We start from the raw sequence: 57,671 nt of genomic DNA on the forward strand, positions 1-57,671 counted from the left end.
GATGCGATCATTTTGTCCCACTACTTTTTCAGCAACCATTTTGTACTCGCCTACGCTAGTGAGTCGTTGTAGTTTGAAGAAACCAAAGTAATAGCTATAAAAACCGACGGTCATTAATGTCGATAGAACGATTAATAGCATTTGTAGTTTTCGACAACGGAATAACGATGCGAACCAATCTTTACCCAGTAATGAATCAATGGAATAGGTGCCACTGCCTGTTAACATAATGGTGACGGAAATGGCGAATCCTAGTGCGGCCATCGTCCACTCATCTAAACATTCAAAGCCCATCCAACCAAAAATAAGCATTAAACATACATTAATGATGGCTGAACCCACTGCAGCTAGACGAGTTAATAGTCCTAGCATTAAGCAAAGGCCAACGAGTATTTCTGCACTAGACATAATGTAGGTGGACCACTCGGCTGCCCATGGATGATAAAGTACCCAATGGATGGTACTTTCAATAGGGGAGCCAGGTGCGGCTTGAACCAGCTTGCCTGCTAAATGAGCTGGGCTGGTAATATCATGTTTTAGTGGATCATTAAAGAAACGTCTCCAACCGCCTGCAAAAAAGACAAAGCCCATTGAAATAGAAATCGCACGAACGGCAAGACTCTGAATCATAGGATGTCCCCATAAGCTTTTCTCTCTATCTGTATTCATCATGAATATCCTCTCCTTGTATTAAAACTTTAGAAAAATTATGGTTATTGAGATAAGTATAATGCTATTTTATAGTTGAAAATTTGATTTATCTCTATATTCTTAGAAAGAAAAACCCTATGAGATTTTTTTGTTCACCACGATGAATGTTCTATGATGAAGATTGTTGTTCGATATAGTTTTTTAGCCATTCTTGTAGTGCAATGACCGCAGAGTTATTTTGTTTTTCGGGTGGATAAACAAGATAGTAACTTTCATTACTCGCAAGACGTTCTTTCCAAGCAATTTTTAAATTCCCTTGATCAATTTCTTTTTTTGCCAAAATCTCAGGCACGATAGCAATACCACAACCACTACTGGCCGCACAGATAGTCGCATAATAAGAGCTAAAACGAGGTCCAGAAAAACTATCTTTTCGATGAATATGATGCGTGCTAAAGAATTCATGCCAGGTGAAAGGACGAGAATCCAATTGGATTAAAGGCATATTCTCTAGATTCATTTTTTTGGATAGTTTAGGTGGCTGAACATCCGTGGCACAAATAGTAATGTAATCACTTTTTAATAGCTCGACGGAGGTTAAGTTTGGCCATGTGCCGTGTCCTAAAGCAATACCGACATCCATTTCGAGCGAATGGTTTTGGCTAATATCGCCATCAATTTCATGAATGTTTAAATGAATATTGGGGTATTGGTTGCCCCATCCTTTTAGTGCAGGAATAAGCCAATTTGCACCAAAGGTCGCATGACAATAAATGGTGAGTGTTTGGGCATGTGTACCATGGGACCAAAGGTTTAATACGGACTGTTCAAGTTGTAAAAGTATATTTCGACTTTGTTGTAAAAATAAACTACCGACTTGAGTGAGTTGAAGATGATTGCCTTGACGAATAAATAACTCTTCGCCTAATAGTTCTTCCAGTTGGAGTACTTGTTTGCTCACCGCACTTTGGGTGAGAAAAAGTTCTTTAGCTGCTTTGGTAAAACTTCCTTGTCGGGCAGAGGCCTCAAAACATTGAAGAGAGCTAATAGAGGGTAAGCGTTTTATCATTTTTTTCGTCATAACGTTGTACTGCTTAGGCTATGCGGATTATTTTTTCAATAGATTTAAGATGTTCTCTAGTGGTCTGCCAATTGCTGCTTGATGACCCGTTGAAGCGATAGGACGTTCTAATAAGATAGGATGTTCAACAAGTGCTTGCAACAAAGTCTCTTCGTCTGCCTCGGCCAGATGGTTTTCTTGGTAAATGCTTTCCTTTTGTCTCATCATCTCGCGATAACTGTTTATCGCTAATTGTTTTTTAAGAGATTGATAGTCAGAAATCGTTAAAGGATTTTTTAAATACTCGATCACTTCAATATCTAAACCCAATGTTTCCAATGCTTTTAACGCATCTCTTGATTTGGAACATCTAGGATTGTGGTAGAGTTTAATCATCATGTTTTTCTCTTTTAAAAGCTTAATGAATCTTCATTATAGCTAAAATGTGTTGAACAGCGAATGAGTGTTCATTCTATCCTTGATTGTCAAAAAAGAATCGTTTTTTTCTGCACGCAAATGAAGTGGGTGACGTTGTTCCACGCCTAGGTATATAAGACGAATCATTCATTATTCCTCAGCAATGCGGTGATGTCGTGAAGGTCATCTAAGTGAAAAAAATAAGTGTTAGGAAAATGTGTTTGACAATATTGTTTTAAAAAATGTGCGGAATCATCAGTAATAATGGGTTCATCATTAGGGTAAGGGTTGTAGATAATTAAGAAAGGCAAATAGGATCTGGCGGCCAGTGCTTCAAGTGTGGCAATACTGTGATGAATGCTGCCTAACATCGCATTACAGATGAGAATGAGTGGCATTGGATGTTGAATGATCCAGTCAATCGTTAATGTTTGAGATGTTAACGGAACAAAGATACCACCAGCACCTTCACAAAAAATAATATCGCGTTGGCGTTTTTGAACATATGTTTGCCATGCATGCCATAACTTATTTGTATCAATGATCGTGTTTTCTAATGCGGCCGCTAAATGTGGAGAAGCGGGAAAAGAAAAGCTTTCACCGACTGCGTCAGCATCTAGTTCATCAAGTGATTGACCACTGATCGTTCGATGTAAATGGATATCAGGTGAAATAGCCTGTGATGAGGCACCCGTTTGAACAAGTTTAAAGGAACTGGCGGTAACTCCCGCTTGTTCGAGAGCTTTAATGAGTAAGGCGGTCACATAGGATTTGCCAATATCCGTGCCGATGCCAGAAATAAAGTAGGTCTTCATTTTTTTTGTCCTATATAAAAAAAGGTATCGTATGTGAGGGGGAATGTTGAGTCATGTTTAGGATAATGTGCGATCAACTGTTTTAACTGATGATGTTGTGTTTGCTTGCGATGTGTGTTGACACCTGTTTTTCTGATATGTCGCAGTACTTCATGCAAAGAATTAAATTGGTAAGATAGGGTTTGTCGTTCTGCCCAGATGGTGTTGAAATAAGGATTAAATAGTTCTTTCAGGGCTGACACACTTAAATAATTTAAACCAATATTCGCTGCTTCTTTTAATTCTTTGAAATGATGTTCACAATATAAGGCACAAACAAAATAACCTTGCGAAGACAGGTGTTGATTAAGTTTTGCGATCAAATCGTTTAAAGACGAGATCCATTGCAAACATGAGCTGGATAAGATGATGTCAATCGTTTCAGGAAGATGAATGGTTTGGATATCGCCTTTAAGAAAATATTGTTCATGCGAAAAAGGAATGTGAATAGGGTATTCGTATAAATCGTTTAGATAGTATTTTTGAATAAAGGGTTGATGAAAAAACTGATTCATGGCCGTACTCAAAAAACCTGTTCCACAGCCAATCTCCAGTGCGGTATGAATATTTAAAGAACATTTTTTTGCCAAGGTTTGGGCTAAATACCAAGCAGTGGCTTGCTGATGATGTGCATATTGATGATAGTGTTTTTGGGACTGTTCAAAGTGAGATTCGATCATGCTTGGTGTTCCTCGATGAATGCAGACCAAGAAGAAAATGATCGCAGTAAATGATGAGCAGCGTTGATAACGTTTGTTTGCGTGCTTGGACAACGATGCCAATAATTTAATTGTTGTTTTGTGGCGAACATCGAATCTTTCTCGCTAACCCAAGCATAATCCCAGGCTTGAGGGTGGGATAGTAAGTCTTGAGTTATCGAATTATCCGTGCTGTCGGCCTGTTTAAGTAAATAAGCTAAACTATTTTTTTGAGTTTCAAAACTTAACGAGGGTAATAAATCGTGATAATCCTTTTGTTCAGCGGTATAAAAAATTCGATGATAAATTTTTTTCATTCCCTCTGGCGTTAAGTGTTCATAAGTTTTTTGAAACAAAATGGGATCGATGCCGTATTCTGGATGAATACCAAAAGGTGTGCCATTAATAGCAATGTTGAGTTTTGGAGCATGTTGGCAAGACCGTAGGTAACGATTGGCCGCCCAAACCCCCATCGACCAAGCTACTAAAATGTAATCTGTTTCTGGCTCGCGAATCTCTGTTTCGTGAGGAGAATAAATGTGTACATGATAGTGAGGATCGGCTAAATGTGAAATAGCATGGTTGTCCATTGCCCATCCATTAAAAAATAAGATTTCTGTTTTCATATTCTTTCCTTTAATGAATGAATGGTCTCGGCGATATAAATGAGATCTGCTTCACTTAATAAGGCGTTGATACATAGGCGTAGTTGGGCTTTTCCTTTGGGAACGGTTGGATGACGGATGGCTCCTACGATGATGCCTGCTTCTTTTAAAGCTTGTGCTATCGCAAGGGTTTGGTGACTATCTCCAATAACAATAGGAAAAATAGGGGAGGATTGATTCATGTTTAATAGCTTGTTTGCTTGATGAATCCTGTCTTGTAAGGTGAGGCGTAAGGGTTCAAATTCATGTCGATGTTCAAAAACATATTGAGTCCATTTGATCGTAAGAGGGGGTAACGCACTGGCAAAGATAAGCGAACGACAGGTATTGATTAAATAGTTTCGTGTGATGTCATGACATAAAACTATCGCTCCATACGATGCAATGGCTTTAGCACAAGGCATCACGATAATATCAATATCATTGACTAAATGATGGGTGTAGCTCCATCCTAGTCCTTCTTGGTATTGACCAATGCTATGAGCCTCATCTACATATAATATAATTTGATATCGCTGTTTTAATTGAACGAGTTTTTTTAGATCGCTAACACTGCCATCCATACTGAAAATGCTTTCTGTGACCACCCAAATATCACGATAGTTTGAGCGATGTTCGATAATCAATCGTTCAAGTGCATCGTAGTCTTGATGAGGAAATCGAATAAAGTCGGCACGACAAAGTTTTAAGCCATCGATTAAGCTGGCATGAATATCTTTATCTGCAATGATGAGATCGTTTCGATCAGTAATGGCAGGTAAGATGCCGATATTGGCTAGGTATCCACTATTTAGATAAAGAGCACTTCTTTGATAAATCTGAGCTAAACATTGTTCTAAATCAGCAGAGGCTTGGCTACTGCCACCAAGTAAACGTGAGGCACAGGAAGAGGGAACATCTTCTTTGACACTTGATAAAAAGTGTTTGTAAATGTGTTGACATCGAGATAGACCTAGATAATCATTGCTTAATAAATCAATTCCTTTTGTCGGGACGTTGCTCAACTGGCGATATTGGCCGTGTTCACGTAATTGTGATAAACGATCGTTGAGTCTTTGGTAAAAATTATCGCTCATGATAGTTCCTTACTACCTCGCAAGTGGCTTGGCAAAGTGTTTTGAGATCGCGATCACTGATGTTGTAATTTGGCATTAAGTAAACGAGTTTACCAAAGGGCCTTACCCATACCCCTTTTTGAATAAACATAGGAGTTATGTCGTGTAGTGTGACGGGTTCTTTTAATTCGATGACACCAATCGCTCCCAAGGCTCTAATGTCTTGAATATAAGGCTTATGCTTTAACACCGATAATTCCTGTTTAAATATGGTTTCGATATGGTTTACCTTACTTTGCCAATCAGTATTTTGTAATAAATCGATGCTGGCAGCAGCTACGGCACAAGCAAGTGCATTGCCCATAAAGGTGGGGCCGTGCATGAGAGCGTAAGGAGGTGTTTGACTAATCGTATCGGCGATCTGATGAGAACATAAGGTTGCTGCAAAACTTAAATAACCGCCTGTTAATGCTTTGCCAATACACATAATGTCGGGCACGATGTCACTGTGTTCGCAAGCAAACCATTTTCCCGTTCGCCCAAAGCCCGTGGCAATTTCATCGACAATCAGTAAGACGTTGTATTGCTGACATTGTTGGGCAATGTATTGTAAATACTGTGGCGAATAAAACCACATACCGCCTGCACCTTGGACGATTGGTTCCAAAATGAATGCAGCTAACTGTGAATGATATGTTTGAAAAAAATGATCAATAGCTGCTTTATCCTGTTGATTAAGAGGCTCATGAAAGCATGAGGTTGGGCGATCTAAAAAATACTGAATGGGTAAACGACCTTGATACAGATGATGCATGCCAGTGTCAGGATCACATACGGACATGGGATGCCAAGTATCGCCATGATAACCACCTTTAATCGTGCCGAAATGTTTTTTATCTGGATGTTTTTGTTGGTACTGAAGTGCCATTTTCATCGCGACTTCGATACTGACGGAACCTGAATCACTATAGAAAACATGAGTCAGCCCTTTTGGAACAATGGATAAAAGACGCTCGGTTAACTTAATCGCCGCAGGATGAGTGAGACCGCCAAACATAATATGAGCAAATTTTTCTAATTGATTGACGATGGCTTGGTTTAAGGCGGGATGGTTGTATCCATGAATCACGCACCACCAGCTAGACATGCCGTCAATAAGCACTGTGCCGTCCTCTAAAAAGAGTTGACTATTTCTAGCTTCACTAACACAGTAATTTTCTAATTTTGGATAGATGCCTGAATAAGGGTGCCATATATGTTGTTGATCGATTAATGTCTGATACATGAAATAACTCCTTTGGACAAACATTTTGTCAAGAAAAAAATAAGAAGTAAAGGATAAGAATGCGGTGCGTTTTTATGCAAAATGCGGTTATTTAGATGGTTTTTTGATGATTTTGTATGGTTTTTGATGAGTGTTCGGTGATGTTGAGAAATAGGTGAGATAAGCGTAAAAAATAAACAAAGGATGGGTTGGTTTGAGAATGAGGAACCGTGCGTGAAATAAAGGGAAGTGGTGGTTTAAGGGGGGAAGCTGTTGAGTCAATCGTCTCGGTCGTTGATGGTGGGGGTGAGGGTAAAAAAATAGGGTGGTTTGGGAGTGGAAAATATACGTAGTGAGGGGGTATTTTGATAGGAAGGGGCGGAGAATATATTAAAATAATGGGCTTTTAAATTTTTCGTTTTTTATGTCTCTTACTGAAAAAATTAATGCGATTTTGCCTCAAACCCAATGTACAAAATGTGGGTATGAGGGCTGTTTACCTTATGCTCAGGCAATGGCTGAACATGAGGCACAGATTAATCGTTGTGTGCCAGGTGGGACTAAAACTATAGAGGCATTATCTCATCTGCTGAATCAGCCTGTTTTGCCCTTGGATCCCACTTGTGGGGTGGAAAAGCCTTTGGAAGTGGCTTATATTGATGAGAATCATTGTATTGGCTGTACGCTATGTATCCAAGCTTGTCCAGTGGATGCGATTATAGGGGTGAATAAATATATGCATACGGTTATTCCCGACCTTTGTTCAGGTTGTGAGCTATGCGTGGCCCCTTGTCCTGTAGATTGTATTTCGATGAAACCTGCTTCTCGTGAGTGGACATTTTTAGATGCTCAAGAAGCTAAGCAACGCTATGAACAGCGTCAGCAACGCTTACAAATGCAAGAAGACGTAAAAGAAGAGGTAAGTGTGCAACAGACCTCAGACGTATTAAAACAAGATCTGATTGCGAAAGCCTTGGCAAAAGCCAGAGCCAGAAGAGCGAAATAACCCTAAAACAGGTGCACTTGAACGGTGTTTAAGCTGTTATATTTCCACCCTCTAAAGAACGTTATGTCACAAGCTTGTGCGATGGTGTTGTTTAACAAAGAGTTGGGGGGCTATTTCAATTTTGACAAAGGCGTTGTGCAGGCGGTATCTTGATACGTCACCAGTTAACAATATATCGCATTAATGGTGGCACAAAGAATGATGGCTGATATAAAACGATATGTTCAGAACAAAGGCTATTTGAACGATAGATTTTTATCACAAAGATCGCTGATACCACAGATATCGCATTTGGCTTTACGAGCCGTACAAATATAGCGACCGTGTAAGATGAGCCAATGATGAGCATGTAAGAGGTATTCTTTGGGGACGTTTTTTAGTAGCTTTTTTTCGACCTCTAATACATTTTTACCAGGAGCAATACCAGTTCGATTAGAAACCCTGAAAATATGGGTATCCACTGCCATCGTCGTTTGTCCAAAGGCGACATTTAAAACGACATTGGCGGTTTTTCTACCCACGCCAGGTAGGCTTTCTAAGTCTTCCCGAGTATGTGGCACTTCGCCCTGATATTTCTCGATAAGTATTTGACAGGTTTTGATGACATTGGCTGCTTTTGTTTTATATAAGCCAATGCTGCGAATGGCTTGCGTAAACCGTTCTAAGCCCATGTCCAAAAGATCTTGAGGTGTTTTGATAAATGGGAAAAGAGGATCGGTGGCAATATTAACGGATTTGTCGGTTGCTTGGGCCGACAAAATCACGGCGACCAATAACTGAAAAGTATTGGAATAATGAAGTTCGGTTTCAGGATGAGGGTTGGCCTGCTGAAACCTTTGGAAAATCAATGTACGTTTTTCTTTGTTCACAATGATTACCAATATTTTTCAACAGCCAAATTACCCGGCACCCCTCGGCGTTCTGCCTGAAATCCCATCTCTGAAAGCATCTTGCGGGCTTGGGTCAGCATCTCTGGATTACCACATAGCATGACGCAATCGTGTTCGGCACGTAATTCTAAACCCGTATGTTTTTTCCAAGCATCCTGTTCAATCATGGTTGTAATGCGAGCTTGTGGGAATGACTGATAGGCCTCACGCGTTACCAGTGGCAGATAGGTAAAACGTCCTGCACAGGCGTGTGTCGCATCACGAATCTCGTCTTGATAGCTGAGTTCATTGGCATGACGTACACCATGAACTAAAACAACTTGTTCAAAACGTTGCCATGTTTTCTCATCTTTCAAAATGGAAATAAAGGCAGACAATCCTGTTCCTGTGGACATTAGCCAAAGTGTTTTGCCACCATTTGGAAAGCGATCTAAGGTTAAAAATCCAAATACCTGCTTGCCGATATATATCGTATCGCCAGATTTAAGTGAAGCAAGTTTCGGGCTAAATGCACCGTCAGGTACTACGATAGAATAAAACGATAATGCTTGTTCACTAGGGTGGTTCACCATAGAATAAGCACGCCAAATATCAGGTTCTTTTCCTGCTTCACTAGGCAGTCCTAAACGAGCAAACTGTCCAGGTAAGAATGTCATTTCCTTGGGATAGGTGGTGGTGAGCGTGAATAAATGATTAGGTACCCACCACTTTATATCCAGTACTTTTTCGGTATAGTAAGTCATCCACGATCCAAAAATTGGAGTTTATCTGATTTGCCATTCCATTCGTCCGCATCAGGTAATGGCTCGTGAGCACGAGAAATGGGGGCAAATTTAGGGGTGAGTTCTGCGTTAATTTCGATAAATTGTTTTTGGTCACTCGGCAGATCATCTTCTGAATAAATGGCATTAGCGGGGCATTCTGGTACGCAAACCGCACAGTCAATACATTCATCGGGGTCGATAACTAGGAAGTTAGGACCTTCTTTAAAACAGTCCACAGGACAGACATCCACACAGTCTGTGTATTTACATTTAATACAATTTTCAGTGACGACGTGAGTCATAATAATCTATTTAATATAAGTTAAGGGAATACAAAGGCTATAATTTTACCAATTATTTAATAAAAAATGATTGATATAGCTCAGTGTATGATATGGTAATAGAAAAACTAGAGAAGTGACCTTATGATTATTACCTCACTACTGGATACGGATTTATATAAGTTTACGATGATGCAGTGCGTATTGCATCAGTTTCCCAGTGCCCAAACAGAGTATCGTTTTAAATGTCGTACGCCAAATGTAAATTTACAGCCTTATGTGGATGAGATCCGAGAAGAGATTCATGCCTTATGTCAGTTGTATTTGACGGATGATGAGTTGGATTATTTAAAAGGGTTGCGATTTATTAAAAGCGATTTTGTGGACTTTTTAAGCTTATTTCACTTATCTGAAAAATACATACGAGTGGAAAAATCTGTTCATGAGGGAGAAATAGATATCTCGGTCAAAGGCCCATGGCTTCATACTATTTTGTTTGAAATTCCTGTATTGGCTATTGTGAATGAGGTTTATTTCAGAAATCAGTATCCTAATCTTAGTTGGGATGTGGGACGTGAAAGACTGGCTCAGAAACTCGCTATGGTTCAGGGATGTAAAGAAGTGAAAAACTTCAAATTTGCTGAATATGGTACTAGAAGACGGTTTTCAAAGGCTTGGCATGAAGAAGTCGTACAGATTCTCAAAAATGATTTTACCCCTGATTTTGTCGGTACCAGTAATGTATATTTTGCGAAAAAATATAATATTTTGCCTTTGGGGACGATGGCTCATGAGTTTTTACAAGCCTGCCAAGCATTAGGCCCTAGATTACGTGATTCCCAAGTATTTGCTTTGGAAAAATGGGCTGAGGAATATCGAGGTGATTTGGGTATCGCTTTATCAGATGTTTATGGATTGAAAGCGTTCTTGCGTGATTTTGATATGTTCTTTTGTAAGCTGTTTGATGGAGCTAGACACGATTCAGGCGATCCTTTGGAGTGGGGAGAACAAATGCTCCAACACTACAAAAAAAATCGCGTCGATCCTAGAACAAAGACTTTGGTTTTTTCCGATGGTTTGGATTTTCCTAAAGCGTTAGAAATCGCCAGCCGTTTTGAGGGACGTTGTCGCGTGTCTTTTGGAATTGGTACGAATTTAACAAATGATATAGGCGTGGAACCATTGCAAATGGTCATGAAAATGGTTCGTTGTAATGATCAACCAGTGGCGAAAGTCTCTGATACACCAGAAAAAACGATGTGTGATGATCCTGCCTATTTGTCTTATTTAAGATATGTCTTTGATTTACCTGATGGAGAACGAGGAGGATAAGATGAAAGAAATTAAACGCGTGAATGTCGAAGCACGTTATTCAGATATGGCGGTGTATAACGGTGTGGCTTATTTAGCAGGTCAAGTGCCTAATGATTTGGACAAAGATATGTATGGCCAAACGCAAGAAGTGCTTGAAATGGTGGATCAGCTATTAGCTATCGCGGGTAGTGATAAAGATCGCATTCTAATGGCTCAGTTATTTATTGCTGATATAAATGACATTTCAGAAATGAATCGAGCTTGGGACGAATGGGTTTCAAAAACGAATGCTCCCCCAAGAGCGACGGTTGAAGCGAAATTAGCGAATCCTAAATATAAAGTAGAGATTGTGGTCACCGCTGCATTAAAGTAATGTTTGAAGGAAAATCATGGCTGAGTTATCAGAAAATCAAGTTTACGATAAACACTGGTTAGATAGCTTAACTCAGCATTTCAGTGCACAAGATAAAGATCTTGTTGCTCGCTGTGCGAGTTGGGTCAATGAAGTTTTAGATAAAGATGATGTGATGCCTACGGGCGAAAATCGTTTTGCTCATGGAAAGGGAACGACATCGCTTTTGTCCATGCTACAACTTGATGCGACAACGATTGTTTCGGCGATGTTGACGGCCTTACCCATAGAACAATTAGAAAGCGGTGCGTTTAAACAAGAGATTATCAATCGTTTTGGATTGGATGTCGCCCAGTTAGTAAATGGTACCTGTGGATTAATTGCCATTAGCTTAAAGTCGCGTGAACAGCATAAAATCATGGACGAGGCTGAACAGCAAGAGATGTTACGTAAGTTATTGTTAGCGATGGCAACAGATTTACGTATTGTATTAATGCGACTTTGCTCCAGATTACAAACATTGAGATGGTATGCGGCTAGCAAACATCCTTGTCCGACAGATTTGTCATTGGAAACCAGAGGCGTTTATGCACCTTTGGCCAATCGTTTAGGAATATGGCAAATCAAATGGGAGTTAGAAGACTTATCGTTTCGTTTTTTAGAACCTGATATTTACAAAGAGATTGCTAAAAAATTAGAAGTCAAACGAATCGAACGGGAAGGTCGTGTTAATCAAATGATTGCACAGATTCAGCAATCACTGCAAGAATTAAAGATTCAAGCAGAAGTCGTAGGGCGAGCCAAGCATATTTATAGTATCTACAATAAGATGCGTAACAAACATCTAAATTTTGAGCAGTTGTATGATTTACAGGCGTTGCGTGTGATTGTGGATACTGAGAGTGAATGTTATAGCGTGTTGTCATTCGTGCATACTCGCTGGACTCCAGTGATCAAAGAATATGATGACTATATCGCACGTCCCAAACCGAATGGCTATCGTTCATTACATACGGTGATTAAAGATGACGATGGTTTTGTGTATGAGGTCCAAATTCGTACGCAGGAGATGCATAATTTTGCTGAATGTGGCATGGCGGCACATTGGCGTTATAAGGAAGCAGGGGCCAAAGGCGGTCAAGTCAGTGCCTCTAGTTTTTATGATCGACAAGTTGCTTGGATGCGAGAGTTGATTGCTTGGCGACAAGAAGTAGGGGTAGCCAATAGCCCTGAAGATACCGCGAGACTGGCACAAAAAGAACAGGCTTTATTAGATTCCAAAAAAGAATTAAACGAGCTATCCGCCGCGGGACAGCATAAAAAAATCTATGTATTGACACCTCAAGCAAAAGTCATCGAACTGACATCGGGCAGTACGCCTATTGATTTTGCTTATGCGTTGCATACGGATTTAGGACACCGATGCCGTGGTGCCAAGGTCAATGGGCATATGGTGCCATTAAGCACAAAATTACAAACAGGACAAACCGTTGAGATTATTGCGGCTAAAACAGGTGGACCGTCGCGAGATTGGTTGAATCCAGAGTTAGGGTATTTGGCAGCACCTCGATCTAAAGTAAAGGTTAGAAACTGGTTTAATGCGATTGAATTACAAAACCGCATCACCACGGGTCAAGAGATGTTGGAAAAAGAATTGCAACGTTTGGGCAAAACAGCGACTAATCTTGAACAACTGGCGGCTAAGTTTGGATTGACACGAGCTGATGACTTGTTTATTGCGATTGCCAAAGAAGACATTAGCTTGCGACAAATTTCACAATCTTTTTCTGCAACGTCTGATGAGTCAGATGAGTTACCCAGTTTGGTGGGAAAAAGAGGGGTTAATGTTGCAAACGTCACTAAAACGGGTAAAAGCGGTGTATTAGTGGTGGGCGTTGATTCTTTATTAACCCAGTTGGCAGGCTGTTGTCATCCCGCTCCGCCTGATGAAATCGGAGGGTTTATTACGATGGGGCGAGGTGTATCGATTCATCGTGTGGACTGTTCTCACTTTAAAGAACTTAAAAGAGTGCATCAAGAGCGTATTGTTGAAGTGGATTGGGGCTATACGGGTGATAATTTTTATCCCGTCAGTTTAAAGTTGATCGCTCAGGATAGAAACGGATTGTTGCGTGATGTTTCAGAATTGTTTGCACGACTAAAATTAAACGTTATTGCGGTCAATACTTGGACCAAAAAAGGGGTTGCGAACTTAGTGTTTACGATAGAAGTGAATACCGCCCAACAGCTACAAAAAGCGATTAGTAGTTTGTCAGAAGTGGAGGGAGTGCATTCAGCACAGCGTATTTAAGTCATCAGTGTGGGTGGCATGAACATGGTAAAATTTCAAGATTGATTAAGTAAAAGGAGCGATTCTTTGGATTCGACATTACCAGATAAACGAGGGCATTTTGGTCCTTTTGGCGGTACTTTTGTTGCAGAGACGTTGATGTACGCCATTCAAGAACTAAAAGAAGCCTTTGATCAATACAAAAATGATCCTGATTTCATGGAGGAATTCGCCCATGAAATGAAACATTATGTAGGCCGTCCTAGTCCTATTTATCATGCAAAACGTTGGTCGGATATTTTAGGTGGAGCACAGATTTGGTTTAAACGAGAAGATCTCAATCATACAGGTGCTCATAAGGTAAATAACTGTATTGGCCAGATTTTATTGGCAAAGCGAATGGGCAAAAAACGCATTATCGCAGAGACGGGGGCAGGTCAACATGGTGTGGCAACGGCAACCGTCGCGGCTCGATATGGTTTAGAATGCGTGATTTTTATGGGTGAAGAAGATGTCAGAAGACAAGCCCTAAACGTTTATCGCATGAAATTATTGGGTGCAAAAGTCATTGCGGTCACTTCTGGTTCCAGAACGCTAAAAGACGCGATGAATGAGGCTTTACGCGATTGGGTAACGAATATTGATCATACATATTACCTGATTGGAACCGTGGCAGGCCCTCACCCCTATCCTGAATTAGTGCGTCATTTCCAAAAAATCATTGGTGAAGAATGTTTAGAGCAAATGCCCAAAGATGCAGGTAAACAGCCAGATTATGTGGTGGCTGCTGTTGGCGGGGGATCGAATGCAATGGGTATTTTTGCTCCTTATATTCCTCATCAGTCTGTTGCTTTAATTGGTGTAGAAGCAGCTGGTGCGGGGATTGAAACGGGTAAACATGCTGCTGCTATCGGTGCGGGCAAGATTGGTGTGCTACATGGCAATCGTACATATTTGCTTTATGACGAGAATGGACAAATTACTGAAGCTCATTCTATTTCAGCGGGGTTGGACTACCCTGGCGTAGGACCTGAACACGCTTGGTTAAATTATTCGGGACGAGCCAAATATGAATCAATCCGTGATGATGAGGCGTTGCAGGCATTTCACGATTGTTGTCGATATGAGGGCATTATGCCTGCCTTAGAATCGTCGCATGCTTTGGCTTATGCGAGTAAGTTGGCACCTACTTTGGATAAAGATAAGATTATTCTAGTGTGTTTGTCAGGTCGCGGTGACAAAGATATACACACAGTGGCTGAACACAGCCATATTAAATTATAAGGAAAAACATAATGAGTGATGGTGTTTCTCCCAGAATTGATCAGGCTTTTGCTGAATGTCGTGCTCAGAAAAAAGCAGCATTGATTCCTTATATCTGTGCCGGTGATCCTGACCCCAGTATGACGGTATCATTGATGCATGCTTTGGTAAAAGGTGGGGCGGATGTGATTGAATTAGGCGTTCCATTTTCTGATCCCGCTGCTGATGGGCCGACGATTCAGTTAGCCTCAGAACGTGCGATTAAAAAGGGCACATCTTTGATTAAAACTTTAGAGATGGTCAAAGCTTTTCGCCAATCGAATACCCGAACGCCCGTTGTTCTAATGGGGTATGGTAATCCGATAGAGGCAATGGGGCATGTTCAGTTTGCACAAAAGGCTCAAGAATCAGGCGTGGACGGTGTTTTAATCGTTGATTTTCCGCCTGAAGAATATGATGAGTTTGAAAAAGAGCTTAAAAATAGACAAATTTCTCCGATCTTTTTGCTTGCACCGACTTCAAATGAAGCACGCATGAAAGAAATTGCTAAAATAGCGTCAGGTTATATTTATTATGTTTCATTAAAAGGGGTGACTGGTTCAGGCACGCTGGATACAAACGAAGTGAAACAACGCGTGGAATTGATTAAGCAGCATGTTGGTCATATTCCAGTGGGTGTGGGCTTTGGTATCAAAGATGCCGAAAGTGCCAAAGCGATTGCATCAGTTGCCGATGCAGTGGTTATTGGTAGTAAACTTATTCAAGTTATTGAGTCGGCGATGAATTCGCCAGAGTCATCTGTGTCGAAAGTATGTGATGCGGCAAGCTCATTCTTATCAGAAATTAATGCCGCTTTAATAGGAAAATAGATATGAGTTGGTTAGATAAAATTCTTCCTCCGCGAATTAACCGTAGTTCCTCTGGTCGTCGTGTACCAGAAGGCGTATGGAGCAAATGTCCGTCATGTGAGGCGGTTTTATATAGTGAGGAATTGCAAGCGTCTTTGAATGTTTGTCCAAAATGTAATCATCATATGCGAGTCAGTGCGGCTGAACGTATTGATATGTTATTGGACAAAGGCGAGCGTATCAGAATTGGTGAGTCAATTAAATCCGTTGACCCCTTAAAATTTAAGGACAGCAAACGCTACCCTGATCGATTAAGTGAGGCGGTAAAAGCTTCTGGAGAAAGTGATGCTTTAGTGGTTGAAAGAGGTACGATTTTGTCCATTCCAGCTACAGTAGCGGCTTTCGAGTTTTCATTTATGGGTGGCTCAATGGGTTCAGTCGTGGGCGAGCGTTTTGTTCGTGGTGTCCAAGAAGCCATTAAACACAATACTGCCTTTATTTGCGTATCTGCATCAGGTGGTGCTCGTATGCAAGAAAGCTTATTCTCTCTTATGCAAATGGCAAAAACTAATGCTGTGTTGACTCAGTTGTCAGAGGAGGGCTTGCCTTTTATTTCTGTGTTGACTGACCCCACTATGGGTGGTGTATCAGCAAGTTTTGCCTTTATGGGCGATGTTGTGATTGCTGAACCCAAGGCATTGATTGGTTTTGCAGGCCCAAGAGTGATTGAACAAACGGTAAGAGAACAGTTACCAGAGGGCTTTCAACGTGCAGAGTTCTTATTAGAAAAAGGTGCTATCGATATGGTAGTGGATCGTAAGAACCTACGTGAAGAGATCGCACGCATGATTGCGATTTTCATGAAACAATCTGAACATGCTGTGACCCAGTAAAATACCTAATAAGAGAAAACTCCTTAGGCTTATTGTTTAAGGAGTTTTTTTATTGGAGTCGGCTGTTTTAGTGAAGATGAATCATAAGACTTAGAACCGCACAGAATAAGCGGGTCCTTGTCTGATCGGGCAAAAGAAGTAACATCACTACGTTGTAACATTGAACAGCGAATAAGAGAGTTTTCACCTGATCGAGAAAAGGAAATGGCAGGCCATATAGTTGCTCGATCGCAATGATAATAAAGTTTCGATTCTCATGGAATGAACATGCCTTGGCAGACAGAGATTGAGCGGTTGGTGTTTAGATGAGGATAAATCAAGCTCTTTTTAATATAAGTTTCATGAAGGTCAAAAACTTTTTTGAATGCTGAATACAACATCCTTTTTGGTGTAACGATGTAAGGCACTATTACTGCGGTGTTTGCTGTAACGAAAACCTAGACTAGGTTGAATTCCTTTGTATTGGATGGACGCGTGTTTTACATCTAATGACCAGCCGTATGCTTTGTCTTTTCGGTTTTCTTGGCCCGTTAATAGAGTGGGGCCTTTATAACGCGTGCTTTCATAAAATACACCGATTCGCGTGTTTAGGCCATGTGAAAAGGTGTGAATCCATGCGATGGATGAACGTAGGGAAATGTAACGATCATCTTGGTCGCGAGTGGCATATTGATGAACAAAGCCTTGTTGAAAAATAAAGGTATGTGTGTCACTGGGGGATAAAAAGATGACACCATCAGCCATTTGTTTGTAATTATTTAAAAAAGTACGACCGTGAAACTTTTCTCGTTCATAAGCGACATTGACTTGAGTGCTCAATATGGACGACCAGTCTTGTCCCCAGCCAAGAGTCAGGCCTTTGCTTTGTGAGTAAGCTTGATTACCAAACCAGCGTTTATGGAAATAAGGTTGAATGAGAAAGTCCTGATATTGCGACTGTTGAATGATATTTACAAAAGTTTTGAGATTGACATCGTTAAAGGTTTTTTCATTTTTAAATATTTTTCCATAGCTGGCTACGCTTGGTGCGACCACCCATCCTTTGGGCAATAATATTTTTTTACTGACAGATAAATAATAACGCATGCCATAGTCCGCTATTTTTTCCGCAAAAGTAAAGCCGTTCCAATGACGTTGATCGGGGGCATTGTTGATGTTTTGGTCATAAAAAGGACTGACCATCAATGAAACATCCCATTTTTGGTAGTTCTGAATAAACTGATGAAACGGTATGATGTCTTGTTTTTTGGTTTCGGGAATATTAGTGTTTAAGAGTGCTTTAAAACGTGTGTTTGCCTCATCATAATGTTTATTTTTAAAGCTAGATAAGGCATAAAAATAATCTGCTACGACAGCGTTGGGATGTTCATCGAGAATTTTCTTAAAATATTGGGCACTGCTAGAAGCCTCTTGATTCTTGAATGCAAGGAGACCTTGTGCATAATGAATTAGATGAGAATTAGCTTGTGGAAGTTGTCGGTACAAGGGAAGCAGTTTTTCAATTCCCCCTATTTGAAAGGTGTTCAAAGCAATAATAAAAGCTTTCTCTAATAATTCAGAATGCTGTAACAGCTCTTGGCTACTAAGCGATAGGGTTTGTGAATCAGAAATAGTGGGACCAATAGCGGTAGGGCCAGATGAACGTTGTTTGAGCCACTGTTCATTTTGTTGATACGCATCAAAATGATCTTTGACTTCCTGAGCAATATTGGGCGTATAAAGAATGTTAGCGACCGTTGATTGAAAGGCAAAAATCGAAAAACAGGTAAAAAGTATTTTGTTTGTCATGAGAAAAAATCAGTGAAAAGGGTAGATGAACATTCACCTACCCAAGTGGTATCACACATTAAAACTTCATTTCTAGATTGAGTAAAAAGTTACGACCGGGGGCAGCTAAAGCGGTGTAATTACCTGTCGTTATTCTGGCTTCTGATCCAAATGAGGTTTGGCGTGCAGATTCCCACGTCACATAACGATAATTGAAAATATTGTAAACACCTGCGCGAATCGTTACATTTCGTGTTGCATGATAATAACCAAAGATGTCGGTGATTCGCCAACTACGCGTACGAATGTTGGCAACACGTGAACCTTGCGTGGTTAAGCCACCTTGTTTAATCGTCCCAGATAATTCGTCTGCATTTTTAGCTTTAGAATAAGTGGTCATCAGGCTTACTCCCCATTTACCATCAGGATCATGATATTCCAGACCATAAACCAGTTTTAAAGGTTGAATGGCATCAAAGGTATAGTCTGATACGAGTTCGTATTCTTTAGAAACAGGAGAACGTTTTTTGATACGTGTCACCCCCGCATTAAACTTGATCTCTAAGCCTTCTGGAAGTTTGGGATGAATGCTATTCAGATCCACCGATGTTTTGATATCAAAGCCGTGTGTTGTAAAGTTATATAGGTTTTGATATACCTGATCTGTTTGACCAATGCTATCTCTGGAAGCTGCTCGACCAATCAGATTTTTGTATTCGGTAATAAAGTAGCTACCAGAAATTTTAAAAGCAGTGCTGATAAATTCTGCCCCTACCTCGTGGTTAAAAGAACGTTCTTCCTTGAGAGGACCTTGTTGTTGCCATGTTGAATCATATTTTTCCACATTAAAGTTAGGGCCTACTAACTCAAAAACACTGGGTGTTCTAAACCCTGAACTGGCTCGATAAGTCAGTTGGACGCGATCAATGGGACGATAGGCTAAACCGAGATCCCAAGAAAGATTCTGGTATTTGGCTCGTTCAAAATTCATCCCAATCTTTCTTCTTTCAGGGGTTGGGTTAGCTTTAAAGGATTGGTAGTCATAACGAAGTGCAAGGCTTGCATCTAGGTCAGGGCGTAATTTAATACGATCGCTTAACCCAATGAAGATATTGGTGCCGCGTATTTTGCCGGTGTTAAAGGGGCCGTGTTGGCTGTAGCTATCTCCACCATTTTTTAGGTTTTTTTCTAAGGATGAATCTCTATTAAATTGTTGGTAAGCATGGTTGTATATGACATAGTCTGAGGTAATATACCCGCTACGTAATTGCAATTCATGGCGAGTGGAACCTATTTTCAGACGTTTGAGTAGTGCAAAGTCTATGCGTTTATCTTTCTCCTCTAATGAACTATCATGGCGTTTACCTAATTGACCTTGAATATAGTGTTGATTGCTGGGCCAGCAATTCTTATCCACGGTGGGCCATTTAGAACAGTTCAATGATAAAACGGTGCTACGCATCTCTAGTTTTCTTTGATCAATTCTAACTAAAGCCTGATCTAAAAAACTGTTGCTTTGTTTCTTTTGGTACTTATATTCTAGCCCGTAACGAGAAAGATGGTGTTCGTCAATATAAAAACGAGTGGGGGTAAATGATGATAATCCTGAAAATGTTGATATTCCATCAAATATAGGGATATAGTCATTTTCCTCTTTTGGACCAAAATGATAATTAGACAAAAACATTTCACGCAAGGTGTATTCTTGTTTACTATGCTCAAATACCGTGCCTACATAATGTTCATCATTGAGATGATAGCCTGCCTTAGAAAGCCATGATTGACTCTTATAGTCTAGTGGGTTGGGAACACGACGTTTCGGGCCACTGAGTTCATCTGCTGATAAGTAAAGAGTGGTTGAGGAACCAGTACCAGGGGAGTAATATTTGACGGTATCGCCTGTTTGGTAAAGCTCTCGATGTGCTTGTACTTCGTGACCACTTCGTCCTGTATATTGGATAAATCCCTCTAATCCTTTGTGACGGCCAGCGATCGCGGCAGAATGAATATTACGTTTGTCCTTGCTGGTGTAGCCCAGTTTTAATCGTCCTCCAAATTGACGATTGCCACTTAGAAAGTCTGAGGCATCTTTCGTGACCATGCTGACAGAGCCTCCCAATGCTCCATTGCCTGATTCCGCAGATGCTGAGCCTTTTCGGATATCCACTTCTTTTAGATTTTCATATTCGGTTTCGTTGATGGAACCACTGGTTTCTTGAACGCGGTGTGTACCAGAAGTTGCACTGTCACGTTTAAAAACAGGTGCTGAACCAAAACCATCTACATCAATGGCGACACGTTCTCGTTCTACCCCTCGAATACTAAATCCACGCGAGGTGCCTCGACCACCCGCTTCGTTAACCCCGATATCTGGATCATAACGGGTTAAATCACGAATGTTTTCAACCTGATCGCTTTGCAGTTTAGCTGCCGTTTTTTTGATGGCACCTAATCCAGTTACATCGTATTTTTTCTTGCTGTTGGACCTTGTTCCTTGCACTTGAATCGTTTCTAGTTCGGTGTCGTTTTGTTCCTCGGCATAGGTCACAGTGGACACGGCGGCGAATAATGTTAAGCAAGTGATTTTTGATAAACAAAAAATATTTTTAGTGTTCATGTTGTCTGTCTCCTGAATGTATTAGGGGGTTACTTCGATTTGTTTACCGCCAAATACACCTCCTGCTGAATTGTCTTGATTTTTAAAATGCCCACCTAACTCATTGGCTTTAGCACCATAAAAATATCCCTTGGCTTCTGCTTCACCACTGATTTTTTGAGTGTTCTCTAAGTTGTCTTTGTTTTCATCGACTGCCCAATCTTTAAAGGTCACCTTGCCCTGAAACGTGTTATCTTGAATTTTGGCAGATAAGATACCGATTGGTTGATCGCTGTTAATATCTTGATTTTTGCCAAATAGTTTGCCCGATAGGGTTTTATCTCCCCAATTCGCTTGATAAGTCGCTTCATTTTTTTGTGCAGTTGCTGAGTATCCTGTGCTACTATCTTTAACAAAACCATACCAGTTTCCACGATAGCTGGCATTCCCCGTTTCAGGCATATCGGTTGTGGCTGTGCCTTGAATAAAATAACCACCTTGAATGTTGTTACTGTTTTCTGGCTTGAATGTGCCATATTTCACAAATTTTGTTTCGGCACAACATAGTTCATTATATTCTTGTGAGAAATCAATGATTTCTCCGTCAACGATTAATCGATCGAGAGTTTGTGTTGCGATATTGGCTTGATAGTCTTGTAAGGTACCGTTGTGATCAAAGCCTAAAATACCCGCAGCCGCTAAATCACTGAGATCATTTCTTTGTCGTTTCGTGGCAAAAACCGCACCCCATGAGAAATCTCTAGCGATGACACGTCCAGCAGCTTCTTCTGCAGTGTCTCCAAAGAAAGAACCGATCAAATCCGCATCGGCTTCACTTGAGCCGTTAAGGGAGTTTCCTGTGGATTCGTATTTTCCCTTTGCAACCCCTTTAAAGTAATTCCCTTTAATGACGGCATCAATAGTGTAATTTATCGTTACGTTATCTCCTGAATGTGATAGATTTCCTTTTACTGTTTTCTGGGTAAAGTCGATGGTTAAAGAAAGGGGGAGTGAGGAGGAGTATTTTCCCCATTCTGCATCAGTATCCTGAGATAAATTATTTACTTGAGTGACAAAAAACCATTTTCCATTATATCCAAACGTTCCCGAAATCGGCATATTTTCTACGGTTGGTTTTATATGACCCTTGTAGAATAATTGAACGGATTTGTTTTCTTCAGCTACATTATTGATATTAAGTGAACTATCTTTTAAATTCGTAAATATAATGGTTCCGACTAGTGAATTATTTAATTTATAAATCTTTAAATAAGGATTGTAGGTCCTATCATGGTATGTGTTGATATTGTTTTCGTCTGATTCTTTTATAGTATTATCAAGATAATTCCAAGTGTCTTCTGTGATTTTGAATGGAATTTTTCTCTCAGAAATGATTGGGGTTCCGTTTTCGTTCAGACTTACAATCTTTAATGTCAATGTTTCGTATTGATCGCTAGTATCTAAATAATTATGATCTTTGTTGATTTTTAATGTATTGGGGTTGAAGTATCTCTTTGCATAATTTTCATATAGGGCTTTAGGAATTGGCACATTAATGCTGTATCCCGTTTCATCGATAGATTGTGCTTCTGGGTCGGTTTCAATCACGGGATTGACGTATTTCACATTGTTCGCACTATCCGGTAGTCCAGATTTTGTACTACTACCTACATCTAAAGGATCAAAGGTTCCGCCGCTAGTCGAACAAGCAGTTAACAGGATTGCAGTGATGAGATAAGTGATGGTGTATTTTTGAAACATACCCTCCCTCCTTTTGCTAATGTTAATCGTATTGATAATTATTTTCTTTTGCAATACTAAGGTATTTTATTATTTACTTCAAGGTTTAAATTAGATAAGGTGTTTTTTTATGTATTGATGAGCATTTAATCTGTTGATTTGATTATTTAAAAATAAATGTGATTTTATACAACACTATTGCGAAATAAATAAGTGATATTGCCAGTAGTGAGGCGACTATGTGAAAGCGTATCGGTCGTCATAGAAATTAAGAAGTATGATGGAGGGCTTATTGCAGAGTAGGTGTGTGAGGCAAACGAATCTTGTGTCTGTGAGCATTCATAACGTTTGAGGAAGTGACGACTGATCGTGAAGTGGTGGTGTGTGAGTGTGTTGGGAAGAGGTGGACGTGGAGAGAATGCCAATTAGGATTAGGAAAACATCGATATCGTTGAGGGGTGCTAGAAACGTAGTATGTAAGATAGGGATAAGTGGTGATGATTAATGAGCATATGTGAGGTAAGAGGGGGGGATGTGTTAGGGAGAGGTGAAAAACGAGTGTAATAAAAACAGGCTTTCTGGTGAAAGCCTGTTAATTCGAGTGATTATGCCTCAGCTGTCTGTGTGGGGGCTGAGGGTTCAGGATTTTCTTGAGTATCGCTTGAGTTTGTTTGATTAACCAGCTGAATGCAAGTTTCAAACATGCTTCTAGCAATTTCAGCAAGGCCATAAATCACGACATCTGCACCATTTACAAGAAGCGTTTCTTTTTCATCAGGGTAGGTTGCATAAGCAATGACCTGTATGCTGGGGTATTTTTCTTTGAGTGCTTTGATTGTGTCTGCACTTTGGTACGCATTAGGTGTGGCAAAAAGAATGAATTTTGCTTGAGAAATGTTTGCTAATTCAAATACTTCAGTGCGTTTAGCGTCCCCAAATATCGCAGGCACTTGTATCTCTTGGAATTTGTCAGCACAAGAACGAGAAGCATCAATAAGTGCGATAGGTAAAGATTGTGCTTGAAGTTTTTCAATGACGATACTGCCAACGCGACCGCCACCAACAACGATGATGTGTTCGGTAATGGACAATGGTTCTTGTTGGTGCTCCTCAGGTTCTTCATACTGAGGTGAATCCACCGTAATAGGCGTATCGGATGCTTTTTTGTCATCGATTTTGTCCAAGAATTTTTCTAAATAACTAAACAAAATAGGGTTCAGTAAGATAGAAATAATGGCACCTGCTAGCACAAGGTTTCTAGCGTGTTCGTCTAGCAGTTCCAAGCTGACAGCTAAGCTGGCGAGGATGAAGGCAAATTCACCGATTTGGGCCAAGCTGATAGAAACCGTTAATGCAGTACGTTTGGGTTTACCTAATAACAATACAAGGAAATAAGCCGCGATGGATTTGCCGAAAACAATAATAATGACCGTCGCCAGCACGGATAAAGGAGACTGTAGAAGAATGTGTGGGTCAAAAAGCATACCGACCGAAACGAAAAACAGTACGGCAAAAGCATCTCTTAATGGCAGGGTGTCATTAGCGGCACGATGGCTAAGCTCGGATTCGTTTAGAATCATCCCTGCAAAGAAAGCACCTAAGGCAAACGATACGCCAAAGAAATGCACGGCACCGTAAGCAATGCCCAAAGCGATGGCCAACACGGATAGGGTAAATAATTCGCGAGAACCCGTTGCCGCACTTCTGGCGATTAACCAAGGAATAATGCGTTTGCCAATAACCATCATCACTGCAACAAAAGCAATGACCTTACCAATGGTAATGGCAAAATCCACAAACATTTGCTGAGTATTCGCGTCTTCTTGTTGAAGTATATTTGCGACAGCAGGCAAAAGTACCAAAGCAAGTACCATGGCCAAATCTTCGACAATCAGCCAGCCGACGGCGATTTTACCTCGCATGGTTTCTAAAAGTTGACGTTCTTCTAAGGCACGCAACAATACGACCGTACTGGCTGTTGATAAACAAAGTCCAAAGACCAAGCCACTTACATGGCCCCAGCCCATAGCTAGAGATACTAACCATCCTAAAATAATGGCTGTTAAGATTTGTAATAACGCCCCAGGGACGGCCACAAATTTGACCGAAAGTAAGTCTTTAAGAGAAAAATGTAATCCTACTCCAAACATAAGTAACATGACACCAATTTCTGATAATTCATGGGCAATATGAGTGTCGCCTGAAAAACCGGGGGTAAAGGGACCGATGAGAATCCCGCCTAGTAAGTAGCCAACAAGTGGGGATATTTTGAGTCGATTTGCAATCATGCCTAAAATATAAGCAATGGCAAAACCGATAGCGATCATGCTAATGAGAGGGGTAGAACCGTGCATAGTTTATTCCGTTGTAGAAAGGGTTATTTTTATGGAGATGGAAACAAGCGTTTTCCATATCTAATGATAATATAAAAAGAGCATGATTTTTGAGATTGTTTCAAAAAAAATTGAAGTGTTGCAAGAAAGAAAAAAGTTGTTGAACGTAAGCTACAAAGCCAATGTCTTTTAGTGATTTTAAATATAAAAAGATATGGGGTTTTAGTCAGTGCAGAAACGACAATGCTTGTTCTATATTACTTTTGATCGTAATCGTATAAGTTTTTTGTGACAAGCAGAAATGTTGTGAAGTGAATTGAGAAATTGGGTACGTTGAGACGAGGGAGGGGGTATTTAAAGCTTTTAAGCATTTCAGTGTTAGTGGGGTGGAGGGTTGATAAAAATAAAAATCCCGCATTTTTAAACATTCATTAGCTGAGTTCAAAAAAGCAGGATTAGATTATTCTGTGGCGGGAACTGTGAGATTCGAACTCACGGAGGGCTACAAACCCTCGTCGGTTTTCAAGACCGGTGCATTAAACCACTCTGCCAAGTTCCCGAACTACTCTAGATGGAGACAAGTCTCTTGGTGCACTCGGCCGGAATCGAACCGGCACGGGCGTTAAATGCCCGAGAGATTTTAAGTCTCTTGTGTCTACCTATTTCACCACGAGTGCCTAAAGTAGAAAAGAGTATTTTATAGATAAATAAGATTGTTTGCAAGGTATTTTGGCGATATTTTTTTAAAAATGTTTGGGTGTTGTAATTTTGCATTAAAAAAGAGGGACCTTTTTTGAAAAGATTCGTGCTTTTTGATGTTTTGTATTTTGGCAAAGGTATATAATGAAGTGGCTTGTTTTTTTATAACAGACTCTACGGAGATATTTATTATGATGAAAAAATTATTAGTTGTTTCTGCAATGGCACTAGCTAGTGCGACTGCTTTTGCTGATTGTTCTGTAACAGTTGAAGCAAACGATGCAATGCAATTTAACACAAAAGAAATCAACGTATCGAAAACTTGCAAAGACTTTACAGTAACATTGAAACACGTGGGTTCTTTGCCAAAAGCTGCAATGGGTCATGATTTGGTCATTACATCTGCTGCTGATATGTCTGGTGTTGATGCAGACGGTATCGCTGCTGGTTTGGATAACGACTATGTGAAACCAGGTGATGAGCGTGTTGTAGCACACACTAAATTGATTGGTGGTGGTGAAACTGATAGCGTAACATTCCCAGTTTCTAAGTTGCAAGCAGGTACAGACTATGTGTTCTTCTGCTCATTCCCAGGCCATTCTGCTATGATGAAAGGCGTGGTTAAATTAGTTGACTAATATTTTTTAATATTAGTAATTGGCCCCCAGTTGCTTTATTGGGGGCTTATTTTTTGTGCCATGAATGTTCGGAAATGCGTATTTTAAATGAAAGGGAAAAGAGTGCGATGCGGTGTAATTCTTTGGTGGCATGGAGATAGACCGCTAGCATAATAGTGAATAAAAGCGTTTCGTAATAAACTTTGCTAAATTAATTAAATGAGATCAAAGGTGAGTGTAGGCCATGAGTAGTTATTTGTTTGTTCCGGGTAGTCAGCCCGAGAGGTTTGAAAAAGCATTTGCAACAGGCGTGGATCACGTCATTATAGATTTAGAAGATGCAGTAGATGCAAGCAAAAAAGAAGAGGCACGAAATCATTTGATCCATTTTGCTCAAACGCATCCGACATTAAGTTTTGCGGTTAGGATTAGTTCTTGTTCACGAGCTACGCAAGATTATGTATTAGATGTACAGACGCTTTTGCAGGTACAGTCATTGAATCATGCGGCTAATATCTCACAGGTATTGTTAACAAAAGTTGAGACAGCCAGCGAAATAGAGGGGTTGTATGAAAAACTCGGCGTGCCTGTTTTAGCGTTTATTGAAACGGTTTCTGGATGGCGTAATTTGTCAAATTTAGGTAAAGCAAAGGGCTTGTATGCCTTTACGTTTGGGCAATTAGATTTGGCGAATGAATTGGGCATCCACCCGGGTAGTAATGCGGCCGATATTGTTATGAATCGATTAAGAACCGATATTTTGCTTGAAACGCGAATGAATGGTTTGAATGGCCCTATCGATACAATTTATCCGTCTTTTGAGGATGATGAGGGTTTGGCAAAGGTGATTAAACATTGGAAGAACTTTGGTTTTTCTGGGATGTTGTGTATTCATCCTCGTCAAGTGGAGGTGGTTCGTGAAATGTGCGTTCCTAGCGAAAGTGAATTGGCTTTTGCAAAAGAGGTGTGTGCAAAATATAGTGAAACAGGATTGGCAGCGTTTCAAGTTAGAGGAAGAATGGTGGATTTGCCTGTCATCGAGCGTTGTCGTAGGTTGCTTGAACAATATGATTTAATAACTTAGTGTAAATATTGGCGCACGTATTGAATAATATTTAATTGGATCGGTGAGACGTCATGAATGCTTAGTAGCATTGTGGCGTTTTTTTTATGAGAGTTGGTGCGTAGTTGGGTGGTTGAAGATGTTGCTGTGGGTGTAGAAAAGTGATGGAGGAAAGTAACGATTTTTTGGGAGGATGGTAATTGAGGGGCGTTAGTGGTAACTTTGTTTATGGAGGAAAGTAATGTAAGAGAGTTGAGAGTTGGTGCATAGCTGGGGGCTTGGAAAAAGCTTAAATAAAGTCTTGTGCGAGAGTGGGAGCGTGATGTATAAGGTATAAGAAAAACTTCTGTCAAAAAGGTCAAAGATGTCGCGTATGTTGAGCGTTGAGGTGTTAAATGTATAGGAAAATTAATGGATAAAAATGTGAGAAAAAGCAACAATAAAAACAGGAGGTGAGTTAATTTTTTAAAAAAGAGGGGTTTGTGTAAATTATTTTTATAAATCATCTGGATAGATTTTTGTGGTGGTATTTTGATACAGTGTTGAGTAAGATTTTTTAAAAAAGGTGTTGACAGTAAAAATAAAAGGGGTCTATAATTCTAATCTTTCGCGATTAAGCGAATCTGTTCTTTAACAACGAAACAACCGATAAGCGTAGGCATGCTAGTGGTAGGGAGTGCGAGCTTCAAATAAGCTAGTGTGCTACGCGAATGACAGAAATAAACGAGTGAGGTTTATTGCTAGAGATAGTGATGAACACATTAGTTAATTTTTTTGAGTAGACGCTAGAAGTAGTGGTGCGGTAAGCGCCACGACCAAGAAATACAGAGATTAAACTCAAGAGTTTGATCCTGGCTCAGATTGAACGCTAGCGGGATGCCTTACACATGCAAGTCGAACGGCAGCGAGAGGAAGCTTGCTTTCTTGTCGGCGAGTGGCGAACGGGTGAGTAAAGTATCGGAACGTACCCATCAGTGGGGGATAACTACGCGAAAGCGTAGCTAATACCGCATATTATCTAAGGATGAAAGCAGGGGACCGCAAGGCCTTGCGCTAATGGAGTGGCCGATATCGGATTAGCTAGTTGGTGGGGTAAAGGCCTACCAAGGCGACGATCCGTAGCTGGTTTGAGAGGACGACCAGCCACACTGGGACTGAGACACGGCCCAGACTCCTACGGGAGGCAGCAGTGGGGAATTTTGGACAATGGGGGCAACCCTGATCCAGCCATCCCGCGTGTGCGAAGAAGGCCTTCGGGTTGTAAAGCACTTTTGTCAGGGAAGAAAAGCTTAGTGATAATACCATTGAGTGATGACGGTACCTGAAGAATAAGCACCGGCTAACTACGTGCCAGCAGCCGCGGTAATACGTAGGGTGCAAGCGTTAATCGGAATTACTGGGCGTAAAGCGTGCGCAGGCGGCAGGAAAAGAAAGATGTGAAATCCCCGAGCTTAACTTGGGAATGGCATTTTTAACTGTCTTGCTAGAGTGTGTCAGAGGGAGGTGGAATTCCACGTGTAGCAGTGAAATGCGTAGAGATGTGGAGGAACACCGATGGCGAAGGCAGCCTCCTGGGATAACACTGACGCTCATGCACGAAAGCGTGGGGAGCAAACAGGATTAGATACCCTGGTAGTCCACGCCCTAAACGATGTCAACTAGCTGTTGGGTCAAGACTGACTTAGTAGCGAAGCTAACGCGAGAAGTTGACCGCCTGGGGAGTACGGTCGCAAGATTAAAACTCAAAGGAATTGACGGGGACCCGCACAAGCGGTGGATGATGTGGATTAATTCGATGCAACGCGAAAAACCTTACCTACCCTTGACATGTCTGGAATGCTTTAGAGATAGAGCAGTGCTCGCAAGAGAACTGGAACACAGGTGCTGCATGGCTGTCGTCAGCTCGTGTCGTGAGATGTTGGGTTAAGTCCCGCAACGAGCGCAACCCTTGTCATTAGTTGCCATCATTAAGTTGGGCACTCTAATGAGACTGCCGGTGACAAACCGGAGGAAGGTGGGGATGACGTCAAGTCCTCATGGCCCTTATGGGTAGGGCTTCACACGTCATACAATGGTCGGGACAGAGGGTTGCCAAGCCGCGAGGTGGAGCTAATCTCACAAACCCGATCGTAGTCCGGATTGCACTCTGCAACTCGAGTGCATGAAGTCGGAATCGCTAGTAATCGCGGATCAGCATGTCGCGGTGAATACGTTCCCGGGTCTTGTACACACCGCCCGTCACACCATGGGAGCGGGTTTTACCAGAAGTCGTTAGCCTAACCGAAAGGAGGGCGATGACCACGGTAGGATTCGTGACTGGGGTGAAGTCGTAACAAGGTAGCCGTACCGGAAGGTGCGGCTGGATCACCTCCTTTAAGATAGCATAAAGCGAGGCTTCTTATCGATTATCGTGCCTACACTTATCGGTTGTTAGAAATGAACAGAAGGAATCTAGGGTCAGTAGCTCAGCAGGTTAGAGCACCGTCTTGATAAGGCGGGGGTCGATGGTTCGAGCCCATCTTGACCCACCAAGTTAAGGTATCTTGGGGGATTAGCTCAGTTGGTAGAGCACCTGCTTTGCACGCAGGGGGTCGTCGGTTCGACTCCGTCATCCTCCACCATTCTTGATGAAGCGATATATCAGGGTTAAGTAGGGTTAAAAGTTACTTGACGATGATGAAAAAATTAGGTTATAATGCTTAGCTATTTTTTAATGGTGATGTGCGATTAAAAAGATAACTAACCATTATTTCTTATTGAAATAAACTGTTCTTTAACAATTAGGAAGAAGCACAACTAAAGTATTCAAGGGTTTCTAGTGTTTGAATGAACGCTAGAGACGCGTTAAATGAAGACGGGTTGTGATTGCAAAATGAAGTTCTCGACGTCTTAGGTAGTAGCGATACTACAGAAGATGAAGAAAACGGCACAAACGCGAAACATGTAAGAGCACAATAGTGGATAAAAAGGCGCTATTGTGTGGTAGATAAGAAATTATTTACCGAAGAAGTTTTCTATAACAAGATTAAGTTATAGGATCAAGTGACCAAGTGCACATGGTGGATGCCTTGGCGATCACAGGCGAAGAAGGACGTGATAGCCTGCGAAAAGCTGCGGGGAGCTGGCAAATAAGCATTGATCCGCAGATATCCGAATGGGGAAACCCACAGCAATAAGCTGTATCATTAGCTGAATATATAGGCTAAATGAGGCGAACCTGGTGAACTGAAACATCTAAGTAACCAGAGGAAAAGACATCAACCGAGATTCCGGCAGTAGTGGCGAGCGAACCCGGAGCAGCCTGAGCGAGATAGCCGATTGTATAGTCAAAAGAGATGGAAAGCTCTGCTATAGAGGGTGATAGCCCCGTAGACGAAATGCAATCGGTGGTACTAAGCGCTGAACAAGTAGAGCGGGACACGTGGAATCCTGTTTGAAGATGGGGGGACCATCCTCCAAGGCTAAATACTCGTGATCGACCGATAGTGAACCAGTACCGTGAGGGAAAGGCGAAAAGAACCCCGGGAGGGGAGTGAAATAGAACCTGAAACCGTGTGCATACAAACAGTCGGAGCAGTCAGGAACTGTGACGGCGTACCTTTTGTATAATGGGTCAGCGACTTACATTCAGTGGCAAGCTTAACGAATAAGGAAGGCGTAGCGAAAGCGAGTCCGAATAGGGCGTCTAGTCGCTGGGTGTAGACCCGAAACCAGATGATCTATCCATGGCCAGGTTGAAGGCAAGGTAACACTTGCTGGAGGACCGAACCCACTAATGTTGAAAAATTAGGGGATGAGCTGTGGATAGGGGTGAAAGGCTAAACAAATCTGGAAATAGCTGGTTCTCTCCGAAAACTATTTAGGTAGTGCCTCGTAGGGTATCTGTCGGGGGTAGAGCACTGTTATGGCTAGGGGGTCATGGCGACTTACCAAACCATGGCAAACTCCGAATACCGACAAGATTGACTACGGGAGACAGAGCACTGGGTGCTAACGTCCAGACTCAAGAGGGAAACAACCCAGACCGCCAGCTAAGGTCCCTAAAATTGGCTAAGTGGGAAACGAAGTGGGAAGGCATAGACAGTCAGGAGGTTGGCTTAGAAGCAGCCACCCTTTAAAGAAAGCGTAATAGCTCACTGATCGAGTCGTCCTGCGCGGAAGATGTAACGGGGCTCAAGCCAGTTACCGAAGCTGCGGGTTTGTAGGCAACTACAAGCGGTAGGAGAGCGTTCTGTAGGCCTGAGAAGGTGTGTTGAGAAGCATGCTGGAGGTATCAGAAGTGCGAATGCTGACATGAGTAGCGATAAAGCAGGTGAAAAGCCTGCTCGCCGTAAGTCCAAGGTTTCCTGCGCAACGTTCATCGGCGCAGGGTGAGTCGGCCCCTAAGGTGAGGCAGAGATGCGTAGCTGATGGGAAGTAGGTTAATATTCCTACACCGGCATAGGATGCGATGGGGGGACGGATTGCGAAATGTGATCGGGGTGATGGAAGTCCCCGTTGTTGGTACTGAGAGGGTAGTTAGGCAAATCCGGCTACGACAATCAAGGTATTGAGTCGAAGGTAAGCTTGCTTACCGAAGTCACAGGAAGTGGTCCCAAGAAAAGCCTCTAAGCTTCAGTTCTATGTTGACCGTACCGCAAACCGACACAGGTGGACGGGATGAATATTCTAAGGCGCTTGAGAGAACTCAGGAGAAGGAACTCGGCAAATTGATACCGTAACTTCGGGAGAAGGTATGCCCTGGTAGCGTGTTAAAGCGTGATAGGGCCGCAGAGAATCGGTGGCTGCGACTGTTTATTAAAAACACAGCACTGTGCCAACACGAAAGTGGACGTATACGGTGTGACGCCTGCCCGGTGCCGGAAGGTTAAGTGATGGGGTGCAAGCTCTTGATCGAAGCCCCGGTAAACGGCGGCCGTAACTATAACGGTCCTAAGGTAGCGAAATTCCTTGTCGGGTAAGTTCCGACCTGCACGAATGGCGTAACGATGGCCACACTGTCTCCTCCTGAGACTCAGCGAAGTTGAAATGTTTGTGATGATGCAATCTCCCCGCGGCTAGACGGAAAGACCCCATGAACCTTTACTGTAGCTTTACATTGGATTGTGAACCGGCCTGTGTAGGATAGGTGGGAGGCGAAGAAAGGTGGATGCTAGTTCACCTGGAGCCGTTGTTGAAATACCACCCTGGTTTGTTTGCGGTTCTAACCTGGTACCGTGATCCGGTATGGGGACAGTGTATGGTGGGCAGTTTGACTGGGGCGGTCTCCTCCCAAAGTGTAACGGAGGAGTTCGAAGGTACGCTAGGTACGGTCGGAAATCGTGCTGATAGTGCAATGGCAAAAGCGTGCTTGACTGCGAGACTGACAAGTCGAGCAGGTGCGAAAGCAGGACATAGTGATCCGGTGGTTCTGAATGGAAGGGCCATCGCTCAACGGATAAAAGGTACTCTGGGGATAACAGGCTGATACCGCCCAAGAGTTCATATCGACGGCGGTGTTTGGCACCTCGATGTCGGCTCATCTCATCCTGGGGCTGTAGCCGGTCCCAAGGGTATGGCTGTTCGCCATTTAAAGAGGTACGTGAGCTGGGTTTAAAACGTCGTGAGACAGTTTGGTCCCTATCTGCCGTGGGCGTTGGATACTTGACGGAGGCTGCTCCTAGTACGAGAGGACCGGAGTGGACGCACCTCTGGTGTACCGGTTGTCACGCCAGTGGCATCGCCGGGTAGCTATGTGCGGAAGAGATAACCGCTGAAGGCATCTAAGCGGGAAACTCGTCTGAAGATAAGGTATCCCGGAGTCTTGAACTCCCTAAAGGGTCGTTGTAGACCACAACGTTGATAGGCTGGGTGTGGAAGTGCAGTAATGCATGCAGCTAACCAGTACTAATTGCCCGTGCGGCTTGATCCTATAACTTAATGTTGTTCTTACATGGTTATATGTTCAACGTGCCGTAACAATGAATTAAGCTCATCTATCCCAATTCTCTTCATTACTGAATCCTACAAGATTCGTGCTTCTTCCTAAGTGTTAAAGACACTCACAGGCTTTTGCCTGACGACCATAGCAAGGTGGTCCCACGCCTTCCCATCCCGAACAGGACCGTGAAACACCTTAGCGCCGATGATAGTGGATGGACATCTGTGAAAGTAGGTCATCGTCAGGCTCTCTATACACAAACCCTCGTTGCTCACCGCAACGGGGGTTTTTTGTTTTTATGAGCTTCATGTCTTCAAAAAGTATTAGCGTATTTAAAATAAACGAGAGGATATCCTTATCTTATCTGGTTACGGTCTTTTGCTCTAATCCTTTAAAGTTAAATTAATTATGAGTGGTTAGACGGTGCGAATGAGAGTGAACGTTGGCAACAGTTTGTTGAGAGAGTACAACATGCACGTTTTTCTTATGGCAAAAAAAACAAAAACTGTTGGCTAAGAAAATAGACGAAGAAGGATTTATTGAGCGTAATCTCAACGACACAAGCCTTGAAAAAAACAAGTCAGTTTGTGTATAACCTAATTTCCCATAATTTTTAGTATATAAACAACAACAAAATGTAAAAAATCTTTAAAAAACAATAAAAAACCAAGCCGTCGGGCTTGATTTTTTTTTATTTTGTAGACTATAATATAATGTATTATTCACAGTCTACATTAGGTAATCATAATGGCATATTTAAATCAACTAGCAACGCTTCCTGATAAAAACATCACGTATCTAAAATACAAAGATACTTATTATGTGATTTATAACTATGCGTATAAAAGAAATGCCAACGGCAATCCTCAATCAAAGAAAATCACCATTGGCAAGTTAGTTGATAAAAAATCTAGACTATTCCAACCTAATGAAAATTATTTAAAAGTTTACGATAAACCACAGTTCATAAAAGAAGAAGTTGATTGTTCAAAGATTCCATTATCTGCTGTTAAATACACGCGTCCTGAAGGATTGTTGCAGCTCGTTCAAACAATAGCAAAAGAACTAGAATTAGATGTTATGTTAAGAAAGGTTTTTGGTAGCGATCATCACTATTTAATGTCGTTAGCCACCTACATGCTCTGTTGTGGCAATGTGATGAAGGGATATGAAAGATGGGCTAACAAACACTATTTGCCGACTTCTTTATGTATGAATGACAAAAGGATTAGTGATATTTTTTCTCAAGTGATAACTCAAGAAAAAAGACATCAGTTTCTGGATCTATGGAGTCAAAAAGCAAGTTCAGAAAACTTTCTAGCCTATGATTCAACCTCGATTTCAACGAGTTCAAGCATCATTGAAGCAAAACTTGGATTCAACAAAGAAAATGACAAAACAAAGCAGATAAACCTTGGCATCCTATATGGTTACGATTCACGCTTACCTTTCAATTACTCTTGGTATCAGGGAAACATTGTTGATAAATCGTACCTAAAATTCATGTTAAGTTTAACTAAGAATCTAAAAGATAAAAAAATTACCTTCGTCATGGATCAAGGCTATTTCTCAAGTGATAACTTAAAAACAATCGATGAATTAGGGAATAAATTTATAACTTTTTTACCCAGAAACACAAACTTATCAAGACAATCTATCGATGAGATTTCAGAGCTAAAGCTGGGCTACACTGATTTAGTTCCTGGATTTAAAACGGTAAAATGTCGAACAATTTCTTCTGAGTTAACAGGAATGAAATGCAATCTGCATGTATTCTTAGATCCTGATAAACAAATTGAGCTACAGTCTGATTTTGAAGAATACTTGCAGTATGAAGAAAAGGCACTACAAGACAAAATAAAGGAAAAAGTGGTGACAAAGAAAACTTGTAAGTATTTCAAAATTCATCAAGAGGGTAAAACGGAGTATTCATATGAAAGAGATATTGAAAAAATTTCTTATGAATATAATAGACTAGGATATTTTGTTTTAATTACCAACAATTTAGATTTAACGTCAGGAGAAGTGTTAGAGGCATATAGAGGTAAAGATCTCATCGAAAAAGCTTTTTGCGACATCAAAACAAACTTAGATTCAAGAAGATTAAGAACTCAACGTTCAGAAACAACAAACGGAAAAATCTTCGTCATGTTCATTGCGTTAATTCTATTAAGTGCATTAAGAAATAGAATTAGACATACAGAAATCGAATATAAGTATAGCCTCACCAATATAATTGAAGAGCTTGACGATATTAAGTTATTTGTTACTGATGATGAAAAAGTATTACACCCTCTAACAACCGATCAAGTCAAAATCTTAAATGAATTAAACCTAGACATTAAAGTATAAAAATACCTACCCCTCCATATTGGATGGAGGGGTATACTATAAATTATCGGGAAATTAGGGTATAATCAATGGTAGTAGTTATTGAAAGCAGAGAAATTGTTTTATTTATAGGAGAAAATAATGTTTCATCGGAAACGTATGCTGTGTATGACAATCTTGGGATTGTATGCCTTGTTTCCAAGGGTTGGTTTTGCTACTTTTAGCACTAATGGCTTTTATGTTTCTTCGGGAGATCCAAATGGTAAGTCTGTATGTGGTATTGCTGATAGTGAAAGTGCTGGAGCAAAATTGCTTGGTAACTCAGCAGGGTTGTGTGTTCAGACTAATGGGGGTCGTAGACTCAGATGGCTTAACGCTGTAGTTGGGCTAATTACAGCAGAGGGTACTTACAATAATACATTCCAAGGTTTAGCAGCCCAAAACGGCGGTTCTATCGTGTTAGAGGGCGATGCTTCAGAAACCTTAACCCATCGCCGTTGGGTTGATAGAAAGACTGAGTCATATCAGCGGACGTATGATAATACAGGCTTTAGAATTTATTCTGGTATTCCGAATAGTGATGGATCAGTAAAGTATGCGGTTTATGCTGATGGTGTATTATCGTCAGATGCTAGTAAGCGGGCAATGGTACTTATTAATGCTAAGGGATACACTCCTCAGATTTATCTTGGGGAATCATCTGATGTAGGGGTTTATGCTGGAAATCAAGGCTATGTTCCGATGAATGGCGTTATTATGACCTCATATGATACTTCTGCGACGGCATTACAAGCAGAAACAAAAGGCAATATCACCATAACAGGTTTGGTACGTTTTGCAGGAAAAACTTCTGTTGATTCTGCAGGAACCGATGAAGAGAATTTAGGGACTATTAATTTAAATACTCAGCCCTCGAGTTATAGTGCCGACCCAGTGAATAATTCAGTTTTGATATTTACAGGAGATTCTAGTTTAACCAACCTGAACGCTTATCAGACAGCGATTTATCTTTCTACGCCTTATGATGTAGCCACAACAAATTACCGCTCTCCTACAGGATCTGTTAGTACCAACACAACAACAAATAATGTATATTACACAGCAACGGGTGATACCTCTGGCTTTACAGGCAACACACTGACCATATATGGCAACTACGCAAGTACAACTAGTACGGTCGATGCAATTGATTTAGCTTCTCTCTATACTTCATTACAAGCAACGGGTATTAATATTTCTAAAAGTTATTTTCAGCTTAATAATAGCGGTAAATCTATTGTGTCTTATCCTTTAACGGTAGACTCAAGTAAATATACAACAGCTTTGGCTAATACCACACTCTACTTCCAGACAGTTTTGGGAGATGACAATTCAGCCACTGATAAATTAGTGGTCAAAGGTAATACTTCAGGTAATACAAATATACAAGTCACGAATGTTGGAGGCGAAGGTGCTATCACCACAAAAGGGATTAATATTATTGAAGTAGATGGTAATTCTGACGGTGTATTCACATTAACGAGTCGAGTAGTTGCAGGAGCGTATGAATATTGGCTACAGAAAGCTGATGAAAATGCGGATAGCTATTTTGGTTATACGGAAGATGATTATGGTAACTGGTATTTGGTGAATACTACAAGTGCTTCTCGAGGAGGAACTTCAAGTGGTACTCCGATTGATCGTCCAGAAACAGGTAGCTATTTGTCAGCTCATTATTTATCAAATAGTTTGTTTGTGACACGATTATGGGATAGAACAGGCTATTCACGACGTTCCTATATGAAAAAAGATCGTTATGGTATGCTTAATCGCGAAATGAAATTTAATCAATACGCTAATGACTTAGCAAGTTATCAGTGTCGTTATCGCTTTGAAACAGTAGATGATAAAGGCTATCCTACCGATCCAGGTATAGCTGTGACAATTTATCAGAAAAGAGAAAATGAATATCAGCGTATGGCACAATTGGCAAATTGTTTAGATCAAAACTATGCACGACATTTTGATACGCGTCGAGGCTTATGGGCACATTACACACGTAATGAGGGCAGTTTTAAAAATCGTAGTGATCAAGTTAAAACAAATACTTATTCTTATGCACTTCATGCTGGTGGAGATGTATTGAGCTTTACCACCAATGACAAAAATAATATTGATGTAGGGGTTATGGCAGCTTTTGGTGAAGCTAGTTCTAGTTCTTATTCGGATATTACAGGATATCGCTCGCGTTTGCGTACCAAAGGATGGGCTTTAGGTCTTTATGGTACATATTATTCTGATTGGTTAGAAAAAAGAGGGACCTATATAGATACATGGCTAATGTTTAATCGTTATCGTAATAGAGTGTATGGTGAAGGATTGGCAACCCAGCAATACGATGCACAAGGCATAACAGCTTCTGTAGAAGTGGGGCATAATTTCTTATTAGATCAAAAAGATTATAGAGATAATCAGCACACGCTTCAATCTGGTGATATGGTTCGTCGTGATTGGTTCTTACAACCACAGGCACAGCTTGTATATTTAGGAGTAGGGTCAAAAGAGTTGACTGAAGCATCAGGTACAAAAGTTAAAGCTGATCATCACAATTGGCTAGCAAGATTAAGTGTTCGTACATCATTGCGTTATTATGAGCAATACTATCAAAATGAACAGAAAAACTCGAGCTACCATTATCGTGTCACTGAGCCTTATATCGAGGCAGGTATTTTGCATTATATTAGAGACTTTGCGGTTGATATGGGTGATACACAAGTATCTTCCGATACGTTGCGTACTATTGGTGAGTTAAAAGCGGGGATTAAGCGGGAGTGGAGTGACCGTTCGTATTTATGGACAGATGTAGCCGTTCAATTCGGTAAAAATAGTTATCGAAATTACCAATGGATGCTAGGTGTTTCTTATAAGTTTCATTAATCTCTTAATAGTTTAATGAAAACTTAGTTGGCGATTGTTGTTATTGCTGGTGCAAATAAGCATCAAGAATTTCAAATCGCTTATCGTAATGCCAAGCATTGCAAAGTGATATTGGAAATTATGGAATATTGTGCTTATTGATGCAAAGTAATATAGATAGTCTGGGTTGGCAGATCTATCAAATACAACAAGATGTGAATTATTTACGACGTAAATCATTTCCTCTGAAAAGAATGGCTCATAAAATTCGAGATATAGTTCGTAAATTACGTAAAAAAACTTAACCATGAATGAATAATAATTAGCCCTAGTCAAAAATACTGGGGCTTTTTTATGAGGATAAATAAAGTAATCATCTATTTATTCATAATATGTTAGAGTATAAAATTGCATATTAAAAGTTTGTAAAATTTATGAAAGTGAACGTTTTGATTTAAAGAGAAAGAATATGAATGATAAATTACCTATCAATATTCACGACTTATTAAGCAAAAAAACGATTGAGGATGAGCGAATTGAGTTTAAAACCAATTGGAATCCAGAAGCGATTTTGCATACTCTTTGTGCTTTTGCTAATGACTTTCATAATCTTGGTGGTGGGTATGTCATCATTGGTGTTAAAGAAGAACATGGAATGCCAGTATTACCACCCGTTGGATTAAATGCCAACCAAATTGATCATATTCGCAAAGAATTATTACAACTTGAAAAGAGTGCTATCTTTCCTAGTTTTCATGTATTAACAGCAACTTATGAGATTCAAGGGAAATTGATATTGGTACTATGGGCAGTGGCAGGAGAAATGCGTCCTTATCGTGCCAAAAAATCTTTATCAAGTAAAAATACCGAAAATTGGGCGTATTACATTCGTCAGCACTCCAGTAGCATTGAAGCCAAAGGAGAAATAGAACAAGAACTTTTATCTTTAGCTAATAAAATCCCTTTTGATGACCGTCTATGTCTAAATGCAAAACTTGAAGATTTAGAACCACACTTGATTAGGGAGTTTTTAACTGAAATCAAAAGTGAATTAGCATCAGAAGCTTATCAACTTTCTGTGGAACAATTAGCGAGACGAATGAATATTGTAGGAGGTAGTAGTGAAGCATTATTTCCTAAAAATGTAGGATTGTTGTTCTTTAATAGTCATCCCGATCGATTTTTTCCTTATACACAAATTGATGTCGTGCATTTTCCAGAAGGTACAGGTGCCAACCGTATTGATGAAAAGATTTTTAAAGGTCCATTGGCTCGCATTGCCCAAGAAGCCTTGCAATACATCAAAAATCTTTATTTACAAGAAACCATTATTAAAATTCCCAATCAAGCCAAAGCCAAACGCTTTTGGAACTATCCTTTTGAAGCCATTGAAGAAGCATTGATAAATGCCGTATATCATCGTTCTTATGAAATTCGTGAACCCATTGAAGTGCGGATTAATGCGACTTCTATTGAAATCCTAAGTTATCCAGGACCTGATCGTTCCATAAAACTTTCCGACTTACAGGCTGGTAAAGCAGTGAGTAGACGCTATCGAAATCGTAGAATAGGAGAGTTTTTAAAAGATTTAGACCTAACCGAAGGACGCTCTACAGGAGTACCTAAAATTATTCGAGCCATGAAAAACAACGGATCACCAGAAGCAACTTTTGAAACGGATGAAGAAAACAGCTACTTTTTGATTCGCTTGCCTATTCATAGTGGTGCAGATCAAGGGGTTAACCAAGAGCATGAAGATTATTTTGGCAGAATAGAATATTTCCTTGTAGCATTGGAAAAAGAATCTTTAGGAGTAAAGCAATTAATGCTGAATATGAACATTGGTGACAGAAAATATTTTAGATCACGATATCTGAATCCAGCTTTAGAACAAGGGTTTGTTGAAAGAACCTTACCAGAAAAGCCCACTAGCCGATATCAACAATACCGATTAACACAGTTAGGAAAAGAATACTTAACGCGACAATTAAAAAAAGAAAAATGATAAAAAATAATGAATTTTGTCTCTTATTTTATAAACAAGAGCAAAATGAACTTGTTTGATATATTTAGCACCGACTTCGATATTTTTAAAAATATTTTATTAAAATCAATTGGTTGTGTTTGTCATCTTTATCAGTGACTAAGACACCGACCTAGATACCGACCTAGATGTGTAAGGGTGTTTGTATTAAAATCAATAGGTTAGGTTTATTTAGTTTATTTGCCGACCTAGTTACCCCCTAAGACACCCCCTAAGATGGTGACCTAGATGTTTTGAAGTATTTTAATAAAATCAATTAGTTATGTTTGTCATCTTTATCAGTGACTAAGATACTAACTAAGACACCGACCTAGATACCGACCTAGATGTGTAAAGGTGTTTGTATTAAAATCAATAGGTTAGGTTTATTTAGTTTATTTGCCGACCTAGTTACCCCCTAAGACACCCCCCAAGATACCCCCTAAGATGGTGACCTAGATGTTTTAAAGTATTTTAATAAAATCAATTGGTTATGTTTATCATGTCTATCAGTGACTAAGATACTGACTAAGACACCGACCTAGATGTGTAAGGCTGTTTGTATTAAAATCAATAGGTTACGTTTATTTAGTTTATTTGTCGATCTAGTTGCTCCCTAAGACAGCCCTTAAGATGGTGGCCTAGATGTTTTAAAGTATTTTAATAAAATCAATTAGTTAAGTTTGTCATCTCTATCAGTGACTAAGATACTGACTAAGACACCGACCTAGATGTGTAAGGCTGTTTGTATTAAAATCAATAGGTTACGTTTATTTAGTTTATTTGTCGATCTAGTTGCTCCCTAAGACACCCCTTAAGATGGTGGCCTAGATGTTTTAAAGTATTTTAATAAAATCAATTGGTTATGTTTATCATGTCTATCAGTGACTAAGATACTGACTAAGACACCGATCTAGATACCGACCTAGATGTGTAAGGGTGTTTGTATTAAAATCAATAGGTTAGGTTTATTTAGTTTATTTGCCGACCTAGTTACCCCCTAAGACACCCCCCAAGATACCCCCTAAGATGGTGACCTAGATGTTTTGAAGTATTTTAATAAAATCAATTGGTTGTGTTTGTTGATAGTTATTTGCCGACCTAGTTACCCCCTAAGATACCCCCCAAGATACCCCCTAAGATGGTGACCTAGATGTTTTGAAGTATTTTAATAAAATCAATTGGTTGTGTTTGTTGATAGTTATTTGCCGACCTAGTTACCCCCTAAGACACCCCCCAAGATACCCCCTAAGATACACCGACCTAGATGTTTTGAAGTATTTTAAATTCACAAATGTGTAATAACCAACGGTTTGTCTTGATACAGTAGGATTTCCGTATCCATGGAGAAGATGTGTTTGAGATTCTCTTTGGTAATGACGTCTTTTGGATTTCCTTGAATGGCGATAGATCCGTCTTTCATGGCAATGATATGGTCTGCCCATGCAGCGGCAATATTGATATCATGTACCACCATAATCGTGTTCAGTCCTTTTTCGTCACTTAACTTTTTCAAAGTACGCATCAATTCACGAGCATGGTACATATCCAGATTGTTCAGAGGTTCGTCTAGCAAAACATAATGCGTATCTTGGCAAAAGACCATGGCAATCAAAGCACGTTGTTTTTGGCCGCCAGATAAGGTACTGAGTAAACGGTCTTTCAACGCCGTTAGTTCAAAGGTAGCTAACATTTCATTGACTACGTGCGTATCTTGAGTGGTAGGTCGTCCTTGATGATGAGGGTATCGCCCAAACATGAGTAAATCTTGGACGGTAATACGGTGGTTGAGGTCATTCTGCTGGGTCAAAATCGCCAGTTGTTTGGCAATTTGAGCTGATTTTTGGACTTTAATCGATGTCCCATCAATCAAAATATCCCCCACTTCTAGCCCTTGTAAACGAGCAATGAGTGAGAACAAAGTGGATTTTCCTGCGCCATTTGGACCGATAATTGCCACAATACCTTTTTCGGGAATGTCCAAATTAATATCCTTCAAAATACGTTCTTGTGCAATATCAAAATTAACTTGATGAGTGGTAATCATAATGTTCTCTTTTTCAAAACCAAAGCAAAAGGAAAGTCAATCCACCGATAAACTCAATGACAACGCCCAGCTCGCCTATTATAAGCGGTGGTTGGTAGGTCGTTTCAAAACTTTTAAAACGCTGAAAATACGCTCTTGTGCAATATCAAAATTAACTTGATGAGTGGTAATCATAATGTTCTCTTTTTCAAAACCAAAGCAAGGAAGGTCAATCCACCGATAAACTCAATCACAACGCCCAGCACGCCTTTCATGCCTAATGCTTGTTCAAATAACAACTGTCCAAGAACGAGGATTAAGGCGGAGATTAGAAAAGTAAAAGGAATACGAACGGAATGTTGCATGCTAGGTGTGAGGATATTGACTAAAGTGCAGACTAATAGACCAAAGAAGCTGATAGGTCCTACCAAAGCCGTTGCCACAGAAACCAAAATAGCCATACAAGTTAGGATCTGGATACTAAATTGACGATACTCAATACCCAATGTAATCGCAAGATTTTTGCCTAACATTAGCACATCAAGACGATGTCTTTGTTGCCATATCCAGATAAAACTTAATAGAGCGATGATCCCGCCGATCGTCAGTAATTCTGGTTTGGTTGAAGTAAAACTTGCAAATGTTCGAGTTTGTGCAATGGCAAAAACAGTGGGGTCGATTAAACGTTGTAATAGACTATTGATACTGCGTAAAAAAGTGGCCATAATCACACCAATAAGAATCATTTTGGTGAGATCGTGTTGACTGTATCGATTAAGCGTTCGGAATAAAACAATCGAAGCACCCACCATAATAAGGGCCTCCACGCTGAATTTCCAATAAATATTTAGTAAAACAAAACTATTACCGAGTAAAAAGACAAGAATAGTCTGCATCAGTACATAGAGAACATCAAAGCCCAGAATGCTAGGTGTTAGGATATTATTGTTAGTGAGTGTTTGGAATAAGAGGGTGGACATGCCAATCATATAGGCGACAAGCAGCAATAAAGCCAGTTTGTTTGCACGTAGTCCTACAATAAAAGACCAGTTTCCCTTGATCCCGTAAAATAAGTAAAAACAACAGGCAGCTAATAAAATCATCAAAGGTAAGATGAATGAATAGATGAGGGTCTTTTTATCCAGCATATTTTCTTCTCATCAATAAATATAGGAATACACCCGTACCGATCACGCCAAAAATTGTTGAGACGGGGATCTCATAGGGGATATTAATCACTCGACCAACAATATCGCAAATTAGCAGTAAGTTTGCACCCATTAAGATGACTGAAGGTAGGCTTTTTCTCAATCGATCACCTGCGATACGTGAAACAATGTTTGGTACGACCAGTCCAACAAAAGGAATAGCCCCCACACTGACTACTACTACAGCAGAAATTAAGGCAACGGCAATCAGGCTGATCCAAAGCATTTTTTCATGACTGACACCTAGTCCTGTACTAATTTCTTTTCCCATGCCTGCAATGGTTAGTCGGTCTGCTAGGAAGTAGATGACAACGACCAAAATAGCACTTAACCAAAGTAGCTCGTAACGTCCTGCCAATACGCTAGAAAAATCACCTGTAAACCAAACGCTGATTAACTGTAATGTATCGGTTTCATAGGCAATAAAAGTGCCTAATGCTTCCAAGATACTGCCGTAAATGATACCTATTAGGGGGACTAATAATTTTTGTGTGGGTGGTAGACGACTGAGCAAGCCCATAAACAGTACAATACCCATCAGTGCGGCTATTGTGGCAATGCTCATTTTTAGCAGTAAACTGGAAGCAGGTAATAATAGACTGGCAGCCAAAATACCCAAAGTAGCACTTTGTGTTGCCCCTGTCATCGATGGTTCGATAAAACGATTGCGTAAAACAATCTGCAACACCATACCTGCGACAGAAAGACTAGCTCCTGTGAGAATAATCGCTAATGTTCGAGGGATACGACTTACGAGCAATAATTGTAAATCATGTGATTGCGTGAAAATATTCGCCCAAGAAAAGTCTGCCACACCAATGGTCATACTGAGGGTGGTCAGTATGACAAGTAGTATGACATTCAGTGTATTGAGGGGCAGTTTGGTCACCATTATTGTGCTTGAGAGTAAGCGTTTTTAATATTTTTTAAATCTTGTGTGATTTGTGTGTAGCCCCCAGAAGCGACATACGATGCACCGTCCAGATAAATAACCTGTCCTTTTTTCCATGCCGTCGTGCTTGCTACCAAAGGATTATTCAAAGTCTGTGCAGCGGCCTGACCTTCCTCACCAATCGCTGCACTACGATCCAATACAATTAACCAATCTGGGTTGACTTTTTGAATATATTCATTGGAAATAGGCTGACCATGGGTGGCATCGACATTGTCGTTATCAGCAGGCGTAATCCCCAAGTTATTAAAAATCCAACCAAAACGAGATTTAGGACCAAAGGTAGATAGCTTGTTACCATTGACCATTACCATGAGTGTTTTGCCTTTATCTTTGACCGCTGCACGTGTTTCATCAATGAGTTGACTGAGCTGATCATCTAATTTTTGAGCTTGTGCTTCTTTCTGGAAAATTTTTCCCAAAGTATGAATGCGGTTACGTGCATCACTGAGCAGGTCTGCCCCTTTGTCTGTTAAATCAATACTCTGACTAACTTTCTGAACCTCACTTAGCTTGCTGCTACTACGTGATGCCACGATAATGAGATCAGGATTTAATTCAGCCAAAGCCTCTAAATTGGGTTCAAAAACAGTCCCTACGCTTTTGGCATGAGCGTGAAGAGGTGCTAGATATTTGGTAAAAGTACGTTCTGGTAAACCAGCAATCGGTACGTCTAACGCTTGGAGTGTATCGGCGGTAGCCAGATCAAAGACCGCTACTGTTTGGATAGGTGTCTTTAAGCTTACTTCACCTCTGGCCGTGTTAATCGTTAGGGTGTCGGCACTAGCCATGCCAAAAAATAAAGTCGCAAAAAGGGTAAATAATCTTTTTTTCATCATAAAACATCACCAACATTTCAAGTTTCTGAAATCGACATTCGGTAATTTTAAATTATAAATAAGAATAATTATTATTCAAAGTTTTTTTGTAAAAAATCAGGATGAAAAAAAGTAAATGCATAATGTGGGTGCTGCAATAAAGGGGCCCAAACGAATATAAGAAGTTCTAAAACACAAGCTGTATAAAAGTGACAGCAAAGAACAAAAGATAAACACGTTGATCAGCTGGTGAGGGGCTAACCATAAGCTAATAGCACAAAGTAGTTTAATATCACCGCCTCCAATAGCGATTTTCTTTTTTTGCTTAAACAAGATGAGATTAATAAGGTTAAGGCTTAAATATAGAATACTGCAACACAATAAATGTGGGAATAAATAAACGGATGGATTATAGCTTTTTAGCAATAATCCTAGCCACAATAAACCCATCGTGTATAGGTTAGGAAGTTTGGCGTATTGGATGTCAATAAGGGATAGGATGTACAAAAAGCTTACCAGTATTTGATCAGAAGCGGGTAAATGCAGGAAATAAGCGATGATAAAAAATATAGGAAGCCCCAACCACGCCCATATTGGCAATGAGCTATAAGGTAATTTGGGCAAAAGAAATAAAAAACAACAAAAAGCCATCAAAAAGAAAATCAGTGTCAGCATCATGTGCTCCTTTTTTTCTATATTGAAATAGAGTAAGAAGTAGGACAATAGGGTGTTGTAGGCATTGTCCATGAGGATTTTGATTAGGTATTTTTAAGAGGGGGTAAAAAAATAGTTTAAGTTTGTGACAAAAGATGATAAAAATATTTACAGCAATAAGCCGCTATGTTTTAATCAAAAGAAGAAAATAGGCTATGATAATTGGCTATTTTGTAAAGTTTATTTATCCTAAAGAGTGCAATGATGACAAAAATGGTTCCCGTTACCGTATTAACAGGTTTTTTAGGTTCTGGTAAAACAACATTATTGAAACGTATATTGACTGAATATCACGGTCAACGTATTGCTGTGATTGAAAATGAGTTTGGACCAGAAAGTATCGATAATGAGCTGTTGGTATCGGAACAAAGTGAAGAAATTGTTGAGTTAAACAATGGCTGTGTGTGTTGTACCGTTCGAGGAGATTTGTTGCGAACGCTTTTGGATCTGAAAATTAGACGTGAAGCGGGTAAGCTGAATTTTGAACGTGTGGTCATCGAAACAACAGGTGTCGCTAATCCTGGACCAGTTTGTCAAACTTTCTTTATGGATGACGATATTGCTCGTTATTATCGTTTAGATGCGGTGGTGTGTATCGTGGATGCTAAACATGGTATGACCACTTTAGATGAACGTGAAGAAGCTCAACAACAGGTGGGGTTTGCCGATCGTATTTTGATTTCAAAACGTGATTTGGTAACGGATGAAGAATATGATCGCATTAGAAAACGTTTGGTGAAGATTAATCCGCGTGCTCAGATGATGCCTGTAAACTTTGGTGAAGTGGATTTAAAACAGATTCTTGATATTAGCGGGTTTAATCTTAATGCCGTGTTAGATATTGATCCTGACTTTTTAAAAGAGGATGAACACCACCATCATCATGATCACGAGTGTGATGAACATTGCCATCACCACGACCATGATCACGAGTGCGATGAGCATTGCCATCATCACGATCATGATCATGAGTGCGATGAACATTGTCATCATCACGACCATCACCATACCGATGATATTGGTGCATTTTTATACACCTCAGATCGTCCTTTTGTTCATGAACGTTTGGAGAACTTTTTGTCAGGTATTGTTCAGGTGTATGGTCCAGATTTATTTCGCTATAAGGGGGTCATTTACATGAAAGGGATGCGTCAGAAAATTTTATTCCAAGGCGTTCATATGCTAATGGGAGCGGAGCCAGGACAGCCTTGGGGAGCTAAAGAAAAACCACAAACCAAAATGGTTTTTATTGGTCGTAAATTACCGAAAGATGTATTAAAAGCAGGTTTGGACCAATGTCTTGCCTGATGAGCAGTAAGGAGTGAAGTATGGCTAAAACACAGAAAAATACAGAAGAAAAGCTATTAACAGAAAAACAGCTTTTGGCAATGTCAGAAGATGATTACATGAATGAAGCACAGCTTGCTTTTTTCAAAGATCGTCTTCAAAAACTGGAGGCAGACATCTTAAATAATGCCGACGTGACTACTGAAAAACTACGTGAAACTCAGTTTGCTGCGGATCCTGCCGATCGAGCAACGATTGAAGAGGAACATGCTTTAGAGTTACGTACTCGCGATCGTGAACGCAAGTTGTTGAAAAAAGTACAACAGTCATTGGCTTTGATTGAGTCAGGGGATTATGGCTGGTGTGAGGAAACAGGTGATCCGATTGGTATTCCACGTTTATTGGCACGTCCGACAGCAACGTTATCATTAGAGGCTCAGGAAAGACGTGAGAAACGCCAGAAAATGTATGGTGATTAAGACATGAGTTTTAATGATCAGATTCAAATTTTGGTATGTGCGGCGATCCCTTTTATTTTTGCTTTGACGTTGTCGGAAGCAGCAAAGGCGTTCACTGCTAGAATGCTTGGAGATGACTCTGCATTAACAGCTAGTTTTTGTAGTCTCAATCCAGGAAAATTCATTGACCCCATTGGTACTATTTTGATGCCATTGGGGTTGATGTTGTTAGGAAGTCCTGTCTTTTTTGGGTGGGCAAAACCTGTTCTTTTTAATCCCAATAAATTTAAGAATTTTAATAAAGGCCTCGCTTTAGTGGTGTTGTCAGGTCCGTTTGCTAATTTTTTAATGGCAGTGGCGTGGATGCTGATATTGTGTTTGGCTATTTACTTGAGGCTGGATACCATCGATGTAAAATTATTACAATTTGTGGTGTTGACCTCAGAGTTGGGCGTGATCATTAATGTTGTGTTAATTTTATTTAATCTTTTGCCGATTCCGCCTTTACCAGGTTCTTACATTGTGATGAACCTGTTGCCTGCTCGCTATGCCATTCAATATGCGGGTTTGAAGCAATATAATTTGTTTATTATCTTATTTTTGGTGGTAACAGGTGCTTTTAGGGTGATTTTTGGTCCTGTTGTATTATGGACAAATAGTTTTATTAATTCCCTCATAAGTCACATGACCTTGATGTAGATAGGATAAAATAGACATTTTCTTTTGGGAAGAATTGTGCCTATTTATGCTTATAAATGTTTAGACTGTGGTTTTGAGAAAGATGTGTTACAAAAGATCTCAGACCCAGTGCTGACTGAATGTCCTGCTTGTCATAAAAGTCATTTTCAAAAACAAGTGACCGCTGCGGGGTTTCAGCTAAAAGGTAATGGTTGGTATGCGACTGATTTTAGTGGTAAGAAGTCACCGAAAACAGAATCGAATACTGGAAATGCTCATTAATCGTTGATTTATTTTTGGAGTGTTTACTCATGAAACGTACTTGCTATGTTGGCGAGGTTTGCTTAGATCATTTAGATCAAACAGTGACTTTATATGGTTGGGCGAATCGTCGTCGTGACCATGGTGGTGTGATTTTTATTGACTTACGCGATAGAGAAGGGTTGGCTCAGATTGTATTTGATCCAGATTATCCTGAAAGTTTTAAAGTAGCAGAAACGGTTCGTAATGAATTTTGTTTAAAGGTTACTGGCGTGGTGCGTCGTCGTCCTGCTGGTACAGAAAACCCTGAGTTGAAATCTGGTCAGGTAGAGATTTTGTGTAAAGAAGTAGAGATTTTGAATGCTTCTGTTACGCCACCGTTCCAGTTAGACGAAGAGAACTTGTCCGAAACGACACGTTTGGCTCATCGTGTGCTTGATTTGCGTCGCCCAATGATGCAAGAAAATCTCAAGTTGCGTTATAAGGTGGCTTTAGAAGCTCGTAAATTCTTAGATGAACATGGCTTCATCGATATTGAAACGCCGATGTTGACTAAGAGTACGCCTGAAGGAGCACGCGATTACTTAGTACCTTCTCGTGTACATGATGGTGAGTTCTATGCGTTGCCACAGTCACCTCAGCTATTTAAGCAGTTATTGATGGTAGCGGGCTTTGATCGTTATTATCAGATCACGAAGTGTTTCCGTGATGAAGATTTACGTGCTGATCGTCAGCCAGAATTTACCCAGATCGACTGCGAAACTTCTTTCTTAGATGAATTCCAGATCCGTGAATTATTTGAAGATATGATTCGTCATATTTTCAAGAAAACCAAAGATGTCCAGCTTCCTGAAAAATTCCCTGTGATGACTTGGGATGAAGCAATGGCTCGTTATGGTTCTGATAAGCCTGACTTACGCGTCAAACTTGAGTTTACAGAATTGACCGATGTGATGAAGCAGGTTGAATTCAAGGTCTTTAATGCCGCTGCTAATATGCCTAACGGTCGTGTCGTGGGTTTGCGTATTCCAAATGGTGCTGAGTTAACGCGTAAAGAAATTGACGATTACACGGCATTTGTGGCGATTTATGGTGCTAAAGGTTTAGCTTACATTAAAGTGAATGACGTATCTCAAGGTCGCGATGGACTCCAATCACCGATCGTGAAAAACTTGAGCGATGAAGCATTGAATGCCGTTATCGAACGCACAGGTGCTAAAAATGGCGATTTGATTTTCTTTGGTGCAGATAAAGCGAAGATTGTAAATGATGCGATGGGTGCTTTGCGTGTGAAGTTGGGTCAAAGCGATTTTGCCAAATCTCACGGCTTTTTTGAAGCAGGTTGGCAGCCATTGTGGGTGGTTGATTTCCCCATGTTTGAATATGATGAGGAAGAGAATCGTTATGTGGCTTGCCATCACCCATTTACCAGCCCTAAAGATGGTCACGAAGACTATCTTGAGACGGCACCTGAAAAAGCTTATGCCAAAGCTTATGATATGGTGTTGAACGGTTGGGAGCTAGGTGGCGGTTCAGTGCGTATTCATAAAGAAGATGTTCAATCTAAAGTGTTCCGTGCCTTGAAGATTGGTGAGGAAGAAGCAAGAGCGAAATTTGGCTTCTTGTTAGATGCCTTGCAATATGGCGCACCTCCTCATGGTGGTCTTGCATTTGGTATGGATCGTTTGATTACATTGATGACAGGTGCAGAGTCGATTCGTGACGTGATTGCATTCCCGAAAACACAGCGTGCACAATGTTTATTAACACAAGCACCATCACCTGTCGATGAAAAACAGCTTCGCGAGTTACATATTCGTTTGCGTAACCCTAAGAACGTTTAAACACATCTCGTTAAGTTGGTATCGCACCCCACTGGTATTTGATGCGGTGGGGTGTGTTTATTTTAAATAAGTGTGCTTCTTTAACCACAGTATCCGTCTTGTGCAAGGGCATTTTGCTAGGGATATTGTACAATGTTAGATAGTGAATTTTATAGATAAAAACTTATGGCTCAATACGTCTTTACGATGAATCGCGTGGGTAAGATTGTACCCCCTAAAAAACAGATTTTGCGTGATATTTCTTTGTCTTTTTTCCCTGGCGCTAAGATTGGTGTCTTAGGTCTGAATGGTGCAGGTAAATCGACGCTTTTGAAAATTATGGCAGGTGTGGATAAGGAGATTGAGGGTGAAGCCATTCCGATGGCAGACCTCAAGATCGGTTATTTACCACAAGAACCACAGTTAAATCCTGAACATACTGTTCGCGAGGCTGTAGAAGAGGGTTTGGGAGATGTGTTTGAAGCGCGAAAACGTTTAGAACAGGTGTGGGCTGCTTATAGTGAACCCGATGCTGATTTTGATGCACTGGCAGCTGAACAGGAAAAGTTAGAAGCGATTATTGCTGCATCGGCAAGTTCAGGTAGTGATGATGTAGAAACGCAGATGGAGATTGCGGCAGATGCTTTACGTTTACCGCCATGGGAAGCGAAGATTGCCCATTTATCAGGTGGTGAAAAACGTCGTGTCGCCTTATGTCGTTTGCTTTTATCAAAGCCTGATATGTTGTTATTAGATGAGCCGACGAACCATTTAGACGCAGAATCAGTTGACTGGTTAGAGCAGTTTTTACAAAAATTCCCAGGTACAGTAGTAGCGGTTACACACGATCGTTATTTCTTGGATAATGCGGCAGAATGGATTTTAGAGCTGGATCGTGGACATGGTATTCCATGGAAGGGTAATTATAGTTCTTGGTTGGAACAGAAAGAAAATCGCTTGAAACAAGAAGAAGCCCAAGAATCTGCTCGTCAAAAAGCCATTCAGAAAGAATTAGAGTGGGTACGCCAGAATCCTAAAGGTCGTCAAGCCAAGTCTCGTGCACGTTTGAATCGCTTTGAAGAGTTGTCTTCTTACGAATATCAACGTCGTAATGAAACACAGGAAATCTTTATTCCTGTGGCAGAGCGTTTAGGTAATGAAGTCATTGAATTTGATCATGTGACGAAGTCTTTTGGTGATCGCGTATTGATTGATGACTTGAGTTTTAAAATTCCAGCGGGTGCGATTGTTGGTATTATCGGACCGAACGGTGCTGGTAAATCGACCTTGTTCCGTATGATTACAGGTACGGAACAGCCTGATTCAGGTGAGGTGAAGATTGGTCAAACCGTAAATATTTCTTTTGTCGATCAGTCGCGTGAAAGCCTAGCAAACGATAAAACTGTCTTTGATTTTATCTCGGGTGGTGCTGATTTATTAACGGTAGGTAAGTTTGAGATGCCTGCTCGTGCGTATTTAGGACGTTTTAATTTTAAAGGCACGGACCAAGGTAAAATGGTCGGACAGTTATCAGGTGGTGAACGTGGACGTTTGCACCTAGCACAGACCTTGATCAAAGGTGGTAACGTACTCTTGCTAGATGAGCCATCGAACGATTTAGATGTTGAAACATTGCGTGCTTTGGAAGATGCGATTTTGGAGTTTGCTGGCACGGTATTAGTGATTAGCCATGATCGTTGGTTCTTAGACCGTGTTGCCACGCATATCATTGCTTTTGAAGGTGATTCTAAAGTGGTGTTCTTTGATGGTAACTATCAAGAATATGAAGCAGACAAAATTAAACGTTTGGGTGAGGAAGCGGCTAAACCTAAACGTATTCGTTATAAAGCGTTGAAATAATCATGAGTGAAAAAGATACTACTGTTGTTGCGTCTAATTTTTTGCGAAATATTATTGACCGTGATTTGGCTGAACAGGCTTATGCGGGAAAGAAATGGGCGGGTCATCCGTCTGATGCTCAAGGTCTATCATCAGCACCAGAGGATGCGGCGAAGATTCGTACGCGTTTTCCACCTGAGCCTAATGGGTTTTTGCATATTGGTCATGCCAAAAGTATTTGTTTGAACTTTGGTTTAGCCAAAGATTATGCGGGTGTTTGTCACTTACGCTTTGATGATACAAACCCTGAGAAAGAGGATCAGGTATATGTGGATTCGATCAAAGATACCGTTGCTTGGTTAGGTTATTCATGGAATGATAATCTTTATTTTGCCAGTGATTATTTTAATTACATGTATGACTTTGCTTGTGCATTGATTCAAGCGGATTTGGCGTATGTTGATGAACAAAATGCCGATCAGATTCGTGAAAATCGCGGTACATTGAAAGAAGCAGGTAAGGATTCACCATGGCGTAATCGCCCTGTAGAAGAGTCTTTGCGTATCTTTGAGGATATGAAAGCAGGTAAATACCCAGATGGCGGTCCTTGCTTACGTGCGAAGATCGATATGGCTTCACCAAATATTAATTTGCGTGATCCTGTGATTTATCGTATTCGTCATGCTCATCATCATCGTACGGGCGATCAGTGGAAGATTTATCCGATGTACACTTATGCACACCCGATTGAAGATGCACTCGAGGGGATTACGCATAGTATTTGTACACTTGAATTTGAAGATCAAAGACCTTTTTATGATTGGTTGTTGAATCATTTGGCCGATTTGGGTAAGTTGGCACGTCCTTTGCCTCATCAATATGAGTTCTCACGTTTGAACCTGAATTATGTGGTGACCAGTAAACGTAAACTACTACAACTGGTAACAGAAGGTCATGTCTCAGGTTGGGACGATCCACGTTTACCAACGATTGCAGGCTTACGTCGTCGTGGTTACACGCCTGAAGCGATTCGTTTATTCTGTGAGCGTTTGGGTGTTTCCAAAGCGGATTCGACGATTGACTATAGTGTGTTAGAACAGTCTTTGCGTGATGTGTTAGATCCTGTGGCAGACCGTGCGGTCGCTGTATTAGATCCGATTAAACTCACGATTACGAATTTGCCTGATGATCATGCTGAATTATGTCAAGCTCCGTATAATCCGCATGATGAAGCGGCAGGGGTAAGAAACTTTCATTTCACGAAACACTTGTGGATTGAAAGAGATGACTTCCGTATCGAGCCACCTAAGAAATATTTCCGTCTATTCCCAGGTAATACAGTTCGCTTGAAATATGCGTATGTGGTGAAATGTACAGGCTATGAGGTAGATGAACACGGTGAAGTGACAGAAGTATTTGCTGAATATATTCCAGATACCAAGAGTGGTACACCCGGTGCAGATAGTGTGAAGGTAAAAGGTGCGATTACATGGGTATCACAGAAAGAAGCGATTCAAGCAGAAGTGAAACTGTATGATCGTTTGTTCAAAGAGCCTGTACCTGGCAGTGATGATCGTTCTTTCTTGGACGATATTAACCCTGAGTCCATCACAACAGTTCATGCTTATTTAGAGCCAAGCATTCGTTTAGAGAAAGATAGATGGCAGTTTGAACGTTTAGGCTATTTCTGCTTGGACAAAGCAGATCGCACAATAGCTAAGGCGACAGGACAAACTGATACACTGGTTATTAATCGTAGTGTGACTTTGAAAGATAATTGGAAGAAGTAAATGGCAAGCTTAACACATAATCAGGTTATTGAAGCTAAGACAGGCGACTTATTCGTATTGCGTTGGGTCTTGCATTATGCTGATACGAATCTTTTGATTAAAGCATTAGATTTAAAAATGAAGCAATCGGGCGATTTTTTTAGAAATGAAGCGATTGTTTTGGATGCCAATCTGATTCAAAAAGCACCTGATTGGAAGTTATTGCAAGAAGCCATGAAACAGCATGGTTTGTATTTGCTGGGGGTGACGGCACCTGTATCATTGTTCGATAGCATTAAACAAGCGGGATTGCCTATTTTGAACTTTGATAAACAGGCGCCCGCCACGGTTAAAGAAGCAAAAACGGTTGCCAAGCCTACTGAAAAAGCTCAACCAAAACCCGCTGATCCAGCACCCGTGCCACGTGCAACAACGCCTCGTACGCCAGAACCCGCTCCCGCTAGTTTTGCTTCAGGAGGCGATGTGCCTGCTCCGCCAATGATCATCGAACGTCATTTGAGATCAGGGCAACGAGTCTATGCTAAAAACACTGATTTGATCGTGATTGGTACCGTTAGTGCAGGGGCAGAGGTCATTGCCGATGGTAATGTTCATATTTATGGAGCCTTGCGAGGACGAGCAGTAGCAGGGGCCAAAGGCGATGAAAAAGCGAAAATATTCTGCACGCATTTGGAAGCGGAAATGCTGGTGATTGCTGGGGTTTATAAAGTGATTGATAGTCAGCTAGATCCTAACTTAGTCAATCATCCTGTGATGGTGGAATTAAAACAAAGTAAATTAGAAATTCGCCAAGTGATTTAGCATAAACTCGTTTTAAAGTGCGATCGGAGATATTGCTGAAAAAATATCTGTTGGCATCGTGCAGATCGAATGAGTCTGTTAAGAATCTTGTGCATTCTAAGGATTAATGCAATAAACCTTAATCGATTTGTCGTTAAATTTATGGCCTCGTGGTTTGGTTCATTTCGCCAGATCGAGGCCTTTAGATTGTAGCTACGGTCAAGTTCGATACCTCGTCTTGTTTGGTTCATACGCCAGATCGAGGCCTTTAGATTCTGTGACTAAAGTTTGTTTGTCTTAGGCATTGGCTTATCAAAAATAACAAAATAATTTTTATTGGGAATGAGAAACCCTGTTTCCTCATCTAACTTCCCAATCAACGTGTCATTCGTCCTTTTAACTTTTTTATTCTCATCTCGATAACACTTTCCTCGTTTATAGAGGTATATGCCACTTTTCGTTTTTTGCTTTCTTAAACCAACATCAGGTAATGGGTACAGTTGTTTAATCATCTTCATTTTGTATGCTAAATGTTGCGGTTTTTAATTTATTGTATGACTATACGAAAAAGATTTTTTAATATTTATAAAAAAACTTCCGCATATCGAATGTTCAATGATGCGGAAGTTTTTGTTATTTAGTGATGATCGGGTAATTCGACTTTTAGTTGGATAAGGTCGATATTGCCGTCTTTATTCACTTCTACGCTAATATCTTCTGGATTAATATTGATATATTTAGAAATGACTTCAAGCAGTTCTTTTTGCATGGCAGGCAAATAATCGGGAGCACTTCTATCTGAACGTTCTTGCATAAGAATAAGGCTCAAACGATCTTTTGCAGATTGGGCGGAAGATGCCTTTTTGCGACCTGAAGTAAAGAGATCAAATAGTCCCATTATTTACCTCCAAAAATTCGTTTCATCAGACTAGGTTTCACGTATTCAGTGAAACGCATTGGACGCTGTTCACCAAGGTAGCGAGCCACAATATCCGAATAGGCTTCAGATACATCCGTATCTTTCAGCAAAATAGCAGGTGTCCCTGTGTTAGAAGCCAAAAGAATGTTCTCAGACTCTGGAATAACGCCGATTAAATCGATATGGAGAATGTCCTCAATATCTTTTATTGAAAGCATTTCACCGTCTTCAACGCGTTTAGGATTATAACGAGTTAACACAAGGAATTCTTTGACAGGCTCGACACCTTCTTCAGCACGTTTTGTTTTAGCACTAAGAATACCAAGAATACGGTCTGAATCACGTACAGAAGAGACTTCAGGGTTCGTGACCACGAGTGCATCATCGGCAAAATAAGCAGCCATCAATGCACCTGTTTCGATACCAGCAGGTGAGTCGCAAACGATATATTCAAAGCCCATTTTTTTCAATTCATCGATTACACGTCCTACACCCTCTTTACTGAGTGCATCTTTGTCACGTGTTTGAGAAGCGGGAAGAATGTATAAATTTTCGATCTGCTTGTCTTTAATCAGTGCCTGTTTGAGACTTGCTTCGCCTTGAATTACATTCACAAAATCATAAACAACGCGACGCTCGCAACCCATGATTAAATCTAGGTTACGCAAACCAACGTCAAAATCGATAACCGCTGTTTTATGACCTCGTAAAGCTAAACCAGCTGAAAAACTAGCACTTGTGGTGGTTTTTCCCACACCACCTTTTCCTGATGTGACAACGATAACTCGAGCCATGAAGTTTATCCCTTTATACAAAAAAACTGTGAATATTTTAACATTTAAAAGCCTTATAAAAACGATTTTCTAAGCGGATAAGCACTTAAAAATATTTTTAAAAACAGTAGAAACGATTGATGAATAATTCATGAGTTATGTGGATGATCAAAATGAATCATGTCCATATCAGCCAGTAAATAATTAAGCATTGCCTAAATGTCGTTGTGGCAAGGGTGAGATGAGAAAAGGGGCGTTGTTGTAAAGATAGGATGAGGAAGTGATGGTGTGGCAAGGGTGAGGTGAGGAAAGGGACGTTGTTGTAAAGATAGGATGAGGAAGTGATGGTGTGGCAAGGGTGGGATGAGGAAAGGGGCATTGTTGTAAAGATGGCATGAGGAAGTGATGGTGTGGCAAGGGTGAGATGAGAAAAAGGACGTTGTTGTAAAGATGGGATGAGGAAGTGATGGTGTGGCAAGGGTGAGGTGAGGAAAGGGGCATTGTTGTAAAGATGTGATGAGGAAGTGATGGTGTGGCAAGGGTGAGGTGAGGAAAGGGACGTTGTTGTAAAGATAGGATGAGGAAGTGATGGTGTGGCAAGGGTGAGATGAGAAAAAGGGCATTGTTGTAAAGATGGGATGAGAAAGTGATGGTGTGGCAAAAAAGGACCTGAAAATATGGGGTTTGGCACTTGATTTCTCATGGATAACTGAATGATCTGATAGAGGAAAAGTAAGTAGTTTTACTTGCGTAGTTGCACGCAGGTAAGGGGCTTGATTTAGGCATAAGTTTATAG

The 57,671-nt window shown here is 40.5% G+C and carries 42 protein-coding genes, 4 tRNA genes, 3 rRNA genes and 1 pseudogene (1 of these 50 cut by a window edge); 25 read left to right on the forward strand and 25 right to left on the reverse strand.

The window, feature by feature from the left end; all coding sequences use genetic code 11:
* The 8 genes from IX83_RS08500 to bioA all read right to left on the reverse strand — a co-directional run.
* On the reverse strand, positions 1–672 hold the 5' portion of the coding sequence (locus tag IX83_RS08500) for a TQO small subunit DoxD (protein ID WP_051919030.1). The gene continues 276 nt to the left of window position 1, outside the view; the window shows 672 of its 948 coding nt (coding positions 1–672); its start codon is at positions 670–672; the stop codon falls past the left edge of the window.
* Between the two features lie 148 nt (positions 673–820).
* Entirely contained in the window at positions 821–1,732 is a 912-nt protein-coding gene (locus IX83_RS01315; RefSeq protein ID WP_051919032.1) for a LysR substrate-binding domain-containing protein, read from the reverse strand.
* Positions 1,733–1,759: 27 nt separating this feature from the next.
* Positions 1,760–2,110, reverse strand: coding sequence for an arsenate reductase (glutaredoxin) (gene arsC, locus IX83_RS01320; RefSeq protein WP_038498289.1), 351 nt, complete (start codon positions 2,108–2,110; stop codon positions 1,760–1,762).
* 161 nt (positions 2,111–2,271) lie between these two features.
* Positions 2,272–2,943, reverse strand: coding sequence for a dethiobiotin synthase (gene bioD / locus IX83_RS01325; RefSeq protein WP_038498292.1), 672 nt, complete (start codon positions 2,941–2,943; stop codon positions 2,272–2,274).
* A complete protein-coding gene (locus IX83_RS01330) occupies positions 2,940–3,662 on the reverse strand; it encodes a methyltransferase domain-containing protein (RefSeq protein WP_038498295.1) in 723 nt (240 codons plus the stop codon). Before IX83_RS01330 ends, bioD begins: the two co-directional genes overlap by 4 nt.
* Positions 3,659–4,306 (reverse strand): pimeloyl-ACP methyl esterase BioG family protein, encoded by a 648-nt coding sequence (locus IX83_RS08505; protein ID WP_051919035.1) that lies wholly within the window; start codon positions 4,304–4,306, stop codon positions 3,659–3,661. The genes IX83_RS01330 and IX83_RS08505 overlap by 4 nt, the downstream gene beginning before the upstream one ends.
* Positions 4,303–5,421, reverse strand: coding sequence for an aminotransferase class I/II-fold pyridoxal phosphate-dependent enzyme (locus IX83_RS01340; RefSeq protein ID WP_038498298.1), 1,119 nt, complete (start codon positions 5,419–5,421; stop codon positions 4,303–4,305). The genes IX83_RS08505 and IX83_RS01340 overlap by 4 nt, the downstream gene beginning before the upstream one ends.
* Positions 5,411–6,685, reverse strand: coding sequence for an adenosylmethionine--8-amino-7-oxononanoate transaminase (bioA, locus tag IX83_RS01345; protein WP_038498301.1), 1,275 nt, complete (start codon positions 6,683–6,685; stop codon positions 5,411–5,413). The genes IX83_RS01340 and bioA overlap by 11 nt, the downstream gene beginning before the upstream one ends.
* Before the next feature lie 403 nt (positions 6,686–7,088).
* Between bioA and IX83_RS01350 the strand changes: the two genes are divergently transcribed.
* Positions 7,089–7,670, forward strand: a complete 582-nt coding sequence (locus IX83_RS01350; protein ID WP_038498304.1) for an electron transport complex subunit RsxB — start codon at positions 7,089–7,091, stop codon at positions 7,668–7,670.
* Between the two features lie 236 nt (positions 7,671–7,906).
* On the opposite strand, the gene nth is transcribed toward IX83_RS01350, so the two are convergent.
* Genes nth through fdxA form a run of 3 tightly spaced genes read right to left on the reverse strand, consistent with a single transcriptional unit; the run spans position 7,907 to position 9,626 of the window.
* Positions 7,907–8,539 (reverse strand): endonuclease III, encoded by a 633-nt coding sequence (gene nth, locus IX83_RS01355; protein WP_038501387.1) that lies wholly within the window; start codon positions 8,537–8,539, stop codon positions 7,907–7,909.
* A 5-nt stretch (positions 8,540–8,544) separates the two neighbouring features.
* Positions 8,545–9,303, reverse strand: coding sequence for a ferredoxin--NADP reductase (locus IX83_RS01360; RefSeq protein WP_038498307.1), 759 nt, complete (start codon positions 9,301–9,303; stop codon positions 8,545–8,547).
* Positions 9,300–9,626, reverse strand: coding sequence for a ferredoxin FdxA (gene fdxA / locus IX83_RS01365; RefSeq protein ID WP_038498310.1), 327 nt, complete (start codon positions 9,624–9,626; stop codon positions 9,300–9,302). The genes IX83_RS01360 and fdxA overlap by 4 nt, the downstream gene beginning before the upstream one ends.
* 123 nt (positions 9,627–9,749) lie before the next feature.
* On the opposite strand from fdxA, the gene pncB reads away from it, so the two are divergent.
* The 6 genes from pncB (at position 9,750) to accD (ending at position 16,565) form a co-directional block, all read left to right on the forward strand.
* Entirely contained in the window at positions 9,750–10,937 is a 1,188-nt protein-coding gene (pncB, locus tag IX83_RS01370) for a nicotinate phosphoribosyltransferase (RefSeq protein WP_038498313.1), read from the forward strand.
* 1 nt (position 10,938) lies between these two features.
* Positions 10,939–11,292 (forward strand): RidA family protein, encoded by a 354-nt coding sequence (locus IX83_RS01375; protein ID WP_038498316.1) that lies wholly within the window; start codon positions 10,939–10,941, stop codon positions 11,290–11,292.
* Between the two features lie 16 nt (positions 11,293–11,308).
* On the forward strand, positions 11,309–13,582 hold the full coding sequence (locus IX83_RS01380; RefSeq protein ID WP_077315914.1) for a RelA/SpoT family protein: 2,274 nt from the start codon (positions 11,309–11,311) through the stop codon (positions 13,580–13,582).
* Between the two features lie 66 nt (positions 13,583–13,648).
* Positions 13,649–14,845 carry a tryptophan synthase subunit beta gene (gene trpB, locus IX83_RS01385; protein WP_038498319.1) on the forward strand — a complete coding sequence of 399 codons (1,197 nt, stop codon included), beginning with the start codon at positions 13,649–13,651 and terminating at the stop codon, positions 14,843–14,845.
* Positions 14,846–14,856: 11 nt separating this feature from the next.
* Positions 14,857–15,693, forward strand: a complete 837-nt coding sequence (trpA, locus tag IX83_RS01390) for a tryptophan synthase subunit alpha (RefSeq protein ID WP_038498322.1) — start codon at positions 14,857–14,859, stop codon at positions 15,691–15,693.
* Positions 15,694–15,695: 2 nt separating this feature from the next.
* The gene (gene accD / locus IX83_RS01395) at positions 15,696–16,565 is read left to right on the forward strand and encodes an acetyl-CoA carboxylase, carboxyltransferase subunit beta (RefSeq protein ID WP_038498325.1); all 870 of its coding nucleotides are present in this window, start codon (positions 15,696–15,698) and stop codon (positions 16,563–16,565) included.
* A 348-nt stretch (positions 16,566–16,913) separates the two neighbouring features.
* On the opposite strand, the gene IX83_RS01400 is transcribed toward accD, so the two are convergent.
* From IX83_RS01400 to IX83_RS01425, 6 genes are all read right to left on the reverse strand, one after another.
* The gene (locus IX83_RS01400; protein WP_038498328.1) at positions 16,914–18,353 is read right to left on the reverse strand and encodes a surface lipoprotein assembly modifier; all 1,440 of its coding nucleotides are present in this window, start codon (positions 18,351–18,353) and stop codon (positions 16,914–16,916) included.
* Positions 18,354–18,411: 58 nt separating this feature from the next.
* Positions 18,412–20,949, reverse strand: a complete 2,538-nt coding sequence (locus IX83_RS01405) for a TonB-dependent hemoglobin/transferrin/lactoferrin family receptor (RefSeq protein WP_038498331.1) — start codon at positions 20,947–20,949, stop codon at positions 18,412–18,414.
* A 21-nt stretch (positions 20,950–20,970) separates the two neighbouring features.
* Entirely contained in the window at positions 20,971–22,689 is a 1,719-nt protein-coding gene (locus IX83_RS01410) for a transferrin-binding protein-like solute binding protein (protein WP_038498334.1), read from the reverse strand.
* Between the two features lie 584 nt (positions 22,690–23,273).
* Positions 23,274–25,022 carry a YbaL family putative K(+) efflux transporter gene (ybaL, locus tag IX83_RS01415; RefSeq protein ID WP_077315915.1) on the reverse strand — a complete coding sequence of 583 codons (1,749 nt, stop codon included), beginning with the start codon at positions 25,020–25,022 and terminating at the stop codon, positions 23,274–23,276.
* A gap of 447 nt (positions 25,023–25,469) precedes the next feature.
* Positions 25,470–25,560 (reverse strand) — tRNA-Ser (locus tag IX83_RS01420).
* Positions 25,561–25,588: 28 nt separating this feature from the next.
* A tRNA-Leu gene (locus tag IX83_RS01425) sits at positions 25,589–25,678 on the reverse strand.
* Positions 25,679–25,891: 213 nt separating this feature from the next.
* On the opposite strand from IX83_RS01425, the gene azu reads away from it, so the two are divergent.
* The 10 genes from azu to IX83_RS01475 all read left to right on the forward strand — a co-directional run bounded on the left by azu (position 25,892) and on the right by IX83_RS01475 (position 40,531).
* Complete coding sequence (azu, locus tag IX83_RS01430; protein WP_038501390.1) at positions 25,892–26,338, forward strand: azurin; 447 nt, start codon at positions 25,892–25,894, stop codon at positions 26,336–26,338.
* 223 nt (positions 26,339–26,561) lie between these two features.
* Entirely contained in the window at positions 26,562–27,401 is an 840-nt protein-coding gene (locus IX83_RS01435) for an HpcH/HpaI aldolase/citrate lyase family protein (RefSeq protein ID WP_038498338.1), read from the forward strand.
* A gap of 812 nt (positions 27,402–28,213) precedes the next feature.
* Positions 28,214–29,755: ribosomal RNA gene (locus IX83_RS01440) — 16S ribosomal RNA — on the forward strand.
* A 79-nt stretch (positions 29,756–29,834) separates the two neighbouring features.
* Positions 29,835–29,911 (forward strand) — tRNA-Ile (locus IX83_RS01445).
* Positions 29,912–29,925: 14 nt separating this feature from the next.
* Positions 29,926–30,001: transfer RNA gene (locus IX83_RS01450), tRNA-Ala, on the forward strand.
* Between the two features lie 415 nt (positions 30,002–30,416).
* Positions 30,417–33,291: ribosomal RNA gene (locus tag IX83_RS01455) — 23S ribosomal RNA — on the forward strand.
* Positions 33,292–33,434: 143 nt separating this feature from the next.
* Positions 33,435–33,547, forward strand: a 5S ribosomal RNA gene (gene rrf / locus IX83_RS01460).
* The 16S, 23S and 5S rRNA genes sit together here with 2 tRNA genes alongside, the layout of an rRNA operon.
* A gap of 500 nt (positions 33,548–34,047) precedes the next feature.
* A complete protein-coding gene (locus IX83_RS01465) occupies positions 34,048–35,652 on the forward strand; it encodes an IS1634 family transposase (protein WP_038498341.1) in 1,605 nt (534 codons plus the stop codon).
* 120 nt (positions 35,653–35,772) lie between these two features.
* Positions 35,773–38,547, forward strand: coding sequence for an autotransporter family protein (locus tag IX83_RS01470; protein ID WP_077315933.1), 2,775 nt, complete (start codon positions 35,773–35,775; stop codon positions 38,545–38,547).
* A gap of 448 nt (positions 38,548–38,995) precedes the next feature.
* A complete protein-coding gene (locus IX83_RS01475) occupies positions 38,996–40,531 on the forward strand; it encodes a Fic family protein (RefSeq protein ID WP_038498347.1) in 1,536 nt (511 codons plus the stop codon).
* 1,306 nt (positions 40,532–41,837) lie between these two features.
* Here the strand turns inward: IX83_RS01475 and IX83_RS01480 are convergent.
* From IX83_RS01480 to IX83_RS09155, 5 genes are all read right to left on the reverse strand, one after another.
* Positions 41,838–42,596: an iron ABC transporter ATP-binding protein gene (locus IX83_RS01480; protein WP_038498350.1), complete on the reverse strand. Its 759-nt coding sequence runs from the start codon at positions 42,594–42,596 to the stop codon at positions 41,838–41,840.
* A gap of 170 nt (positions 42,597–42,766) precedes the next feature.
* Entirely contained in the window at positions 42,767–43,723 is a 957-nt protein-coding gene (locus IX83_RS01485; protein WP_038498353.1) for an iron chelate uptake ABC transporter family permease subunit, read from the reverse strand.
* Positions 43,713–44,675: an ABC transporter permease gene (locus IX83_RS01490; RefSeq protein WP_038498356.1), complete on the reverse strand. Its 963-nt coding sequence runs from the start codon at positions 44,673–44,675 to the stop codon at positions 43,713–43,715. Before IX83_RS01490 ends, IX83_RS01485 begins: the two co-directional genes overlap by 11 nt.
* Positions 44,675–45,574 (reverse strand): siderophore ABC transporter substrate-binding protein, encoded by a 900-nt coding sequence (locus IX83_RS01495; RefSeq protein WP_038498359.1) that lies wholly within the window; start codon positions 45,572–45,574, stop codon positions 44,675–44,677. Before IX83_RS01495 ends, IX83_RS01490 begins: the two co-directional genes overlap by 1 nt.
* Positions 45,575–45,670: 96 nt before the next feature.
* Positions 45,671–46,300, reverse strand: a complete 630-nt coding sequence (locus tag IX83_RS09155) for a prepilin peptidase (RefSeq protein ID WP_077315972.1) — start codon at positions 46,298–46,300, stop codon at positions 45,671–45,673.
* Positions 46,301–46,468: 168 nt separating this feature from the next.
* Between IX83_RS09155 and IX83_RS01505 the strand changes: the two genes are divergently transcribed.
* The 8 genes and pseudogenes from IX83_RS01505 (at position 46,469) to minC (ending at position 55,204) form a co-directional block, all read left to right on the forward strand.
* On the forward strand, positions 46,469–47,575 hold the full coding sequence (locus tag IX83_RS01505) for a CobW family GTP-binding protein (RefSeq protein ID WP_038498365.1): 1,107 nt from the start codon (positions 46,469–46,471) through the stop codon (positions 47,573–47,575).
* A gap of 20 nt (positions 47,576–47,595) precedes the next feature.
* Complete coding sequence (dksA, locus tag IX83_RS01510) at positions 47,596–48,033, forward strand: RNA polymerase-binding protein DksA (protein WP_038498368.1); 438 nt, start codon at positions 47,596–47,598, stop codon at positions 48,031–48,033.
* 3 nt (positions 48,034–48,036) lie between these two features.
* Positions 48,037–48,711 (forward strand): site-2 protease family protein, encoded by a 675-nt coding sequence (locus IX83_RS01515; RefSeq protein WP_038498371.1) that lies wholly within the window; start codon positions 48,037–48,039, stop codon positions 48,709–48,711.
* A 36-nt stretch (positions 48,712–48,747) separates the two neighbouring features.
* Positions 48,748–48,963, forward strand: a pseudogene (locus IX83_RS01520) (FmdB family zinc ribbon protein); the annotation flags it as partial.
* Between the two features lie 38 nt (positions 48,964–49,001).
* Positions 49,002–50,795 (forward strand): aspartate--tRNA ligase, encoded by a 1,794-nt coding sequence (gene aspS / locus IX83_RS01525; protein WP_038498374.1) that lies wholly within the window; start codon positions 49,002–49,004, stop codon positions 50,793–50,795.
* A gap of 165 nt (positions 50,796–50,960) precedes the next feature.
* Complete coding sequence (gene ettA / locus IX83_RS01530) at positions 50,961–52,634, forward strand: energy-dependent translational throttle protein EttA (protein ID WP_038498377.1); 1,674 nt, start codon at positions 50,961–50,963, stop codon at positions 52,632–52,634.
* Between the two features lie 2 nt (positions 52,635–52,636).
* Positions 52,637–54,403 carry a glutamine--tRNA ligase/YqeY domain fusion protein gene (locus IX83_RS01535; RefSeq protein WP_038498381.1) on the forward strand — a complete coding sequence of 589 codons (1,767 nt, stop codon included), beginning with the start codon at positions 52,637–52,639 and terminating at the stop codon, positions 54,401–54,403.
* A complete protein-coding gene (minC, locus tag IX83_RS01540; protein WP_038498383.1) occupies positions 54,404–55,204 on the forward strand; it encodes a septum site-determining protein MinC in 801 nt (266 codons plus the stop codon).
* Between the two features lie 260 nt (positions 55,205–55,464).
* Here the strand turns inward: minC and IX83_RS01545 are convergent, their stop codons facing one another.
* The 3 genes from IX83_RS01545 to minD all read right to left on the reverse strand — a co-directional run bounded on the left by IX83_RS01545 (position 55,465) and on the right by minD (position 56,896).
* The gene (locus tag IX83_RS01545; protein ID WP_148304541.1) at positions 55,465–55,701 is read right to left on the reverse strand and encodes a hypothetical protein; all 237 of its coding nucleotides are present in this window, start codon (positions 55,699–55,701) and stop codon (positions 55,465–55,467) included.
* A gap of 119 nt (positions 55,702–55,820) precedes the next feature.
* The gene (gene minE / locus IX83_RS01550; protein ID WP_038498391.1) at positions 55,821–56,081 is read right to left on the reverse strand and encodes a cell division topological specificity factor MinE; all 261 of its coding nucleotides are present in this window, start codon (positions 56,079–56,081) and stop codon (positions 55,821–55,823) included.
* Positions 56,081–56,896, reverse strand: coding sequence for a septum site-determining protein MinD (minD, locus tag IX83_RS01555; RefSeq protein WP_038498394.1), 816 nt, complete (start codon positions 56,894–56,896; stop codon positions 56,081–56,083). The genes minE and minD overlap by 1 nt, the downstream gene beginning before the upstream one ends.
* Positions 56,897–57,671 lie beyond the last annotated feature (775 nt).

This window comes from Basilea psittacipulmonis DSM 24701 (assembly GCF_000743945.1).
Classification (GTDB): domain Bacteria; phylum Pseudomonadota; class Gammaproteobacteria; order Burkholderiales; family Burkholderiaceae_B; genus Basilea; species Basilea psittacipulmonis.

What these genes read in the sequence shown, in the direction of transcription:
- IX83_RS01315 (WP_051919032.1), bottom strand. Translation starts at nt 1,732, where the DNA reads ATGACGAAAAAAATGATAAAACGCTTACCCTCTATTAGCTCTCTTCAA.
- arsC (WP_038498289.1), bottom strand. Translation starts at nt 2,110, where the DNA reads ATGATGATTAAACTCTACCACAATCCTAGATGTTCCAAATCAAGAGAT.
- bioD (WP_038498292.1), bottom strand. Translation starts at nt 2,943, where the DNA reads ATGAAGACCTACTTTATTTCTGGCATCGGCACGGATATTGGCAAATCC.
- IX83_RS01330 (WP_038498295.1), bottom strand. Translation starts at nt 3,662, where the DNA reads ATGATCGAATCTCACTTTGAACAGTCCCAAAAACACTATCATCAATAT.
- IX83_RS08505 (WP_051919035.1), bottom strand. Translation starts at nt 4,306, where the DNA reads ATGAAAACAGAAATCTTATTTTTTAATGGATGGGCAATGGACAACCAT.
- IX83_RS01340 (WP_038498298.1), bottom strand. Translation starts at nt 5,421, where the DNA reads ATGAGCGATAATTTTTACCAAAGACTCAACGATCGTTTATCACAATTA.
- bioA (WP_038498301.1), bottom strand. Translation starts at nt 6,685, where the DNA reads ATGTATCAGACATTAATCGATCAACAACATATATGGCACCCTTATTCA.
- IX83_RS01350 (WP_038498304.1), top strand. Translation starts at nt 7,089, where the DNA reads ATGTCTCTTACTGAAAAAATTAATGCGATTTTGCCTCAAACCCAATGT.
- IX83_RS01360 (WP_038498307.1), bottom strand. Translation starts at nt 9,303, where the DNA reads ATGACTTACTATACCGAAAAAGTACTGGATATAAAGTGGTGGGTACCT.
- fdxA (WP_038498310.1), bottom strand. Translation starts at nt 9,626, where the DNA reads ATGACTCACGTCGTCACTGAAAATTGTATTAAATGTAAATACACAGAC.
- pncB (WP_038498313.1), top strand. Translation starts at nt 9,750, where the DNA reads ATGATTATTACCTCACTACTGGATACGGATTTATATAAGTTTACGATG.
- IX83_RS01375 (WP_038498316.1), top strand. Translation starts at nt 10,939, where the DNA reads ATGAAAGAAATTAAACGCGTGAATGTCGAAGCACGTTATTCAGATATG.
- IX83_RS01380 (WP_077315914.1), top strand. Translation starts at nt 11,309, where the DNA reads ATGGCTGAGTTATCAGAAAATCAAGTTTACGATAAACACTGGTTAGAT.
- trpA (WP_038498322.1), top strand. Translation starts at nt 14,857, where the DNA reads ATGAGTGATGGTGTTTCTCCCAGAATTGATCAGGCTTTTGCTGAATGT.
- accD (WP_038498325.1), top strand. Translation starts at nt 15,696, where the DNA reads ATGAGTTGGTTAGATAAAATTCTTCCTCCGCGAATTAACCGTAGTTCC.
- IX83_RS01400 (WP_038498328.1), bottom strand. Translation starts at nt 18,353, where the DNA reads ATGACAAACAAAATACTTTTTACCTGTTTTTCGATTTTTGCCTTTCAA.
- IX83_RS01405 (WP_038498331.1), bottom strand. Translation starts at nt 20,949, where the DNA reads ATGAACACTAAAAATATTTTTTGTTTATCAAAAATCACTTGCTTAACA.
- IX83_RS01410 (WP_038498334.1), bottom strand. Translation starts at nt 22,689, where the DNA reads ATGTTTCAAAAATACACCATCACTTATCTCATCACTGCAATCCTGTTA.
- ybaL (WP_077315915.1), bottom strand. Translation starts at nt 25,022, where the DNA reads ATGCACGGTTCTACCCCTCTCATTAGCATGATCGCTATCGGTTTTGCC.
- azu (WP_038501390.1), top strand. Translation starts at nt 25,892, where the DNA reads ATGATGAAAAAATTATTAGTTGTTTCTGCAATGGCACTAGCTAGTGCG.
- IX83_RS01435 (WP_038498338.1), top strand. Translation starts at nt 26,562, where the DNA reads ATGAGTAGTTATTTGTTTGTTCCGGGTAGTCAGCCCGAGAGGTTTGAA.
- IX83_RS01465 (WP_038498341.1), top strand. Translation starts at nt 34,048, where the DNA reads ATGGCATATTTAAATCAACTAGCAACGCTTCCTGATAAAAACATCACG.
- IX83_RS01470 (WP_077315933.1), top strand. Translation starts at nt 35,773, where the DNA reads ATGTTTCATCGGAAACGTATGCTGTGTATGACAATCTTGGGATTGTAT.
- IX83_RS01475 (WP_038498347.1), top strand. Translation starts at nt 38,996, where the DNA reads ATGAATGATAAATTACCTATCAATATTCACGACTTATTAAGCAAAAAA.
- IX83_RS01480 (WP_038498350.1), bottom strand. Translation starts at nt 42,596, where the DNA reads ATGATTACCACTCATCAAGTTAATTTTGATATTGCACAAGAACGTATT.
- IX83_RS01485 (WP_038498353.1), bottom strand. Translation starts at nt 43,723, where the DNA reads ATGCTGGATAAAAAGACCCTCATCTATTCATTCATCTTACCTTTGATG.
- IX83_RS01490 (WP_038498356.1), bottom strand. Translation starts at nt 44,675, where the DNA reads ATGGTGACCAAACTGCCCCTCAATACACTGAATGTCATACTACTTGTC.
- IX83_RS01495 (WP_038498359.1), bottom strand. Translation starts at nt 45,574, where the DNA reads ATGATGAAAAAAAGATTATTTACCCTTTTTGCGACTTTATTTTTTGGC.
- IX83_RS09155 (WP_077315972.1), bottom strand. Translation starts at nt 46,300, where the DNA reads ATGGACAATGCCTACAACACCCTATTGTCCTACTTCTTACTCTATTTC.
- IX83_RS01505 (WP_038498365.1), top strand. Translation starts at nt 46,469, where the DNA reads ATGATGACAAAAATGGTTCCCGTTACCGTATTAACAGGTTTTTTAGGT.
- dksA (WP_038498368.1), top strand. Translation starts at nt 47,596, where the DNA reads ATGGCTAAAACACAGAAAAATACAGAAGAAAAGCTATTAACAGAAAAA.
- IX83_RS01515 (WP_038498371.1), top strand. Translation starts at nt 48,037, where the DNA reads ATGAGTTTTAATGATCAGATTCAAATTTTGGTATGTGCGGCGATCCCT.
- aspS (WP_038498374.1), top strand. Translation starts at nt 49,002, where the DNA reads ATGAAACGTACTTGCTATGTTGGCGAGGTTTGCTTAGATCATTTAGAT.
- ettA (WP_038498377.1), top strand. Translation starts at nt 50,961, where the DNA reads ATGGCTCAATACGTCTTTACGATGAATCGCGTGGGTAAGATTGTACCC.
- IX83_RS01535 (WP_038498381.1), top strand. Translation starts at nt 52,637, where the DNA reads ATGAGTGAAAAAGATACTACTGTTGTTGCGTCTAATTTTTTGCGAAAT.
- minC (WP_038498383.1), top strand. Translation starts at nt 54,404, where the DNA reads ATGGCAAGCTTAACACATAATCAGGTTATTGAAGCTAAGACAGGCGAC.
- IX83_RS01545 (WP_148304541.1), bottom strand. Translation starts at nt 55,701, where the DNA reads ATGAAGATGATTAAACAACTGTACCCATTACCTGATGTTGGTTTAAGA.
- minE (WP_038498391.1), bottom strand. Translation starts at nt 56,081, where the DNA reads ATGGGACTATTTGATCTCTTTACTTCAGGTCGCAAAAAGGCATCTTCC.
- minD (WP_038498394.1), bottom strand. Translation starts at nt 56,896, where the DNA reads ATGGCTCGAGTTATCGTTGTCACATCAGGAAAAGGTGGTGTGGGAAAA.